This is a genomic window from Brevibacterium litoralis, from assembly GCF_040212315.1.
Taxonomy (GTDB): domain Bacteria; phylum Actinomycetota; class Actinomycetes; order Actinomycetales; family Brevibacteriaceae; genus Brevibacterium; species Brevibacterium litoralis.
Map to the genome: position 1 here is coordinate 115,101 of NZ_JBDIUY010000035.1, position 57,282 is coordinate 172,382.

Genomic DNA, 57,282 nt, shown 5'->3' on the forward strand with positions numbered 1-57,282 from the left:
GCTCGACCCGGGCACCGGCGCTGTAGCGGCCTCCGAAGCAGACGCTGAAGGAATCCGCATCATCGGCGAGTACCACGGCACCGTCCTACTCACCCAACAGGACACTCTCATCGCCCGCGACACCACTACGGCACAAGAGCTGTGGCGCATCGGACTGGCCGAGCACGGCTGGACCGCATCGTCAGTCAGCGCCGCCCTGCACGCGACGCCGGCCGACGGGCTCGCCCACCTCTCGACCTCTGATACCACCGGTGCGCTCATCGATCTCGGAGCGGGCGTCGTGGTTAGCGAGACCGCGCAGGATGCGGCGGTGGACTCCAGCACTGAGACGCTGGTGATCCTCGACGAGGCCGGGCTGCACGCCTACGACCCCGACGACCAGCCGTTGTGGTCGCTGTCGGTCGAGGATCAGACCAGCATCGAGGCGCTCGGCGGTGTCTTCCTCTACCTCAGAGTGGATGGGTCGATCCGGGTTCACAACGTCATCACCGGTGATGTCGCCCAAGCCTACGAACCCGACGGGAATGGCCCGATCCTGGTGCCCTCGCACATCACCATCAATGGAGCCGCTCTTCTGCTCGACGGCAACCGTCCGCTCCTGGCCACCGTGTCCGAGCAACCCGTCTCCGACGAGTCGGGACCATGACGCCCGTACCCCGCGGCAGCCGATGACATCCCAGGCCCTCGCCCGCACAGCCGATCACACGGGCGACCCCACTGGTGATCCTGCACGGGCCGAACCCTCGCCCGGCGCGACGCCTCCACCAGGGCAGGCGTTGCTGCCACTGTGGGCGGCGGTGCCGGCCGCCACAGCGGCCGGGCTCGCGATGGACGCCGCGTTCCCCGCGCTCGGGTGGTGGCCGCTGGCGTTCGTCTCAGTGACGCTGTCCCTAGCCGCTCTCATCGGTCGCAGCACGTGGGGCGCGGTCCTGGTCGGGGCAATCTTTGGCGCAGCGTTCTGGTTTCCACATGCGTCCTGGGTGACGCAGTTCCTGGGCGCACACCCGCTGAGCTGGGTTCCTTGGGTGGCGCTGGCCAGCGCGCTGACTATCTACTCGGCCGTGCTGACGGTGCCGATCGCGTGGGCCTACCGGTGGCTGCCGCGTCGGTACGAGGCCCCCGCGGTGCGGCTGCTCGCACTGCCGGCCCTGGTATCGGGAACCTGGACGGTCCGGGAGCTGATCATGGGCTCCTGGCCCTACGGTGGATTCCCCTGGGGACGCGTGGGCATGAGTCAATCAGAGAGCCCGATCGCGCCGGTGGCGTCATGGGTCGGCGTCTCCGGACTGGGATTCCTCATGGTCGCTCTGTGCGTCGCCACCATCGAAGCGCTCCGGTGGGCAGCGCGCACCCGCCAGCGCAGGGACGACAGCCCCAGCGGCGACGGCGAGCAGCCGACAAGGTTGCCAGCGCGGTGGTCGGCACCGATCCCTGCGCTCGGGCTCGCGGCGGTGATGCTCCTGGTGCCGCAGTTCCCGACCAGTCATGCCGGCAGCATCCGGGTGGGCGCCGTGCAAGGCGATGGGCCCGCCGCCTATGTCGATGAGCACGAAGCGGGCGCGGTCCTGGACTCTCAGCTCGCCGCCTCCGCGGCCCTGGAGGAGGAGCAGGTCGATATCGTGCTCTGGCCAGAGGGCGGCGTGGACGCCGACCCGCTCGCCGACCAGCCGACAGCGCAGGTGCTCAACGCCGCCGCAGATCGATTCGGTGCGCCGATCCTGCTCAACGCCGCCTCAGCAGAGGGTGACCTTGTCTACAACACGTCCTTCCTCTGGACCTCGACAGGCCCCGTGGCGACGCACGCCAAGCGTCATCCGGTCCCCTTCGGGGAGTATGTGCCCGACCGATGGTTCTACGGCGCTCTTGTGCCCAGCCTGGTGGGCCTCCTGCAACGCGAGTACACCGCCGGCGTCGACACGCCCGCCATCGACGTCGATGGGGTGGCCGTGGGACTGTCCGCGATGATCCGCCTGATCTGGAACCTCAGCATCCGCACCCGCCTGTTCCTGCGCACCTGGATGCCGACCAACATCCTGCTCGACGCGATCCGCACCCGGCGCGGGCTGCGGTGGGGCATCCCGGCGATGCTGCTCGCCATTCCGTACCTGCTGATCGCCAACCTCTCCGTGCAGGCCCTCGCCGATAACGGCCCCGGTTGGCCGCATCTGGTGGTGTTGTGGTCGATCTGGAACGCCCTGAAAATGCTCTGGATCGGCCCTGTCAGCGTGGTCCTTCTCATCGGTGCGCGCCTGCGCGAGCGTGCCGAGCGCCGTCGTCAGCAGCGTGTCGAGGTCAGTGAGACAACCCTGGAGTCTCGGACCGACGCGCTGGTCCACTGACCCCACGGTCGAACTCCACCGCGAGACCGCTCGCTCGGCCCGCTCGCGCGGCGGCGGACTGGTCGGTAAGCATCCGGGTCACATCCTCGGCGTTGGTGACCACGCCGGCGATGCCTTCGCGGAGCAGCCGGTGACAGCCCGCCGACGCCGCCGACGTGACCGGGCCGGGCACGGCACCGACTGGGCGTCCCAGCCGGGCGGCGTGTGAGGCGGTGTTCAGCGCCCCGGACCGATACCCGGCCTCGACCACTACCACGCCCTCACAGACCGCGGCCAGCAGTCGGTTGCGTTGCAGGAACCGCGACCGGCTCGGCGCCGCTCCCGGCGCGGCCTCACTGACCAGCAGCCCGTCCTTGCCGATGCGTTCCAGCAGCTCCTGGTTCCCGGCCGGGTAGTACCGGTCCAGCCCGCCGGCGAGGATCGCGATCGTGGGCCGCCCCACCGTAAGTGCTGCCCGGTGCGCGGTCGCGTCGATCCCGTACGCGCCGCCGGAGACCACCACCCGTCCGCCGTTGGACAGGTCGCCGGCCAGCTCACCGGCGACGTGCTCGCCGTAGGCGGTCGCGGCGCGCGCGCCCACGATCCTGACCCGCATCCCGTCCGGGGTAGCGAGGAGGCCGGAGTTGCCGCGCGTCCACAGCGCGACCGGCGCCTGATCCTGCAAGTCGGCTAGCTCCTGCGGCCACGCCCGGTCACCCGGAACCAGCACATCCAGCCCTAGCCGCTCCGTCTCGGACAGCACCCGCGACAGATCATCCGACCTCAGATGCGGCTCCACATAGCGTCGCCACCGCGTCAGCTCGGCCCCGTCCACCCCGCGCACGTGCGACGAGGCCGTCGCGAGGTTCAGCGTCTCGACCGCGCCGGCCTTCACCAGCAGTCGGCCCGTGGTGCCATCATCCGGTTCGCAGACGGCTGCCAACAGCATCCGCGCGGTCCGCTCATCGCTCGCCAGAGCTCTGATCTGCTCCATGACCCAGCTCCTGTCCGCGGCCGATGACCGCTGCGGAACAGGTGCACAGTCATGCACCCGAAGCGCGGGGTCAGGCGTCCACGTCGCACGCCCCAGGAGTGCGGCATATCGTCTCGACGCTCCCCAAGTGAACGAGGGCACGGCCGAGCAGTCTTGATAGACTGGGCCCCTCACCAACCGAGGTGTACTTTCCATTCCTTGATGATGGAAACCGAAGCGCTACAACCCGTGTTCAGCGTCCCGGATGGATCACATATCTCTCCGAGGTGTAATCGGTCGCAATGGATAGATCTGTCGAAGCGTGGGTGGGCAGCGGGTGTCCCGTGCCGTGGTTCGTCCCGGCGCATGCACAGACGCATTCCCAACGGTTTCCAGGGTCGGCGGCCCAGCACGCTGAGACACACTTTGTTTGTGTCGCGCCATGGAGGATTACCTCTACTGGGCTGCCGATCCCGCCGGGCAGCTGGTCGATCAGCTTCGCAAGGTGCTCGCGTGCAACATCAAGACATCGACGCTCCCTGTTCCACTCTGGTCGGGTTAGCTCGCCTCAGATTGCTTTCAGTAGGCCGTAGTTGCTGCCCCCGGGTCGATAAGGCAGCCTCACCCGGAGTTTGCCCTTCACTGGGCGGACGATCTGCGCCATGAACCGACACTAGTCAGCCGCAGAGCGGCTCACGCTCGGGCTGTGGTCGTTGCCTTGCCTGTCGGGGCGCTGCTCGTGCAACCAGATGGGCGAGGTTCCCGCGACCTCGCCCTGATCGTGGGATCGCTGACCCATGACCAAGATCGTGGCCGACGCGCTGGGACTCTTCATCGTCGGTGGCCTGGTCAAGTCTCAGCTGGACGAGGGCAGCCGGCAGGTCGTCGAGGACCACCTCGCGGCGCTACTCCAGGTTCACAACCTCGTCATCCTCATCGGCTCCGGAGCCTCGTTCCATCTGGGCTCGCCACGAACACGAGACCTCAAGACCGAAGCAGTCGAGGATCTCATCGTCCAGTCTGGTGGGATCGTCGAGACTCCGGACTCCGAGTTGCTCGGCGTGCTCAACCCTGCTGATAGTGGCGACCTTGAGAAGTTACTCAACGGTCTCCAACTGGCTGCCGCCCTGGCGGCCCAGACCAATCACGACACGATCACGCTAGGGGAGGACTCGTCCGCGCGAGCCTTCAAGGTTGCGGACATCGAGGCTCTGCGAAGGAAGATCGGTGCGGCCCTCGCGTACGCGTGTCGACTGCCGGGTGATCCCGCGAAGATCGATGCGAGCTATCGGGACGATCCGATGCGTGCGCATCGCACCTTCATCTCGCGCATCGTTCGTAGCCGGCGGGCGAACCTGCCTCGACCCCGACTCTTCACGACGAACTACGACCTCGTGATCGAGCGCGCTCTCGATGAGCTCGGCTACCCGTACATCGACGGATTCAGCGGCACAGTCGATGACACGGTCCAGTGTGGAAGGAATGGCGTCCGGAACCTGCCGGAACGCCATTCCTTCCACACTGGAAACCCGTGCAGCTGACGCTCAGAACGTCTTCGCGTCGATGACGAACCGGTAGCGCACGTCCGAGGCGACCACGCGGTCGTACGCCTCGTTGATCTGGTCGGCGGAGATGAGCTCGATCTCGGAGAGCACGCCGTGTTCGGCGCAGAAATCGATCATCTCCTGCGTCTCGCGGATGCCGCCGATGTTCGATCCGGCCAGGGTGTGCCGGCCGCCGATGAGCATGCGCGGGTCGATGTCCATGCCGCCCTCGGGCAGGCCGAGAAGCACGTGCGCGCCGTTGGGACGGAGCATCTTGAGGTACTGGTTGATGTCGTGCGGCACGGAGACCGTGTCGATGATGATGTCGAAGCCGCGACGGTGGGGCTTGTGGAAGTCCTCCTCCGCCGTCGAGTAGTACCCGGTCGCGCCGTAGGCCAGGCCGTCGTCCTTCTTGCGCAGCGAGTGCGAGAAGACGGAGACCTCGGCGCCCATGGCGGCGGCGATCTTCACGGCGACGTGGCCCAGGCCGCCCATGCCGACGACGGCGACCTTCTTGCCGGGACCGGCGTTCCAGTTCACGAGCGGCGAGTACGTGGTGATGCCGGCGCACAGGAGCGGGGTCGCGGCGGCCGGGTCCATGCCCTCGGGGATCTGGATGACGAAGTCCTCGCGCACCGGCACGTGCGTCGAGTAGCCGCCCTGGGTGACGGTGCCGTCGTGCAGATCGATCGCGTTGTAGGTGCCGACCGCGCCGTTCTCGCAGTAGTGCTGGTCGCCGGCCAGGCAGTACTCGCACTCCATGCACGAGTCGACCAGGCAGCCGACGCCCACACGGTCGCCCACCTTCGCCTTCGTGACGTCCGCGCCGACCTCGCTGACGATGCCGATGATCTCGTGGCCGGGCGCGAGCGGGTACTTGCAGCCGCCCCACTCGTCACGGACTGTGTGGATGTCCGAGTGGCAGATCCCTGCGTACTCGATCTCGATCATCACGTCGTCCGGGCGCAGGTCCCGACGCTCGATGGTGGCCTTGGCGAGGGGCTGGTCGGCGGCAGTGGCCTGGTATGCAGCAACGGATTTCATGCGCCCCACCTTATGCGTCCCGTGCAACCGGCAGGTGAATTCCAGGCCCCGCTCCCGAGGCGCCCTGCCCACGCCATTCCCGGTGCCCTCGACCTGCTACCCACCGTGACCCGTCGCACCCTCACCTGCGGGAATAGTGACGCAGTCGGAACCATTGACCCCGTGTCAGCTCCGTCCCCACTCCGAAAGGACCCCATGTACGACGACAAGCCCGACGCTCCGGTCGCGCAGGCAGCCCCCGCATCCACCGCCTCCCTCTTCGATCCCGTCGACCTGGGAGCGGTGCACGCCGCCAATCGCGTCGTCATGGCGCCGCTCACCCGACTGCGCGCGGACCTCGACGGCGTGGTGAACGATCTGCACGTCGACTACTACACGCAGCGCGCCTCGGCGGGCCTGGTCGTGACCGAGGGGACCTTCCCCGTCATGCAGGGTCGGACCTGGGGCGGCCAGCCGGGCATCGAGACCCCGGAGCAGGTGGCCGCGTGGAAGCGCGTGACGGATTCCGTCCACGCCGCCGGTGGCTCGATCGTCCTCCAGGTCATGCACGGCGGTCGTGTCTCGCATCCCGAGATCGCCCGCGCCGACCACATCGTCGCCCCGAGTGCGCTCGCGCTGCCCGACCCCATCCGGTCGCTCGACGGGACGAAAATCGAAGCCCCCGTCCCGCATGCACTCACGGTCCCGGAGATCGCCGGGGTCGTCGAGGGCTTCCGGGTTGCCGCCCGCAATGCGGTCGAGGCCGGCTTCGACGGCATCCAGGTCCACGGGGCCAACGGCTACCTGCTCCACCAGTTCCTCTCCCCGGTCTCGAACACGCGGACCGACGAGTACGGGGGCTCCCCGGAGAACCGCGCCCGCCTCCTCGTCGAGGTCGTCCGCGCGGTCGCGGCGGAGATCGGCCCGGAGCGCACGAGTGTCCGCCTGTCCCCGCAGCACGACATCCAGGGCGTCCTGGAGCCCGACGAGGCGGACGTCCGCTCCGTCTACACGCACCTGGGTAGTACCTTCGCGGACCTGCGGATCGGCTTCGTCGACGTCCTCCGTGCCGACCCGCGCGACGCCGTCGTCCAGGAGGCGATCCGTCGTCCGGGCACCCCGCTCGTCGTCAACACCGGCTTCGGTGTCGTCACCACCCGGAAGGTCGCCCACGACCTCGTCGCGGAAGGCGTCGGGGAGGCCGTCGGTGTCGGCCGCCCGCTCATCGCCAACCCCGACCTCGTACGCCGCTGGCAGGAGGACGCGGGGGAGAACTCCGCCGATACGTCGACGTTCTACGGCGGAGGCGCCGCGGGGTACACAGACTATCCCACACTGTGATATCGCTTTGACGTGATGTGAGACGTCGCACACGATGTGGGCATGGTTGAAGCACGCGGTACCCAGTCGTTCGGCCGTGCCATGGCGCTGCTGGACGAGCTGGCGAACGCGGCGGTCGAGGGCCGCACGGTCATGACCCTCGGCGAGCTGTCGACCGTCAGTGGCCTGGCCAAGTCGACCACCCACCGCCTCCTCACCGGCCTGAGCGAACACGCCATGGTCGCGCGCACGGAGGACGGCGGGTACGTCCTCGGCCCGGCTCTCGTCTCCTACGGCCGGATCGCCGCCGAGGTGCTCGACACCCATCACGTCCTCACCGAACCGTCCCCGCTCCAGCAGGCATGAGCACGGCCACTCTGCGTGGCCGGACCGTTCTCGCGGTCGGCTGCGGCAGCCCCGACGGTGCCGTGAACAACGGACTCGCCGCCGCCCGTGCCCTCGCGGGTGCGGGCGCGGCGGTCTGTGTGGTCGACCGGGACGCCACGGCCGTCGACCACACCCTGGCGGCTCTGCCCGCCACCCCGGACGGCCGCACCCACACCGGGGCCCTCGCCGATGTGACGGATTCCGCTGCGGTCGCCGCCGCCGTCGCGCACTGCTCGCAGACCCTCGGCGCCCCGGACGTCCTCCACCACAACGTCGGCATCGTCGTGAACGGCTCGGTGGTCGACCTGGACGAGTCCGCCTTCCGTGCCGCGCTCGACGTCAACGTCGTCGGTGCCTTCCTCGTGCTCAAGCACGTGCTCCCCGGCATGATCGCCGCCGGGTCCGGCCGGATCATCACCGTCGGCAGCATCGGCGGGATGCGCTGGACCGGCTACGACTACCCGGCCTATGCCGCGAGCAAGGCGGCGCTCGCCGAACTCACCGCCTCCGTCGGCCTCGCCCACGCCCATCAGGGCATCCGCGCGAACACGATCGCCCCGGGCCTCATCGAGACCCCGCTCGTCCGGTCCCAGGTCGCCCGCCCCGGCCAGGACGTCGACGCGTTGCTGGCCGCCCGGCACGCCACCAGTCCCACCGGTCGGATGGGCACCCCGGAGGACGTCGCCGACCTCGCGGTGTTCCTCGCCGGTCCAGGCTCCCGGTACCTCAACGCCACGACGATCCCCGTCGACGGCGGCCTCGTCCACTCGACCACCGGGACGTCCCGCACCTGAGCCGTCGCGGCCTCCCCTCGGCCGTACCCCACCATCCCCGTCCCGAACGGGAGTTCCCCGTGCACACCGCCGTGCCGGAGCCCCCGCTCCGACCCAGCTCCCGAGGCGCCCTCACCCCGGGCTCCCCCGTGACCACCCGCGCCCGCCGGCGCCTCAGGTCCGGCCTCGCGACGCTCGCCTGTCTGCTCACCCTGTGTCTGCTGGCCGCCTGCGGCACGAACTTCGGGACGACGGAGGACGGGAAGCAGCGCTACCGCTGGAAGATGACGATCACGGTGGGCGCCACCTCGACCTGGTACATGGCCGCCGAGCGACTGGCGGAGAACCTGGCGGAGGAGACCGACGGGCGGATCGTCCTCGACGTCTACACGAACGAGCGGCTGTCGGCCGGGAACGCGACCGCCGGCGTGGAACAGCTCATGGACGGCGCGAAGGACCTCAGCTTCAACTCCCCGATCATCTACGCCGGGGTCGACCCACGGTTCGGGGCCGTCACCGCTCCTTTCGCCTTCGACACCCCGGCCGAGGGCTCGGCCGCCCTCGAGGGTACCGGCGGTGACCTCTACGCCGATTTGCTGGACGAGTACGGCGTCCACCTGCTCGCCTTCGGGGAATCGGGCATGCGGCAGCTGACGAACAGTCACCGCCCCGTCCGTTCCCCGGAGGACCTGGCCGGGATGAAGTTCCGGATCCCCGGCTTCGGCCTCTACACCGACTTCTACCGCGGACTCGGGGCGGACCCCGTCGGGATGCCCTTCTCCGAGGTGTTCACCGGGCTCCAGCAGGGTGCGATCGACGGCCAGGAGAACCCCGTCGACATCATCTGGTCCTCCTCCCTCCAGGAGGTCCAGCCCTACCTCACGCTCTGGAACTACAGCTACGACCCGCTCATCCTCGGGATGAACGACGAACTGTGGGACTCCCTGTCGACCGAGGACCAGGAGATCGTCTCCCGCCTCGCCGCCGAGGCGTCCGCCTGGCAGATCGAGACGAACCGGGCCAACGAGCAGCAGTACCTGGAGGAGCTCGAGGAGGCCGGCATGGAGATCAACACCCTCACGCCGGAGGAGACCGCGTCCTTCCAGCACTCGCTCACCGGGCTCTACGACCACTACCGCCGGATCTGGGGTCCCGACCTGTCCGCGCACTTCATCCCGGAGGTGGACTGACATGCGATTGCTGCGCACCGTCCTGCACCGTGCCGAGGACGCCCTTCTCGTGCTGTCCTTCGCGCTCATCGTCCTCGTGACCGCCGGCAACGTGTTCTCCCGCTCGGTCCTCGGCGCCTCCTGGTCGTTCACCGAGGAGATCACCGTCAACACCATGGTCGTGCTCACCATGGTCGGCGCCGTCGTCGCCCTCCGGGAGGGCTCCCACCTGGGCTTCTCCCTCCTGCGGGACCGCTCCCGAGGCGCCCTGCACCGGGTGCTCGTCGTGACCTGTGCCCTCGTCGTCCTCGCGGTGCTCCTCGTCTTCGCCGTGTACGGGACCGAGCTCGTGCTCGCCCAGGCCGACCGTGGCCGCGCGACCCCGGCGCTGGGGATCCCGCAGTGGGTCTTCACCGCATGCATCCCGCTCGTCGGCGTGCTCGGGATCCTCCACACCGTCACCGCGACGGTCCGGGAGCTGAAGCCCGGGACGGAGGTGGCGGCATGATCGAGCTGCTCCTCTTCGGGTCGTTCTTCGTCCTCCTCGCCCTCGGCGTGCCCGTGGCGTTCTCACTCGGTGCCGCCTCGATCCTCGTCCTCGTCGTCACCGACGGCCTGCGGGTCCTCGACGTCGTGCCGAGCGTCATCTTCCCGTCGATGTCCTCGGCCACCCTGCTCGCCATCCCCTTCTTCGTCCTCACCGGCGTGATCATGCAGCACACCGGGATCTCGAAGCGGCTGGTCGACCTGGCCTTCCTCGTCTTCGGGCGGTTCACCCACGGCATGGCCTTCGTGACGATCGCCGCGGCCTTCTTCTTCAGCGCGATCTCCGGGTCGGGCCCGGCGACGGTCGCCGCGATCGGCGGCATCCTCGTCCCCGCCCTCGTGAAGGACGGGTTCCGGCCGGCGCACGCGAGTTCGCTCGTCGCGGCCTCCGGTTCGATGGGGATCATCGTGCCCCCGTCCATCGCGTTCATCGTCTTCGCCGTCGTCGCCGCCGAGTACGAACGTGTGTCGATCTCCCGCCTGTTCATCGCCGGTGTCGTCCCCGGCATCCTGCTCGGGATCGCTTTCCTCGTCGCGGCGATGTTCCTGCCGCGGACCCGTCGGTCGCTCGCCGAGGTCGTCGCCGGGGCCGCGGTCGCCGGTGGTGGAGGGTCGGCGCGGCGCGGACGGGGAGACGACACCACACCCGCCCCGGCGCGTGCCACGACCCGCCTGCTCGCGCAGGGCGCCGGTGCACACCCCGGAGCGGGTGCCACGGATGCCACCGGCGGTGGCGCCGGGAGTGCAGGGCGCCTCGGCGGCGTGGCGACGCAACGCCACGGTTACCGGCCGGAGGCGGGGGTCGGCACGGCGGCGATCATGTTCATCGTCGGGGTGGCGAGCCTGTTCTCCTACGTCATCACCGTCGAGCACGTGACCGAGCGGGTGAGCACGGCCGTGCTCGGGGTGACGGACAACCGGTTCCTCGTGCTGTTGGCGGCGACCGTGCTGCTGCTCGTCGTCGGGGCGTTCGTCGACGCGGTGAGTGCCTTCTACCTGCTGGTGCCCGTCATGGTGCCGGTACTGCTGGCGGTCGGGGTCGACATCACGACGATCGGCGTCATGATGACGGTGAACCTGGCGATCGGCCTGTTCACGCCGCCGGTGGGGCTCAACCTGTTCGTCGCCGCGGACTTCGGGAAACTGCGGCCCGAGGACATGGTGCGCGGTGTGCTGCCCTTCTTCCTCGCCGCGCTCGTCTGCCTGCTGCTCGTCACCTACGTCCCCTGGTTCAGCAACTGGTTGCCGGACCTCCTGGGGGTGTAGGCCGGAGGCTCGGGCTGATCGACCGTGCGCAGATCGGCGTTTCGACCGTGGTCGGACGCCGATCTGCGCACGGTCGATTCGTGGGCGCCTTTCGGTCGGGTCTCAGAACCCGACGAAGGGCCACCAGTCGCCGATCCGGTCGACGAACACCGCGCGGGCGGTGGCCGGGTCGCAGTCGAGAAGTGCGTGCCGCCGCAAGGTCGGGAGCGCGGTCTCGGATGGCATCGGGTCTCCTCGTCGATCGGGGGCCGCGCGGGATGGGAGGCGGAACATCTGCCTCCACCGCGCCGTGACGGCCGACACCCCTTGATGCTACTCCGCACAGGCCGGACGCGCAGGCCTGGCCAGGCGCGCAGTCCGATCGGCCGGCCGGTCACGTCCCCGTGGCGTGGAGGGCGGTGGCGAACAGTCCGTGGACGCGCGGCAGTTCCCGGTGGAGCAGCGTCGTGCAGGGGTGGTCCGGGGCGACCGCGATCCGCAGGCCCCGGACGACCGGGGTGTCGAGGGGCCGGAAGGTGAGCCCCAGCCCCTGGGCCTCGTGGACACCGGCGAGCAGGAGATCGCCCCGGTCGTACACGCTCGCGACGGCCTCCGTACGGGACAGCCCCGTGACGATCCGCGCGGGATCGACCGCATGGGCCAGCGCCTGTCGTACGGCCGGGGTGTCGTCCTCCGGCCCGACGAGGACCCGGCGCGTGTCCTCCGGCAGGGGCTCCTGCCCCGCGGGGAGGGGATCGGTGACGGGCAGGGCACCGGTGAGCAGGGGCGCGTCGGAGCCGGCGAGACCGAGCGGGATCCGGAGATCGGCGGTGGTCGGCTCCTGCGGGAGGAAAGCGACCTGAACGGAACCGGCGGCCAGGAGGTCGGCGCGTTCGGAGACCGGGGCGTCGTCGAAGACGACGGTGAGCCCGCGACCGGCCAGGTCCTTCTTCACCCGCGCGAGGACCCGGGGATCGGCCAGAGGTGGGAACGCGACGTGGACGGTGTGGGGGCAGTCGGCGGCCTCGGCGTCCCCGACGTGGCGCAGCCGGTGGGCGGTGGCGACGAGGTCCTGGGCCAGCGGCAGGACGGTGGTGCCGAACTCGGTGAGCTCGACCCCGCGCGGGCCCCGGTGCAGGAGCGAACCCCCGACCTCCTTCTCCAGGGCGGCCACGCGACGGCTGAGGACGGGTTGGGGCGCGTGGCAGACCTCCGCGGCGGCGGTGAAACCACCTTCACGGGCGACGCGGACTAAGGCGTCCGCCTGGGCTACGAGATCCATGTGCACCTCTCGGGTATCAGGACGGGAGCGGACCCGGTCGACCCAGGGAATTCCCAGGTGGGGACATGGATCCGGCCCAAGGTCCCTTGTTCACGCCGGAGAGGTTCCGGCGCCGGGTGAAATCATGCGGGATCCGTATGGAGACATGCTGAATGCGTCTTGGACAGGGTCTGGGAGCCTGTCGACACTCGGAGCATGGACACCCGCGACCTGTCACAGAACCTGCCCGTGCGGTCCTTCTTCCAGTTCATCGCGCTCAGCCTCGTGGCGGGCGTGGTGGCCGCCGGGTTCGCGATCCCGGCGGTGGGCGCCTCGGCCGCGGCGGCGGAGGCGGGGGCCGACGTGTTCGCAGCCCTGCCCTCCGAACTGGAGGAGCGGCCCCTGGCGGAACGTTCGACGATGAAGGCCGCGGACGGTTCCGTGATCGCGGAGTTCTACTGGCAGAACCGTGAGGAGGTCCCGATCGACGAGGTGTCCGAGGAGATGCAGCAGGCCACCGTCGCCGTCGAGGACGCCCGGTTCTACGAGCACGGTGGCGTCGACCTCCAGGGCATCGCGCGGGCCGCGATCCACAACGCGCTGGCACCGACGACCCAGGGCGGTTCGACCCTCACCCAGCAGTACGTGAAGAACGTGCTCGCCCAGAACGCGCACTCCGCGGGTGACGACGAGGGCGTCGACGCGGCCACCGAGTCGGAGGGCACCGACGGGTACGCCCGCAAGCTGCGCGAGGTCAAGCTCGCGGCGGCCGTCGAGGCACAGTACTCCAAGGACGAGATCCTGGAGCGCTACATGAACATCAACAACTACTCGGGCTCACCGAACGTCTACGGGGTCGAGGCCGCGGCGTACCGGTACTGGGGCATCGACGCGAAGGACCTGTCGATCGGGCAGGCAGCCACGCTCGCGGGGATCGTGAAGAACCCGTCCCTGTACAACCCGCAGCAGAACGAGGAGGGCGTGCAGAACCGTCGGGACGTCGTCCTCGACCTCATGCTCGAGCAGGAGATGATCACGCCCGAGCAGCACGAGGAGGAGACCTCGAAGGGGCTTGAGCTCGACATCCACTCGACTCCCAACGGATGTCTGTCGGCGGAGGACATGGCGTACTTCTGCGACTACGTGCAGCGCGTGATCGAGAACGACCCCGTCTTCGGGGAGACCTCCACCGAGCGGCACGAGCTCCTCCAGCGTGGCGGTCTCACCATCAACACGACGATCGACCCGGAGATCCAGGCGGTGGCCGACAGGAGCGTGAAGGACCGGATCCCGGTAGGTGACCCCTCCGGTGCCGGCCACGCCCTCACCACCGTGGAACCGGGAACCGGCAAGGTCCTCGCGATGGCCCAGAACCGCAACTACACGGTGAGCCCGGCCGAGGACGGCCGCGAGAACTACGAGACACAGCTCAACTACAACGTCGACCGGGCGCACAACGGGACGAACGGGTTCCAGGTCGGGTCGACGTGGAAGCCCTTCGTGCTCACCGAGTGGCTCAAGGAGGGCCACACGCTCGGTGAGACCGTCGACGCCACCCGGCGGAACTTCCCGGCGAGCTCGTGGAACTACAACGGGTGCACGAACCACGGGGAGGACTGGGGGCCGCGCAACGCGAGCGACTCCGATGCGGACTCCGGCACCATGTCCGCGGCGACGGCGACCAAGCAGTCGGTGAACACGGCCTACACGGCGATGGCGAACCAATTGAACATGTGCGGCACCATGGAGACCGCCATGGACCTGGGGATCGAGCAGGGCAACGGCGACGCGCTCGACGAGGCCGACGACAACGGATTCACGATCGCTCTCTCGCCGTCCTCCGTCCTCGGCGTCACGCCGGTGACCCCGCTCGACCTCGCGAGTGCCTACGCCGTGTTCGCCTCGGGCGGCACGTATTGCGAGCCCACGCCGATCGAGAGCATCACGACGAACGACGGGAAGGACATCGACGTCCCCGACGCCTCCTGCGAGGAGGTCCTCGACCCAGAGATCGCCGGTGCGGTGGCCTCGACGCTCGGCCTCGGGTTCGACGGTGGGACGACGAACGGCCTGTACCCCGGCAAGCCCGCGGGTGCCAAGACGGGCACCACGAACTTCGATGTCGGCCATACGTGGTTGGCGGGCTTCACCAAGAGCATGTCGACGGCCGTGTGGACCGGTGACCCGAAGGGCACCCGCGACTGGCGGGAGAACTCCGAGGGCGTGGTCCGCGGCCACGTCTACGGCGCGACCTTCTCCGGTGCCACCTGGAGCGACTTCATGACCGAGGCCCTGGAGTACACCGACGGCAACCTGGCCTTCGAACCACCCGCGCCGCAGTACCGGTGAGGTGAGGCGGGTTCAGGCGGCGCCGAGCGCCCGGGCCATCGCGTCGGCGGCCTTGAGCCCGGTCCCGGAGAGCACGAGGACGGTGCCCTCTCCCGCTCCCGAGGCGCCCTGCCCTCGGGGCCTTCCCTGCCCTTCCCCGCCTGCTGCAGGCAGGCGCCCTTCCCGGCGCAGGCGGGTGAGTGCCGCCGCCGCGACCGCTGCGGTCGGTTCGGCGTAGAGGCCCCGGCGCAGTAGCCCGGTGAGGGCCTCCCGGATCTCCTCCTCGCCCACGGCGACGGCCCCGCCGCCGGACTCCCGGACGGCCGCGGCGACCTCGGGTCCGCGGACCGGGGAGTCGATGGCGGCACCCTCCGCGACGGTCCGCGGTGGCGGTACGGAACCGGAGGGCGCCTCGGCGGGTCGGGTCCCCTCGACGAGGTGGACGATCGGGGAGAAGTGCTCCGGCTGTCCCAGCCACAGGCGTGGCAGGCGGTCGACGAGTCCGGCGGCGCGCAGTTCCGAGAAGGCGAGGTGGCAGCCGAGCACCTGGCTGCCACCGCCGGCGACCATGACGATGTCGGACGGCGCGCGGAAGCCCGCGGATTCCCAGATCTCGTAGCCCAGGGTCTTGACGCCCTGGAGGAACATCGGGTGCCAGGCGTGGCTGGCATAGGGGATCGACGCCGACCGGCGCACGGCCTCCGCCGAGACCTGGTCACGGGTGCCCGGCACGACCTCGACCCGTGCGCCGAAGGCCCGGACCATCGCGATCTTCGCCGCCGAGGTGCCCTCCGGGACCAACACGGTCCCTTTCAGGCCGGCTGCCGCGGCGTAGGCCGCGAGTGACGATCCGCCGTTTCCCGAGGAGTCCTCCAACACGTGCCGCGCGCCGAATCCTCGCAGGTGGGAGACGAGCACGGCCATGCCACGGTCCTTGAAGCTCGAGGTCGGGGCGAACCATTCGAGCTTGGCCCGGACCCGGCCGCCCGCCCAGTCGAGGGGAACCTCCGGGGTGCACCCCTCGCCGAGGCTCACCCGGTGGGCGCGGTCGACGGGGAGCGCGGCGGCATAGCGCCACAGGGACCGTTCGCCGGTGTCGATGTCCTCCGGCCGGCAGGCGGGCAGGGGTGCGAGGGACAGCGGCGATCCGTCGTCACCGTGCCAGCGCGGGTCCGTGAGCCGGTAGCACGTCCCGGACCGGTCGACGGTGAACAAAGACGCGGGGTCGGGGAACCGGGGAGTGTGGGTCATGGGAAGCGCCAGATCAGATGGAGCCCTCAGCGGCGCGGAAGCGCCCCGTCAGAAGCTGTGCTCCGGAGTGGGGAAGGTGCGTGCCTCGACCTCGGCCCTGTACCGTGCGGCGGCCTCGCGCATGGTGGCGCCCACCTCGGCGTAGACCTTGACGAATCGGGGCTTGCGACCGGGTGTCATGCCCATCATGTCCTGCCACACGAGCACCTGCGCGTCGGTGTGGACACCGCCGCCGATGCCGATCGTCGGGATGGAGAGTTCCTCCGTGGCGGTCTTCGCGATGTCGGCGGGCACCATCTCCATGACGACGGAGAAGGCACCGGCCTCCTCGACCGCGCGGGCGTCGGCCAGCAGCTTCTCGGCGCCGGAGTCCCCGCGCCCCTGCACCCGGAAGCCGCCGAGGGCGTTGACGTGCTGCGGCGTGAACCCGACGTGCGCCATCACCGGGATGCCGGCCTCGACGAGTGCACGGATGGTCGCGGCCTTCTGCACACCGCCCTCGATCTTCACGGCGTGGGCGCCACCCTCCTTCATGAAGCGGAAGGCGGTCGTGAGCGCCTGCTCGGTGGACACCTCGTAGCTGCCGAAGGGCAGGTCCGCGACGACGAGGGCGTGCGGCGCACCACGGACGACGCCGCGGACGAGGGGCAGGAGTTCGTCGACCGTCACCGGTGCGGTCGTGTCGAGCCCGTAGACGGTGTTGGCGGCGGAGTCCCCGACCAGCAGGACCGGGATCCCGGCGTCCTCGAAGGCCGCGGCCGACGAGTAGTCGTAGGCGGTGAGCATGGCCCACGGGGTGCCCTCCTCCTTCCACTTCTGCAGGTGGTGGAGGCGGGTGGTGCGCTTCTTCGGTGCCGGCGTCGACGCATCGGCTCCGGCAGCAGCGTCCTTGCTGGGGTGGAAACTCATGCCCCCATGCTATTCCTCTCCCGTCCGCGGCCGGCGGGGAGGTCCGGTATCCGGCCCCGGACGGCGCTGACCAGACCGGACACCCCGTCGCCCACGCGCTCCCAGGGGACGAAACTCGCGTAGGCCGCCCCGGTGAGCTGGTACCGGAAGGTGATGTCCATGAGCGCCTTGATGCCCCAGTGCATCCCGTAGGCGGACACCGCCCAGACGCGTGCCACCACGGGGTGGACGAGCACGAGCGGCCCCACGAGTTCGAGCACGAGCGAGGGAGCGGCGGTCGCCGTCCACAGCTCCTTCCGCGCGTACAGCCGCTTGCCGAGCGCCGAGGTCCTCGACCCCAGTACCTCCTTCCGCAGGGCGTCCGCCGCCACCTGGCTGCGCAGCGAGTCACCCGTCGCCCACCCCCAGCCCAGGGGACCGGCGACCTTGGCGACCCCGGAGAGCCAGTAGTAGATCCCGGTGACCGCGGAGAGCATCTCGACGGGGAAGCCGTAGCGCCAGTGCGCCTGCGGGGCGCCCTCCCCGGTCCGCGCCCGCCGGATCACGGCGTCGACGCTCCAGGCATCGGCGGACGGCGAGAACCCGGCGACGAGCGTGTGGAACACGAGAGTGTTGTCCGAGTGGAAGATCATCGACCAGGAGTTGCGGTAGCTGAGGTTCCAGAACAACAGCGAGGCGTGCAGCGGCCCCGTCACCCGGTGGGCGATGCCGAGCGTGAAGGCCGCACAGGCCACCTGGTCGGCGAGGACGAGTCCATCGGCCACCCGCGGTGGGAGCGGTCGCGCGAGCACCTTCACCGGCCCCTGCGGGTCGAACAGAGCCGGGTCGGTCCGGTGGATCTTCGCGAACATCCGGAACCGGGGCAGCGTGTACCAGAGCGTGTAGGCACCCAGCACCAGCCGGTTCCCGGCCAGCCGCTCCGGTCGCACGGCCCGGAAGGGCCGGACGTCCCCGTCGAGGAGGGCGGCAGGGGCCCAGTCCGCGGACGTGGGGCCTCCGGCGAGGGCGCGGAAGGCGGAGGCCGCCGTGTGCGTGAGATCGGCGAGGAACCCCATCACGCCACCTCCGCCGTGCCGAGGACCTCGCGGGACCGGGCGGTCGTGTCCCCGGCCATGAACTCCGCGTACCGGAAGGAGGACTTCACGACGTCGACCCGGTCGACCTCCTCGCCCGTGCCCCGCAGGGTCGCGAGCACCTGCGCGGCGAGTGCCTGCGCACCCTCGGGTGTCCCGGCCCGCCGGGCCACCTGCCGGCGCACCTGGTTGAATCCGCCCGAGCCCATGGTCATGTAGCCGACGTCCTCCCAGGTCCCGTCGGTGTACCGGACACGGGCGTGGACGACCCGGCCGGTCCTCTTCCGGTGGGCGCTGAACATCGGGTAGTGGGAGAGCGGGAAGCCGTCGCGGCGGTCCTCGACCGGGCGGAGGTTCCGGCAGACGGGCGAGGCGAGGACGGCGAGGAAGGCCGTCCCGAGCGCGAGGGCGAGCGAGCGGGATTCCGGGAGGAGACTCATGGCAGGTCGCTTTCAGTGCGTGAGAGGTGGCGGTCGGGATCAGGAGTGGGCAGGAACGGGAGGGGAGAGCGCCTCGGCGTCGGCGAAGAGGCGGGCGGTGGGCCCGTCCCCGGCCAGGAGGTCGGCCGTGGGCCCGGCCTCGACCAGGTGGCCGGCGCGGACGTGCCACACCTGGTCGGCCATCCGGGTGACGTCACGGTTGTGGGTGATGACGAGCGTCGTACCGGTGCGGCCACGCACAGCGTTCGTGAGGACCTCGCGGGTGCGTGGGTCGAGGTGGGCGTCGGCCTCGTCGAGGACGAGGAGGCGCGGGTCGCCGAGCATGGCACGGGCGAGCGCGACGCGGGCGCGCTGCCCGGAGGACAGGAGCCGGCCACCCTCACCGACCTGGGAGTCCCACCCCTCGGGCAGGACGTCGAGGATCGTGTCGATCTCGCAGGCGGTGACGACCGCGGCGAGGTCCTTCTTCGAAGCCTTCGAGTTCCGGTAGGTGAGATTGCGGCGCAGGGACCCGCTCATGAGGGGGAGATCGGGGCTCATGACGCCCACGTTCTTCCGCAGGGAGGTGAGGTTCACCTGCCGGACGTCCTGCCCGTCGAGGAGCACCTGCCCGGAATCGGGGTCGAGGAGGCGGGCGGCCAGCGACATGAGGGTCGACTTGCCGGCCCCGTTGGGTCCGACGATCGCGACGATCTGCCCGGGTTCGGCACTCACCGTGATCCCCTTGACGCCGGGGTCGAGCGTGACGTCGCGCATCTCCAGGTGCCCGAGGAGCGGGGCGGGGCGGTCCGCGTCCGGGGCGGGCCAGGTCCCGGCCCCCGGGGCATAGCCGTCGGTGAGGTCGGGGAGCGTGGGGTCGTCGGCCAGGGGAGGGATGGCCAGGAACTTCCGGGCCGCCTCGCGGGCGACCTTCGCGCCCGAGGCGTACTCGGCGACCCGGCCGAGGTCGCGCAGGTAGGCGGCGAGCATGCCGACGACGGTCATGGCGCCCACGACCTCCCCGGGGGTGGTGTCCCCGCGGGCGACGACGAGGGAGCCGGCGAGGACGACGCCGAGGGTGGCGATGCCGCTCGTCGCCTCGGCGACACCGCGGGCGGCGCCGGCGGCCCGGGCCCGGCTGATCATGGCCGCGGCGAGCCTGGTGCTCTTGCGGTCCACGCGCTTGCGTTCGCGGCCGACCTGGCCGGCGGTCTGCACGACGCCGACGTTGAGGAGGCGTTCGGACACCTCGCCGGACAGGCGGGAGCGCCGCTTCCGGGCGACCCGGGAGGTCCGCACGAGGGCACGGGAGGTCACGAGGGTGGCCAGCGCCCCGAGGAACAGGACCCCGGCGACGATCCCCGCGAGTGCGAGATCGAGGACCACGAGGCGGGCGAGCACGATCCCGACCGCCACACCGGCGACGAGGAGCCGGGCGAGTCCGAGGCTCACCCAGGACCGCAGCGCGGAGAGGTCCCCGACGAAGCGTTGGAGGAGCGAACCGGACTTCTTCCGCCCGAGCGCGCGGGTGGGCACGGTCGTGAGGTGGGAGAACAGGAGGGCGCGGACCGTGGTGACGTAGGACTGCCCCACGCGTTCGGCGACCACGCGCTCGCCCGCCCGGCACAGGGTGGTGAGGAGGACGGCGATGACGGGTCCGGCGATGAGGAACCGGGTCTCCTCGAAGGTGAGCGGGGTGAGCACCCCGTCGGCGGCCCGGTCGGCGATGAGCCGGTCGAAGACCCACTGGACCACCTGCGCGAGTGCCAGGGCACCGGCGGCCTGCCCGACGCCGATGACGACGAGGACGATGAACCAGTGGATCCGGTCCCCGGAGATCGGGGCGGGCAGGCGGGGCGAACGTGGGGTCGCGGTGGACCCCGCGGTCATCGGCCGGCCCCGGGCGCGTGCCGGACGGGCCGCCGGTCGGCGCGGTCCTCGCGCAGGGCGCGGACGAGGCGACCGGCGTGCGCGCCGTCGGACAGCAGCTCCGTGTTCCACACGGGGTGGTCGGCATGGACCGTGAACTCACGGGTGCCGAGGACGGAGGAGGACAGCAGGCCGGTGACGGCCAGGGGGTCCCGGGAGTTCCGGCGCAACCAGTCGACCCCGGCGGTGCCGCTGAGCGGATCGGTCGCGGCGTAGAGGATCCCGTCGGTGCGGGAGAGGATCACGGGGTGGGACAGGAGGGCACCGGTCTCCTCCTGGTAGACGCCGTCGGCGAACTCGACGACGACCACCTCGCAGCCGTCGGCGGCGAGGTGGGCCAGGGAGTCCTCGAAGACGGTGACGAGGTCCGCCACCGGGGTCCTCCACGTGCTCGGGTACCCGGCGTGCGTGAAGTCGACGACGGTGTGCGCGCCGTGGTCGTGGAAGCTCCACGTGTCGTTGCCGGCCCCGGAACCGGTGACCTTGGCCGCACCGACCCGGTAACCGGCCGCCCGCAGTCCGTGGCACAGGGTCGCGGCACTCGTCGTCTTCCCGGCATTCATCCCGGAACCGGTGACGACGAGGACGACGGGACCGTCGCACGGGTCGGGCCGCTCGACGTGGAGGGCGGTGACGGGGCGCGCCCAGGCGCCGTCGAAGGTCGACAGGCGGCGGCCCTCGGCGTCGAGCAGGAGCCCCAGGGGTTCGATCGTCGTCGCGTTCTTCACCCGCAGGTTCTTGCTGATCATCCGGGAGGCGATCCCGCCCGCGGCGACGAGGTGGCAGGGGCCCAGGTCGTCGGGGACGACGGCCTCGAACTGATCCGGGGCGTAGCGGTGGCCGTAGGCGAGGACGACCGTGGCCCCGGGATGGATGGAGGGTTTGCGGCCGTAGGGGTTCTCCACACGGGCGTGCTGCCCGACCGAGGTGACCCGGGCCAGGACGAGGTCGCCGACCCGCGGGGCGCCGGCCACCGCGAGGTCGACGGCGCGGTCGAGGTCGACCCGGCCGGTCGTGTGGGCCCGGACGGAACCGGCGAGGACGGCCGGCAGATCCGTGCCGGCGGGGAGCCCCACGGCCTGCGTGTGGTGCGTGACGGGGGTGCGGGAGTCGGCGAAGGCCTCGAACTCGTGGCGGAACGTGTCGGTGGTGACCATGGCGTCTCCTGGAAGAGAAGGGGGTGAAAGGTGCTTCCGGGAGACAAGGGGACCTGTCCGGGCTTGAGTGCGGGATGAGCCCTGGATGAGGAAAGACTCAGGTGTCACCAGTGCGTCGGGCGGAGTTGGTCGGGTATTCACCTCCCGCGAGTCCCCGCGCGGACGTCAGGGCAGGTGAGGGGGGCGGGTGGGAAGAAAAGGGCGCCTCGGCGGCGGGGAGTGGGATGACGTGGGCGGGGGGGAAAAAGGAACACCACCCCCGCCCCACCCCCCCCCCCCCCTCCTCTCCCTTTCCTCCCTCCTCCCCCACTCCCCCCCCCCCCCTCCTCTCCCTTTCCTCCCTCCTCCCCCACTCCCCCCCCCCCCCTCCCCCTCCCCCCCCCTCCCCCTCCCCCCCCCTCCCCCCCCTCCCTCGTCATCCGGAATTCACTGGACGGCCGCGGTGGGGTGCCGGGGCTCGGGCGGCGATTCAGCGCAGCTCCGCGGCCGCCTTCTCGAAGACGGGCTGCATGCGCAGCAGGCCCTCCTCGATGCGGTCGGGGGTGTTCGAGACGAAGCTGAACCGGATGGTCCGGTGGTCGGGGTCCTCGACGTAGAAGTTGGACCCGGGGACGTAGACGGTGTCGGCGGCAGCGATGTCGGCGACGAGCGCCGAGGTGTCGAAACCGGTGGGCAGGGTGGCCCACATGAACATGCCCCCGGACGGCCGGGTGACGTGGGATCCGGCGGGCAGGACCGCCGGGAGGACCTCCCACATGCGGTCACGGCGGGCGGCATAGGTCTCCCGGACCGGCACCAAGGTGCCCGGGATGTCGGTGCGCTGGATGTAGTGGGCAGCGGCGAGCTGGTCGACCGTCGAGGTCCCCAGGGACACCGCCTGCTTGGCGTTGGCCATGTGCCCGATGATCTCCTCCGGGCCCCGCACCCAGCCGATGCGCAGACCGGGGGACAGGACCTTCGAGAGCGTGCCGAGCAGCAGGGACTTGTCGTCCAGGCGCGGATCGGCGGAGATCGCGGGGACCGCCTCGCCCTCGTAGCGCAGCTCCGAGTACGGATCGTCCTCGATGAGCCAGATCGAGTGGCGGACCAGGACGTCGGCGATCTCCTTCCGGCGGGCGGCCGGCATCGTCACGCCGGTGGGGTTCTGGAAGGTGGGGATCGTGTAGAGCGCTTTGGGGGAGTGCTCGAGGATCTTCCGTTCCAGGTCCGCGGGCACCAGGCCGTGCTCGTCGGACTCGACGCCCCGGCACACCGCTCCCTGGAGGCGGAAGGCGGAGAGCGCGGAGACGAAGGTGGGGTTCTCCGCGAGCACGACGTCACCGGCGTTGAGCAGGGTCTGCCCGGCCAGTCCCAGGCCCTGCTGGGAGCCGGAGGTCACGAGGATCTGGTCGGGGCTCGCCGGGCAGCTCGACTCTGTCAGGCGCTTGGCGGCGGCCTCGCGCATCTCGGGTTCGCCGATCACCGGCCCGTACTGGAGGGCCCGGGCGCCGTCGGGTCCGAGCAGGACGTCCTGGTAGGCACGGGCCACGCCCTCGACGTCGAACAGTTCGTTCGCGGGCAGCCCGCCCGAGAAGGCGATCGTGTCCTCGCCGCGCACGAGGTCGAGGATGTTCCGGATGGGGCTGCCGTGGTGCTCCAGCACGTACGTGTTGATGTCCGTCGGCGGGCCGACGGGCGCTGCCGAGGTGCCCTGAGCTGCCGAGGTGCCCGCGGAGGGGGTGCCGGGAGTGGAGGGCGCCTCGGGGGCGGGGGAGGATGCCGGGGCGGATTCGGGGGACCGGGGAGAGGTGGGGGAGGGGTACATGGTGCCAGGCTACGCCGAGGAACGACACGGGGTGTTACGAGGTCTTTCACAGTTCGTGCACGGCCACTGTTGGATCTCCGTTTCCCGTTCCGTCATCCGGAATACCCGCGCCGGACACGGCGGGGGCGTACCGTCCCCGCCATGACCATCGCACCTGTTTCGACCCTCGTGAGGATCGCCCACCGGGGCGCCAGTGACGCCGCGCCGGAGAACACGATGGCGGCCTTCCGGTCCGCCGTCGCCCAGGGCGTCGACCTCATCGAGACCGATGTCCACCGCACGGCCGACGGGGTCCTCGTGCTCGTCCACGACGACCACCTCGACCGGACGACGGACGTCGCCACCGTCTTCCCCGACCGTTCCTCCACCGCCGTCGCGGACCACACCTGGGACGAGCTGCAGCGCCTGGACGCGGGCTCCTGGAAGGGGTCCTGCTTCGCGGGGGAGCGGATCCCCTCGCTCGCGCAGTTCCTCGACCTCCTGCAGGGTTCGCGCACCGGCCTGCTCCTCGAGGTCAAGGACCCCGCGCTCTACCCGGGGATCGAGGAGGAGATCGCCGACGTGTTCGAGGCCGCCGAACAATACGTCGAGGCCGCGGTCGCCGCGGACAAGCTCGTCGTGCAGTCCTTCGACTGGGACTTCGTCCGCCGCTTCCACCGTCGGCTGCCCGAGGTGCCCGCCGGGCTGCTGGCCGGGCCCGGTGTCGAACCGCCGGTCGAGGACGCCGCCTGGGTCGCCACCTTCAACCCCTACTTCGAAGCGGCGACGCCGGAGCTGATCGCACGGATCCACGAGCTCGACATGCGGTGCTTCCCGTGGACGGTGAACGCGGAGGCGGACATGCGCGCCCTCGTCGCCGCCGGGGCCGACGGTGTCATCACCGACCGGCCGACCGCGCTCAACGAGGTGCTCGCGGGGGTCTGAGGGGGTCCGACGGGCGGACTGCGACCTGCGAACCCCGACCTCCGAACCGGCTGGATGTTGTCCTGTTCCGGGGCCGGGGGTCTGTCCAGCGGCCGGTGACAGGGCTAGCGTTCGCACCATGACCGGTGACACGCAGACTCAGGACCCTCGTGAACCCCTCGACCCCGACGCAGCCCTGCCCGTCGGATGGCACCGTGTCGGCCCGTTGCTGCGGGTGCGGTACACCCCGGACTCGTACCAGGCCGGAGCCGCACTCGTCGCCGCGATCGCCGCGGCCGCCGACGCCCAGGACCACCACCCGGACATCACCCTGAGCTACGGCGACGTGATCGTCTCGACGCTCAGTCACGACGTCGGCACCGCCACCTCCCGTGACCTGCGACTGGCCCGCGCCGTCGCCGACCTCACGCGCGAGGCGCGGGTGCTCACGGCACCCCGCGCGCCGGGGCAGATGACGATCGGACTCGACACCGCCGACGCCGGGCGGATCCTGCCGTTCTGGCGGGCGGTGTACGGACTGCCGCCCCTGGAGACCGGGGACCCGGCGGCGACCGACCCGATGCCCGCGGTCGTCGACCCGACGGGGCAGTTGCCCGTGCTGTGGTTCCAGCCCTCGGAGGTCCGGGAGGGCCGCAACCGCTTCCACCTCGACGTCTATCCCGGCATGTCGGCGATCCGGGAGCGTCTGGACGCCGCCCTCGCCGCGGGTGGGACCCTCGTGACCGACCGGTTCGCCCCGGCCTGGTGGGTGCTGGCCGATGCTGACGGCAACGAGGTGTGCCTGTGTTCCTCGCAGGCCGCGCCCGAAGAGCACCCGCTCGCCGACGCGGTGGCCGAAGGATCCGTCCCGGCGGCCGCGGTGTCGGAGGCATGAGGGTGTCGGAGGCATGAGCACCGGCGGCGGGGATCCCGTGGTCGAGGGCGGGACCGTCCCGGGCGGCGGTCCCGGGAGCCCCGGCGGGGCGGACCCGCTCCTCGACGTCCTCGCTGCGCTCCAAGTCGGGTTCGAGCGTCTGCTCGCGGACGTCGATCCGGTCACCCCGGTCCCCGCGGTCCCGGACTGGACGGTGCGGGATCTCGTCGAGCACCTGGCCGGCATCCACCACTGGGCCGGCGGACACGTGCAGGGCGAGGACCCGCCGCGGCCGGACCACGTGCAGGCCGGGGACACCTCGGCCGCTCGTCCTGGGTCTGTACGAGGAGGGACGGGACCCCGGGACCCGCCCGGTCGGGACCGTCTCCGGTCCGGCCCGTCACCTGGTGCTCCTCCTGTGGCACCGCGTCCCGGCGGCCGAGCTCGACCTCGAGGTCACCGGCGACCGCGCCCTCTCGGAACAGGCGCTCGCCGCCCCGATCGTCCCGTGACCGGGTCGAACGGTGCGGAAGTGCGAATCCAGGTGCTGGAGAACAGGAGGAACATGCGATCAGATGCTGGAGAACCTGCGAGATTCCGGCCCGGAACCTCTCACCATTCAGCAGGTGATTCCCCGCTTTCCGGACGGCTGATCGTCCTCTCGGGTCTGCCCGGGGTCGGGAAGACGACCGTCGCCGGGGTACTCGCAGCCCGGACCGGGGCCGTGCACCTGTCGGTCGACGCGTGCGAGGAAGCGATGCTCGCTGCAGGACTCCCGTCCGGCTGGACGACGGGAGTCGCTGCGTACGAGGTCGTCCGCGCGGCCGCGGAACTCAATCTGCGCCTCGACCGCGTGGTCGTGGTCGACGCGGTGAACGACAGCGAAGAGGCACGGGACACCTGGAGACGGGCCGTGGAGTCCACGGGTGCGGTGCTCGATCTCGTCCATCTCGTCGTCGGGGACGAGGCGGAACACGTGCGCAGGCTGGCCGGGCGGGACCGGGGCTTCACACATGTCGGTGAGCCGCCCTGGGACGCGGTGGTGCGTCGGCGGGACTCCTACGCCCCGTGGGCGGAGCCGCACCTGGAGATCGAGACCGGACGGGCCGGGGTCGACGGGATCGTCGCGGAGATCCTCGCTCGTCTGGAGAACTGATGGGAAGCCGATCCAGGGGCTGACCGCGAGCTCGCAACCGAGCTCCCGGAGCCCGCGCCCGGGCGGACTCACCCCTCGGCGTCGTCCTCCGGGGGTTCGGGGGCGTCAGGCAGGGTGTCGGTGAGCCACCGGTGGACGGCATCGGCCATCCGGTCCTCCAGGGGTGAGATCCCGAACCCGTGTCCGGCGTGCGGGACCGGGCGGGTCGTGACGGACCGGCCGTCCCGGTTGGCGGCGGTGGCGAAGGCACGGGTGGTGTCCCCGGGGACCAGGCGGTCGCGGCCTGCGGTGAAGAGGACGACCGGCGGGACGTCGGAGTTGATGTACGTGTGCGGGGCGCTCGCGGTGTAGGCCTCGGGCACCTCGGAGGGCGTTCCGCCGTGGAAGTCCCGGGCCCAGGTGCGGGCCTCCTCGCCGACGAAGGGTGCCTCCGAACCGGCGAGGTCGATCGGATCGACGACGGCGGACCGACCGGCGAAGGCGGCAGTGGCGGGCACCTCGCCGCAGTCGGTGAACTCCTCCTCGGACCCGTGCTGGAACACCGCGTCGAGGGCCACGAGCCCGCCGGTGTCGGACCCGACGACGGCCAGCCGGTCCATGTCGATCGCCAGCTGCTCGCTGTGCGCATTCACGTAGGCCAGCGCGCACTGCACCTGGTCGACGGCGACGACGGAGGTCGGATCGTCGGCCGAGGCCGGGGTGTACCCGACGTTGAGGACCATCCAGCCGGCATCGGCCCAGCGGGCGAGGGTGGCATCGGCGCCGCCCGGGCTCGCGGGGCCGGCGGTCTCCTCGACGGGGATGGGCGGGGTGTCGCCGGTGAGATCGGTGACGGTGTTCTGCATCGACCGGAAGGTCTCCTGTGCCTCTGCCCCGAAGGGCGTGAGCTCCCCGGGCACGTGGACGAGCACCGGCGCCGGGGCCCCGGAGGTCGCGGTGAACGTGTCGTCCTCGTTCCGTTCGTGGCCCGGGGGCAGCCACACGCCCACCTGGAGATCGCCCCGCTCGGAGGTCTCCCGGTAGACGGCCACGTGGTCCGCCGGTCGCGGGGCCAGGTAGCCGGAGAACGGGTGGTACTCGATGTCGTGCTGGTCCGCGAAGGCCTGGGTCTGCGCCGTGATCGCACCGGTCCCCACGAGGGTGAACGCGGCCAGCGCCACGGTGAGCCACCGCATGGACGTCCGGTGGCGGGCCAGCAACACGAACCCGTAGGCGAGCAGCAAAAGGCACAGGCACGCGATCCACGCCGAGAAACCGATCGTGCTCGTGGCGACCGCGCTGAGTCCCGGGATGTCGACGAACACCGCGAGCAGCAGGGCGAACGCGAGGACCGCGGGGAGCAGCCCGAGGATCTCGGGGATCACCCGCGGCCGCCGGACGAGGTCCGGGTGGGGGCGCTCGGCCGGGTCGACGGCCGGGTCGACGAGGTCGAACTGCGCCGCTTCGGTCTGTGTCATGGGCCCCTCACCTGGACGGAATCTGTGAGACAGGTTACTCGTCACCGGGAGACGGCGCATTCCCACGGACACGAACCCCGGACAGCACTGCGCCCGAGGCGCTCCGGAGTCCGCATGAGAACTCCAGGGCGCCTCGGGCGCGTCGGAACCCGGGGCGGCGTCGAGCCTTTAGCAGAGGTGGGGTGCCGGGGTTCGGGCGGCGTCGAGGTCAGTCGACGACGGAGAGCCGCTTGGCGTCGTACTTCTGCTGGTCGAGGATGCCCTCGCGCTTGGCGCCGATGGTCGGGACGAGTGCCTGACCTGCGACGTTGAGCGCGGTGCGGCCCATGTCGATGATCGGCTCGACGGCGAGCATGAGGCCCAGGCCCTCCATCGGCAGGCCGACGGTCGAGAGGGTGAGGGCGAGCATGACGGTCGCGCCGGTGGTGCCGGCGGTCGCGGCGGAGCCGATGACGGACACGAACACGATGAGCACGTACTGGACGAGCGTGAGGTCGATGCTGAAGATCTGGGCGACGAAGATCGCGGCGATCGCCGGGTAGACCGCGGCGCACCCGTCCATCTTGGTGACGGCGCCGAGCGGGACGGCGAAGGACGAGTAGGCCCGCGGCACGCCGAGGTTGCGCTCGGTCACGCGCTCGGTGAGCGGCATGGTGCCCATCGAGGAGCGGGAGACGAAGCCCAGCTGCACGGCCGGCCACACAGCGCTGTAGTACTGGCGGGCCTTGAGGCCGTGGGTGCGCAGGAGGATCGGGTAGACACCGAAGAACACGATCGCCAGGCCGATGTAGATCGCCACGACGGAGATGCCGAGCGAGCCGAGTGCGTCCCAGCCGTAGGTCGCGACGGCCTTGGCGAGGAGGGCGAGGGTGCCCAGCGGTGCCAGGCGGATGATCCACCACAGGACCTTCTGGATGATCTCCAGGAGGGCGCGGTTGAGCTCGAGGAAGGGCTCGGCCTTCTCACCGATCTTCATCGCGGCGATGCCGACGGCGATCGCGATGACGAGGATCTGGAGGACGTTGAAACTCACACCGGTGCTGATGGAGCCGTCGCCACCCAGCGAGGAGGAGGCGGACAGGCCGAGGAAGTTCCCGGGGACCAGCTGGTCGAGGAAGGCCATCCACGAGCCGCGACCGCCGGTGTCGACGCCGTCCTCGGCGGTCACACCCGCGGAGGTGCCCGGCCGCATGATCGAGCCGACGGCGATGCCCACGATCGAGGCGATGAACGCGGTGATCGCGAACCACAGGAGGGTCTGTGCGGCCAGGCGAGCGGCGTTCGTGACCTGGCGCAGGTTCGAGATCGAGGCGACGATCGCGGTGAAGACGAGCGGGATGACCGCAGCCTTGAGCAGCGAGACGTAGATGCCGCCGCGCCGCCAACGGGGAGTTCCAGTGTGGAAGGAATGGCGTTTCAGACCTCGTCCGCGCCATTCTTTCCACACTGGAACCGCGGGTCAGGTGATGCGGGTCGTGAACCGGTCGAGTTCGGCGCGCAGGGCCTGCGAAGAGTGCACCGGTAGCGAGCACTCGGTGCCCCGGCACACGACGGCTCCCGAGGCGCCCGTCGAGGCGAGGGCGAACACCGCGGGGTGCGCTGCGGCGACGGCGGCGAGTGCGGGGTCGGCCGTGTCCACGCGGAGGGGACCGGCCGCCCATTCCTCGGCGAGGTGGAGCGCCCAGCCGGCGCCCCGGGGGCTGCCGGCGACGATGTCGCGATAGCCGCGCAACAGACGGAAGGCGAGGTCACGGGGGTCGGTGCCGGCGCCGGCCGCACCGTTGGCGGAGGCAGTGACGGGATCGGCGAGTTCGGCGTGGAGGAGGAGCGCCTCGGCGGCGGCGGTGCGGCCACTCGGGGTGACGCCGTCGATGGGGTCCGTCCGCTCGACCCCGACGACCGGATCGACGGCGTCGACGACGCGCAGACCGTCCGTGGTGAGGCGGACGAACCGGTCGGTGATGACACGCACACCCTCGGTGGCCACCCGCATCGGATCGCAGCCGGTGGCGTGACCGCGACGCAGCCCGTCCGGCACCTGGGCAAGCGCGAGCGCGGCCCGGGTTGTCTGGGCCCAGTCGACCAGTCCGGCCGCCGCCGGACCGCGTCGGACGCCCTCGTAGCTGCGGGGCAGGTCGGGCAGCCAGCGGACGAGGGGAGCGAAGGCCTGTTCTGCCAGTGCCGCCCAGTCCGCGCGGTCGAAGACGGCCGCGGCCTCGGCGAGCGCGGTGACGGCCAGCGCGTTCCACTCGGTGACGACCTTCGTGTCCCGGTGCGGGACCGGCCGGGTGGCGCGGGCCTTCCGCAGGGCGCTCACCTGGGCCTGTGCCCTCGGGGAGTCCCAGGGGGCGGGCGTCCCGCCGGACGATTCGAGCCAGCGGAGAACGTCCGGACGGGTGAGGACCTGCGCGCCCTCGACGTCCCCTTCGAGCCCGAGGAGCAGGTCGTCGACAGTTCTCAGTCGGTCGATGGAGCCCAGGTCGTCGATCCCGCCTTCCGTGGACCGCGCCGCCTCGAACGCGGCGGTGACCTGGTCGCGGGTGAAGGTGCAGTGGGCCCCTTCGACGTGCGCACCGGCGCCGTGGGTGGCCGCCTGCGGGGAGTCCGGGGCAACGGGTGCGTCGGCATCGAGTCCGGCGGCGAAGGCACCGTCGGGAAGCCGCAGGTCGGAGTCGAGGAAGGCGACCGTGTCGGCGGCCTCTCGGCGGGCGAGCGCGGCGAACCTGCCCGGCAGCACGGCGGAGGTCGTCTGCGCCATCGCCGATTCGAGCCGGTACCAGGCCGTGACGGCGCGCAGGTACAGCGCGTTGTCGTAAAGCATCTTCTCGAAGTGCGGCACCGTCCACTCCCGGTCGACGGCGTACCGCGCGATCCCACCGGCCAGCTGGTCCCGGATGCCCCCGGTCGCGATCCGCGTGAGCGTCGTCCGTACGAGGTCGAGCGCCCCGTGCTCGCCTGTCCGCGCCGCGTGCCGGGTCAGCTGGAGGACGGTGAGCAACGGCGGGAACTTGGGCGCGGTCCCGAACCCGCCCCATTCGTGGTCGGCCTCCCGTGACAGCTGCGCGACGGCCCGGTCGAGCAGGTCCGCATCGAGGGGACCCGCCGCCGAGGTGCCCGCCTCGGAGGTGCCGGGAGTGTGGGGCACCTCGGGAGCGGAGGGCGTGGGGGTGGCGTCCCTCCCGTCCATGGCGCCGTCGACCTTGCGGCCCATGTCGGCGAGTGCCTGGCCGAGCTCCCGGGCGATCGCGTCGACGCGGGGCCTCTCGTCGTGCCACAGACCGCTCACGGTCGCGAGCACCTGGGGGAAGGAGGGGGTGCCCGCACGGGGAGCCGGCGGGTAGTAGGTACCGGCGAAGAAGGGGCGCCCCTCGTGGTCGACGACGACGGTGAGCGGCCAGCCGCCGGACCCGCGGACGGCCTGGTGGGCGTCCATGTAGTGGGCGTCGACGGCGGGGAGTTCCTCGCGGTCGACCTTGATGCTCACGAACCCCGCGTTCATCTGCGCGGCGATGTCGGCATCGGAGAAGGACTCGGCGGCCATGACGTGACACCAGTGGCACGTCGAGTACCCGATGCTCACGAGGACGGGCACGTCGCGGCGGCGGGCCTCGGCGAAGGGTTCCGGGCCCCATTCCCACCAGTCGACGGGGTTGTCGGCGTGTTGGCGTAGGTACGGGCTGGTCGATCGTGCGAGCCGGTTCGACATGTCCCCAGCCTGTCACCGACGGGCGGGTGTGACCAGAGCCGGATCCGCGAGGGGTCGGGCCGGGTGGACGTGATCGGGTCGCCGGGGACTGCAGGCTCCGTGTCGTCTGCCGTACCGATGCCCGGCAACCAGGCAGGACTGCCGGGCATCGGTACGGCAGACGACAATGACCGTGCAGCGACCCACCCGTGAGATCGATTCAGTGCAGTGAGAGCCTGCCGTCGAGCAGCCGGTCGGGGCGTTCCGTCGCGAGCGCCGCGCGGTAGGTCTCGATCGGCCAGCTCGTCATCGCGCCGATCCGGGCACTCCGGATGCTCCCGTCCCCGTCCCGCACGAGCTCGACCGGCTCGCCGTGGGCGTGGAAGCCCGGCTCCGGTTCGGTGAGGAGGATCCACCCGGCGGGCGCCTCGGCGGCGTCCGTCCCCGCGTCCGAGGCGCCCTTCCCTTCCGCCGGGACGTGCACCTCCGCACCCGCCTCGACCGGCTCACCTGCGGCCGTCCCGACGACCAGCCGTCCGAGCGTCGGCACCGGCAGGGGAGCGCGCGGGCCGAGGGTGAGGAGCGCGGGCGCGTGGACGGACGCACCCACGGACACGACGTCGAGCGAGCCCCACAGGTTGGCGAAGCGGCCGGAGAACTGCAGGTCCTCGGGGACTGCGACCGCGCGGCCGGTGAGCACCGAGTCGACGGCGGCGAACACGGCGTCGACGATCTGCACGATCCCGGTCGCGACGGTGCCCGCCGGGCCGTCGATCGCGTTCGTGAGCGCGCTGACGACCAGGCCGTCCTGCGGGTCGATCCACGTCCGGGTGATGTGGCCGGGGTAGCCGCCGGAGTGGCCGACCAGCTCCCGCTCGCCCACCGTCTCCAGGTCGAGGCCCAGGCCGTAGCGGCGGACCTCACCCCCGGGTGCCGTGAGGCGGGACTCCTCGCGCTGCATGAGCCGCTTCGAGGAGTCGGAGAGCAGCCGGGTGTCGCCCATGACGAGGGCGGAGCCGTAGACGGTCATCTCCGCGGCGGTCGAGTACCAGCCGGTGGCGGCGGCCATCGCCTGCGTGTCGACGTGGGGGATGACGCGTCGGGTGTCGTCGTGGGTCAGCCGCCCGGTGTGTCCGGCGGCGTACTCGGTGCCCCGAGCGGGGTCGTACTCCGCGCCGGTGTCGCGCAGACCCAGCGGTTCGACGATCGCACGGCGGGTCGCCTCGGCGTAGCCCAGCCCGGTGGCCTCCTCGATGACGAGACCCAGGAGCGAGTAGCTCACGTTCGAGTACTTGAAATGGGTGTTCGCCGGGTAGACGGCCCCCTCGCGACGGACGACGTCGACCAGCCGCCGGCGGTCGAGGAAGTCCGAGCCGCGCTGCCAGAAATCGCCGTCGGAGGAGTCGCGGACGACGCCGCCCTGGTGGCCGAGGAGTTCGCGGACCGTGAGGTCGCCGGCCGGGCACTCGGCCAGCTCCGGCACCCAGTGGCCGACGGTGTCGTCGAGGCGCAGGTCCCCGTCCTCGACGAGCCGGAACAGCGTGACCGCCGTGAAGGTCTTCGAGTGCGAGGCGATGCGGAAGAGGTGGTCGGTCGTCAGCGGTTCGTCCGTCGTGACGTCCGCCCGGCCCGCCGCGTGGTCGAGGACCGTCTCGCCGTCGAACCCGAGGGCGACCTGGATCCCGGGCACGCCGGTGTACTCCTGCTGGAAGTCGACCCAGGAGGTGAGGTACGAGGCGAGCTCGTGGAGGACGGCGGACTTCTGGGCGCGGGTGAGCGGCACGGTGGGCCTTTCGGGTGGAGGAGCGGAGGGGCTGAGGGAGGGGAGGTGCGGGTCAGGAGCCGAGGTACGCGGTGGCCGCACGGAACAGCCCTGCGGCGTCCTCGATCGCGCACATCTCGCGCGCCGAGTGCATGCTCCACAGGGCGAGTCCCACGTCGACGGTCGTGATCCCCAGCCGGGTGGCGGTGAGGGGGCCGATCGTCGTGCCGCAGGGCATCGCGTTGTTCGACACGAACTCCTGGTACTCCACCCCGGCCGCGCGGCACACGGTGGCCCAGCGGGCGGTCCCGGCGGCATCGGTCGCATACCGCTGGCTCGCGTTGATCTTGAGCAGCGGGCCGTGCCCCAGGCGCGGGCGGGCGACGGGGTCGTGTCGCTCCGGGTAGTTGGGGTGCACCGCGTGCCCGGCGTCGGAGCTGATGCAGAAGGAAGCGGCGAGTGCCTGCAGGAACGTACTCCGGTCCCCACCGGAGGCCGTGACGATCCGTTCGAGCACGTTCTCCAGGAACGGTCCCGAGGCGCCCGACCGCGTCCCCGACCCCACCTCCTCGTGGTCGTTCGCCACGAACACCGGCACCGCGGTGAGCGCGGCCGGGTCGACGAGCTCCATCGCCGCCGCGCCCGCGTGGACCGAGGACAGGTTGTCCAGCCGCGGGCTCGCCAGGAACTCCTCGTGCGCGCCGAACAGCGCGGGCTCCTGTGCGGGGATCGTGAGGACGTCGTACCCGGCCACGTCCGCGACCGCGACCCCGGCGGAGTCCGCGAGCAACCCGAGCACGCCCTCGGCCGTCGCGTCCGGCCCCATGAGGTCGGCGAGCCCGATGACCGGCTGCAGGTGCCGCTGCTTGTCGAGCGCGAGCTTCTGATTGACCTCGCGGTCGAGGTGGATGGCCAGCTGCGGGATCCGCCCGATCGGCGCCGTGCGCGCGAGCACGCTCGTCCCGTCGCGCAGCACCAGCCGACCGGCGAAGCACAGCTCCCGGTCGAGCCAGGAGTTCAGCAGCGGCCCGCCGTAGATCTCCACCCCCACCTGGTGGGTGCCCTCGGTGAGGAAGTCCGGCGAGGGCTTGAGCTTGAAGGCCGGCGAGTCGGTGTGCGCGCCGAACACGTGGAACCCGGGCACGGCCGCACCGGCACCGCCCGCCGCCGAGGCGCCCGCCGGCAGCGCGAAGGCGATGACCGAGCCGTCGCGGACCACCACGTACTTCCCGCCCGGGCCGAGGTCCCAGGAGGACGCCTCGGTGAGCTCGGTGTACCCGGCGGCCACCAGCCGCTCCCGCGCCGTCGCGGCGGCGTGGTAGGAGGTGGGCGAGGCGGCGACGAAGGCGCCGAGGTCCTCGGCGACCGCGCGGGCGGGGGAGTCGGTGCTCAGTCGTGTCATACCCGCCACTCTAGTGACCTCCCGCCGGGGAACTCCCATGGTGACCTCCCGCAGGTTCCCTCCCGCCCGGCCCTCACCAGGCCCCGCCCCGAGGCCCATCCCCTAGCCTGGGCCCGTGCTCACCCGTCTGCTCCACCTCGTCGGCCTGCCCCTCCTCGTCATCGAGGTGCTCGCCAAACTCCCCTACGCGATGTGCACGGTCGCGGTGATGACCTCGGTGAGCGCCGTCCGCGGGTCCATGTCCGAGGCCGGCGCGACCGCCGCCCTCGTCGGCCTCGGCACCGCCCTGTCCGGTCCCCTCTTCGGGGCCGCCGCCGACCGCTGGGGCCAACGCCCGGTCCTCCTCGTGAGCGCCGTCGCGAACGCCCTGGCCATGGGTGCGCTCGCCCTCGTCCTCCGCACGGAGACCCTCGGCGTCGAGGTGCCCGTCACGACCGTCATGCTCTGCGGCTTCCTCATCGGCGCGAGTGCCCCGCAGGCCTCCTCGATGGTCCGTGCCCGCTGGCTGCACATCCTCCGCGCCCGCATCGAGGCCCGCGACGAGCGCGAACGCGCCACCTCGACGGTCCTGTCCTACCAGTCGATGACCGACGAGATCTGCTTCGTCTTCGGCCCCGTCCTCACCGGCCTCTTCGCCTCGCTCGTGGGGATCGTCGTCCCGCTCTACGTGGCGGCATTGCTCACCGCCGGCGCCGTCGTCGCCTACGCCCTCCACCCCACCTACGTGTACGCGCGCGGCCGGACCCTCGCCCGGGAGTCCGCCCAGGCCGCTCCCGGCCCGGTGCCGACCACGCACGCCGAGGCGCCCTCCCCTTCCGACCAGCCCGCCGTCCCCGGCGGGTCCGTGGGCACCCCCGGGGGCCTCTCGGCCGCGGACGACGTCCCCGAGTCGGCGGACCCGCTCGAACGGATCCACCCGGACCCCGTCCGGGAGCTGTTCCGCGCCCGTGTGTTGCTGCCGATTCTCGGGATGGTGACGATCGGGTACTTCTTCGGGTCGCTGCTCGCGAGCCTCACCGGGTACATGGAGGCCCGGGGGTCCGGCGACAGCACGGGACTGTTGTACGGGATCCTGGGGATCGGATCGGCCACGTGCGCCATGCTCGTGCCGCTGCTGCCCCTCCGGTTCGGGATGTCCGCGAGATGGATCGTGTTCGCCGGGCTCATGGTCCTCGGCGCGGTGCCGACCGTCACGGCCGACCCGTCGCTCACCTTCCTCGTCGTCTCCCTCCTGATCGGCGGGTGCGGCGTGGGTCCGGCGCTCGTGACGATGTTCTCGATCGCCTCCCGCGTGGCCCCCTTCGGGCGGACGACGACGGTGATGGCCTCGATGTCGACCGGCCTCGTCGTCGGTCAGGCGATCTCCAGTTGGCTCACGGGCACCGCCATCGATCTGTTCGGCCCGCACACGGGTTTCGTCGTCACACTGGGTGCGACAATCTGCCTTGTCCTGTTCGGGGTGGTCCGTTGGTTGCTCGCGGGCACCACCGCCGAACTCCGGGCGGAACGTCGAGCGGCCGCGCGCCGTGCGGCCCATCGGTCCGGCGGGCACCCTACGATGGGGGCGGACGGCTCGAAGTATTGAAGATTGAACTACCCTGTGTCCGGCCCGGGCGATCCGTCCGGGACCCTGCGGGTCGTGTCACCCGCCGGGACCGGCACCCACCGTGGGATCCGCGCCCTCCGGGGCCGGACACGACCCAGCGAGGAGACGAATCCGTGGACCAGTACAGCGCCGAATGGCACACCTGGCACGACGCCCGTCTGTCCGACCTGGCCCGCCCCTTCGGCTGGTTGAGCATCACGGGCCTCACCTGGTTGTGCCCGGGCGAGGACACCACCTGGGAGGGCGCGCCCGGCGTCTTCCGGTTGGAGGAGCGGCCCGGAGCCGGTCGCCGGTCGCACCCGGAGACCTGGGTGACCCTGGAACTGGCACCCGGGGTGTCCGCGGGGCCCGCTCCCGCCGCGCTCGACGCGATGTCCCACCCGACGGACGACGTCGAGGTGGACTCAGCCGACGGCGTCATGTCCGTGCGGATCGGTGAGGGCGCCGACCTCCTGTGGGTCCTCGTCGACACCGTCCAGTACGAGGTCCTCAACCGCGGCGGTCACGTGGCGATCCGCCGCCACGACTCGACCTCCCCGCTGCTCGCCGGGTTCCTGGACGTGCCGACCTTCCCGCTCTCGCCCGACTGGATCGTCGCCGGCCGGTTCACCGCCTTCGAGGCGCCCGTCACCCGCCGGATCGACACCGCGGCCTGCGGACTCGACCTGGACGCCCGGTTCACCGGCACCGTCACCTTCACCCTCGGCGGTCGCGAATACTCGCTCTATGTCGGTGGCGACCCCGCCAAGGGACTCGATCTCACCTTCCACGACGGGACGAACGGCGAGTCCACGGCGGCCTGGCGGCGCCTGTCGCTCGGGGTACCCGACGCCGAGGGCCGTGTGTTCCTCGACTTCAACCGGGCCGTCAACTACCCCTTCGCGTTCACGCCCTACGCCACGTGTCCGGCCCCGGTCGAGGACAACCGGGTGGACCTGCTGGTCGAGGCGGGGGAACGGCGTCCGCTCCAGACCATGACGACCGAGGGGGTGACGACCCCCGTCCTCCTCGTCGAGACCGAGGACGACCTGGAGATCGACACCCTGCTCGCCGTGTGGGACACACAGGGTCTCGACCTCACCCGGGTGGACCTCCCGGGGATGGCCGGGGTGCCCGCCGTGTCCGCCTTCGACGCGATCGTCCTCGTCGGCGACGCCGATCGGGACTCCCACGACCGCCCGGCCGACGCGGGGCTCGAGCCGGAACTCGTCGACGCGCTCGCCGCCCGCCGCCCCGTCGTCGCGATCGGCACGGCCGCACCCGTCCTGCTGGCGGCGGCGAAGGTGGCCGCGGAGGACTCCGTGTCCGCCGCGGAGACCGGCCTCATCCCGGTCGTCGGCGAGGACGCCACCCCGGGTGATCCCACGGGTGACGTGCGACTCCCGCAGGGCGTCATCGTCGTGACCGAGGACCTCGGGGAACTCGGTGGGGTCAAGGACTTCGTCTCCCGTGCGGTGGGGACCGGGGTCGTCGCGATCGAGGGGATCGACCTGCACCAGGAACAGCCCCGCGAGGCCGCACCCGAGGAGCGCGCTCCCTGGCTCACCCTCGCCTCCCGCTTCGCCAAGTTCCTCCGCACCACCTGAATCCCGCACTCCCGCACGAGCGGTGCGGGAGTGCGGTCAGGGCAAGGCGGAGGAGCGAAGACGTACGTGGGGTTGGTACTTCGAGCGACGACAACGCCGCCCTGGCCGTGCTCCCGTGCCGCTCGTCACCAGATGGTGACGCGGGCTTCTGGTTCGAGCCACATGGGGTCGCCCGGCCGCACCTCGAAGACGGCGGCGAAGGCGTCGATGTTCTTCACCACCTGGTTGCAGCGGAACTCCTCGGGGGAGTGGGGATCGATCGCCAGGCGGCGCACCCGCTCCTCCTCGCGCATCGTGGTGCGCCATCCGGCGGCCCAGGACCGGAAGAAGTCCCGGCCCTCCTCCGCGGTGACCTCGCGGCCCTCGGACTCCGCCCGGATGTGCAGGGCCTTCCATGCGATCGACAGTCCGCCCAGGTCGCCGATGTTCTCGCCGATCGTGAGGGCCCCGTTCACGTGGTGGTTCGGATCGAGTCCGGCGGGCACGAGCGCCTCGTACTGGTCGATGAGTGCCCTCGTCCGCTCCTCGAACCGTTCCCGGTCCTCCGCGGTCCACCAGTCCACCAGGTTGCCGTCGCCGTCGTAGCGGGAGCCCTGGTCGTCGAACCCGTGGCCGATCTCGTGTCCGATGACCGCGCCGATCGCCCCGTAGTTCACGGCGTCGGACCCTTCCGGGTCGAAGAATGGCGGACGCAGGAAGGCCGCGGGGAACACGATCTCGTTGAGCACCGGGTGGTAGTAGGCGTTGACCGTCTGCGGGGTCATGAGCCACTCGGTGCGGTCGACCGGCTGCCCGATCTTGGCGATCTGTCGCGCGTGTTCGGCGGCGTGTGCGCGCTTGACGTTGCCCACCAGGTCCCTCGGGTCGACCTCGAAGGGGTACTCCCGCCAGACGTCGGGGTACCCGACCTTGGGCGTGAACCGGTCGAGCTTCGCCAGGGCCCGTTGCTTGGTCTCCGCTCCCATCCAGTCGAGGTCGGTGATGGACCGGCGGTACGCCTCGAGCAGGTCGTCGACGAGGGCACGGACGGCCGTCTTGGCGGACTCCGGGAACTCCTGTGCTACGTAGAGCTTGCCGACGGCCTCGCCGAGCAGGCCCTGGACGAGTCCGATCCCGCGCTTCCAGCGGTCGCGGATCTGCGGGGTGCCGGACAGGGTCCGGGAGTGGAAGTCGAAGTTCTCCTCGACGAACTCCTCGGTGAGGAGGGAGGCGAAGGACTCGACGAGACCGAAGCTCAGCCAGGCCTTGAGGTCCTCCAGGTCGGTACCCGCCCACACCTCGCCGAGCCCGGTGAGGAAGGACGGCTGGGAGACGAGCAGGTACTCGGCGTGGTTCGCCTCGGAGCCGGCCAGCCAGGCGTCGACGTCGAAACCGCGGGCGAGCGCCGTGAGGTCGGCGCGGTCGACCTTGTTGTAGGTCTTCTCCGCGTCGCGGCTGGTGACCCGGTCCCAGTGGTGGGCGGCCAGCCGTGTCTCCAGGTCGAGGACCAGCGCGGCCAGGTCCTCCGGGCTCCGTCCGGTGCGGGTGTCGAGGCCGGCCAGGCGGGCGACGGCGGCGACGTGGGTCAGGTATTTCTCGCGGATCGGTGCATTGTCCTCGCCGCGGTAGTACGACTCGTCGGGGAGGTGGAGTCCCGCCTGGACGAGGTGGAGGGCGTCGGTGTCCGAGTCCTTGGCGTCGGCGCTCACGTAGGCACCGATGACGGAGGGACCACCGGTGCGCTCCAGGTGACCGACGAGGTGCGCGAGCTGCGAGTGGTCGTGCGCTCCGGCGATCGCGTCGAGGTCCTCCTGCAGGGGTCCTGCGCCGGCGGCCTCGATCCGGGCGGTGTCCATGAAGGAGGCGTAGAGGTCCGCGACCTTCTGCGCCTCGCTGCCGGGCTCCGGCGCAGGGCCCCCGGAGGTCCCGTCGGTCGACCCGAGGCCGGTGACGATGTCGCGGACCTTCTCCTCGGCCGTGTCGTGGAGGGTGCGGAAGGCGCCGTCGGCGGCGCGGTCGTCGGGGATGACGAACGAGTCGATCCACGCGCCGTTGACGTGGCGGAACAGGTCCTGGCGGGCGGAGGTGTGGGGGTCGCCGTGCGGCAGTGTGGCTTCGGTCATGGTTCCCACCGTAATCCAGGTGCGAGGTCTACCCTGGGGGCAGTCGACCACGTTCCTTCCCCCGACGAACGGAGAACCCATGCACACCGCGATCGCCCGGCCCACCCGACCCGTCCACCTGCGCCTGTCCGCCCTGATCGGTGCGGTCCTGCTGGCGCTGGCGGCCACGTTCGTCCTCGCCCCGGCCGTCCAGGCGCACGACCAGTTGGTGAGCAGCAACCCCGCCGACGGGGACGAGCTCGACACCCAGCCCGGGTGGATGGAGTTCACCTTCAGCGGGAACGTCCAGGAACTGGGCGCCGAGGTGGTCGTCGAGCACGACGAGGACGGTCAGGACTACTCCGCCGGCGAGATCAAGGTCGACGGCGCGACGCTCACCTCCGCGCTGCCCGAGGGCATGCCGGCCGGTGACTACACCGTCACCTGGCGGGTGACCAGTGCGGACGGGCACCCGATCAGTGGTGAGTTCGGCTTCACCCTCAACGACGCGGTGGACGCCGGGAGCGCGACGATGGAGGCCTCGGAGCAGACCGCCGATGCGGAGTCCGAGGCGCCGGCCTTCGGTGAGGAGACCGCGGACGTCTCCGGTGGTGCCGTGGACGAACCGGCCGCCGCTGACGGGTCCACGGAAGCCCAGGAGGGTTCCGGCGGTATGTCGACGCCGATGATCGTCCTGCTGTCGATCGCGGGCCTCGCCGTCGTCATCGCGATCCTCGCCCTGCTGTGGCGGCGCACCAAGGGTGTCGACACCGGCGAGTGACCCACCGGCGGGCCGCCACCGGCCCGTCCACCCGGGAACCACATGATGAGATGTCGGTTCTGCCTCGAGATGCAATGCGCGCGAACTGCATCTCAAGGCAGAACCGACATCTGACATTCAGGACTCCGGGCCGTCGTACTCCGGGCCGTCGTACTCCGCGGTCACGGTGAGGACCGGGACGTGGGACTTCATGAGGATGTGTTCGGCCATCGACCCGAGCACGAACTTGCCGAGCGGACTGCGCTGCCGCATGCCGATCACGAGCACCTGCGCGTGCTCGGCGTCCGCGATCTCGTTGAGGACGTCCGTGAGGTGATGATCGGGCCCGTGCTCCGGGGTGCGCAGATCGATCTCGACCCCGTGCGCGGCGCCGAGTTCGTCGATCCGGGTGCGCTGGGCCTTGGTGAGGTGGTTCCACGGTTCCCGCCCGCCGGACCGCGGGGAGGTGACGACGAGTGCCTTCGTGCCGCGCAGACGGGCCTCGGCCATACCGAGTTCGAGTGCGGCGTTGCCTTCGGGGGAGGGTAGGTGTGCGATGAGAACGGTCATGTGACCAGTGTCGCCCCCGGAGGCCTCACCGGGGAAGACGTTCCGGCGGGGAAGTTTCCGTGTCCCACATCGCGGGCAGGGCGCCTCGGCGGCGGGGAGACGGGTCAGACGCGGCGGTAGGTGAGGTCGCGGACCACGCGGCCTTTCTCCAGTCCCTTGCGTTCGAAGGCGGTCATGACGCGGCCCTCGTAGCGGGGTGCCCAGTCGCCTGAGAAGGTGCGTTCGACCTCGGGCGCGCCGTCGAGGACCTCACGCATCTGGATGGCGTAGTCCTCCCAGTCGGTCGCCAGGCGGACGAGCCCGCCGGGACGCAGAGCGCGGCGCAGGGAGGGGCCGAACCCCTCCTTCACCATGCGGCGTTTGGTGTGGCGCTTCTTGTGCCAGGGGTCGGGGAAGAAGATCCACAGCTCGTCGAGGGAACCGGCCGGGAGGAAGGAGTCGAGCACCTCGGGGGCGTTGGCCTCGACGAGTCGAAGGTTCGTCAGGCCCGCGTCCTCGGCGTTGAACACGGTGCGGGCGAGACCCGCGCGGTACACCTCGACGGCGAGGAAATCCCGTTCCGGGTGCGCCGTGGCCGCGGCGACGATCGCGTGCCCCTGCCCGGAGCCGATCTCCATCGTCACCGGCGCACTCCGCCCGAAGGTGGCCTGCAGGTCCAGCCGGGCCTGTGGGTCGACCGAGGTGGAGGCGATGTGGCGGGGCACGTCTACCAGGTACTTCGGCGAGTGCTCCGCCCAGGCACGCTCCTGCGCGTCGGACATCCGGTGGCTGCGGCGCACGAAGGACACCGGGGTGCGGCGGAACTGCGGTTCGGCGGCGTCCCCGGCCTCGGCGGGGGTGGACGGGAGGTGATCGTCTGCTTCAGGCACCCCACAAGTGTAGGGCGGGGTCCGGGAGTGACCGGTGCCGCCGCCGCAGCGCATGCCCCGCTCAGCAGCTCCACTCGTGGATGAACAGCGCGATCGACTTGGTGATCCGCCGGACCGATTCGACGTCGACGCGTTCGTCGAAACCGTGGATCGCCTCGGAGACGGGCCCGTAGGTGAGGCACGGGACCTGCGCGTAGAGGGAGAACACGCGTCCGTCCAGGTAGCCCGGGGTGGTGAAGGACTGCAGGGGAGTGCCGAAGACCTTTTGGTGGGCGCGGGCGAGGACCGTCTCGGCCTCGGTGCCCTCCTGAAGGACGTAGCCTTCGGCGTAGAAGCCCGTACGCTCGGCGTTCACCTGCAGGTTCCCCGTCGGATCGGAGGCCTGGGCGGTGGAGAGTGCCTGCTCGATCCGGGCCCACGCCTCGTCCGCGGTGGTCCCGGGATAGATCGAGGCGCGGATCTGCAGCTCGCACCAGCTCGGCACGCTCGACGGCCAGTCGCCGCCGCTGATCCCGCCGAGGTTGATGTTGATGGGGTGCTCGAGGTCCTCGAAGTACGGGTGCAGGTGCTTCTCGGCGTTCCATTCCGCCTCGAGCGCCTTGAGTTCCGTCATGACGGCGCCTGACGCCTCGATCGCGTTGAACCCCGCGGTCATCTCGCGGACGTGGGTGGGCCGGCCGGAGACGCGCACGGTGAACCAGATGACGCCGACGTTCGCACGGACGAGCATGTCCTCCTCGGGCTCGGGGATGACGACCGCATCGGCCGTGTACCCGCGCAGGAACGCGTCGAGGGAGCCGTTGCCCGTGCACTCCTCCTCGACGACGGACTCGAAGGTCAGCCGCCCCCGCGGGGTGACGCCGGCGGCACGGACGGCGTCGTAGGCGAAGAGGTTGGCCACGAGCCCGGCCTTCATGTCGGCGCCACCGCGGCCGTACAACCAGCCGTCCTCGACGGCGGCGTCGTAGGGGTCGCGGCTCCAGGTCTCCCCCGGACCCGTGGGGACGACGTCGATGTGGCCGTTGAGGAGGAGGGAGCGGGCCGGGGAGGGCGCCTCGGGTGCGGACCCGGCGGGCGCCTCGGGCGCGGGATCGAGCACGCCGACGACGTTGGTCATCGTCGAGTAGTCGACGGTCACGGGGCCGCCGCCGGGGTGGGCGGCCAGGCGCTCGGGGTCCGGGTGCCAGCGGTCGATCGTGAAACCGCGCTCGCGGTAGGCGGCCTCCATGAGGTCCTGGGCGGCCTCCTCGTCCGCGTGTTGGGAGGCGCACGCGACCATGCGCTGCGTGAAGGCGATCTGGTCGTCGAAGGCGGCGTCGACCGCGGCGAGGATGCGCGCGCGGGTGGCGGCGTCGGTGGGGCCGGAGCCGCTGGAGTCGGTGCCGGTGGGAGCGGCGGAGGCGGACGGGGTCGGGGATCCGGGGGACGGTGCGGGGGAGTGGGGATCGGGCATGGCCACACGGTGGACCACGAACCCGCGGAGGTGTGTGTCTTGTCACATCGGGTGCGGCGGGAAATGATGGGGGAGTACGCCCGTGTCTCGGCGTCCGGACCCGTGCCGTTCCCGACGGGGCCGGGGCGTCGCGCACCCGCCCTCCGACGTGAAGGAAGATCGACCATGAAGAAGCGACTCGTCCTCCTGGCCGGCCTGGGTGCCGGTTTCATCCTCGGCTCCCGTGCGGGCCGTCAGAGCTACGAACGACTCAAGACCCAGGTGGAGAACCTGTGGTCGGACCCGAAGGTGCAGGACGGCGTCCACCGCGCGACCGATGCCGTGAAGGACCGGGTGGGGCCGGACGTCGTCGACCGCGTGCAGTCCACCGTGCAGTCGACGGCGGACCAGGTGCGCACTCGCGCGCAGGACCTCGGCTCGAAGGCCCAGGACGCGGTGAAGCGCGCCCAGGGCGAGACGGTCTACGCCGAGGGCCAGGCCGTCGACGAGGTGTCCGAGGAGGTCACCCGCGACCAGGCCGCCGCCGTCGAGGACCCGGGTGCCGGCGAGGACGTCCCGGTCGACGACACCCCGTCCGCGGGCAGCTCCTCCGACGACACCGAGGCGGGTGGCGAACCCAAGCACTGACGGGTTCCGCAGCACTGACGGGTTCCGCGCCACGCGGCGGGCTCGCCCGAGATCACGGCCGTCTGTCGTCCTCACGGTGTTCTTCCACCGTGAGGACGACAGACGGCCGTGATGGCGTGTGTGCACCCTTCTCAGGGAAGTGATGGGGGCGTAACGTGTGACCTGAGCAATCAATTCGGTGTCGGTTCGATCGGAAGGCACACGATGACCGCGACCCTCCCCTCCCGACCCGGCGCCCGCCCCACGCCGCCCGTCCACCACCGTAGGTTCCCGCTGTCCACCTACTGGGCGAAGACGATCATGGCCCTCACCGGCCTCGTCTTCGTCGCCTTCGTGTTCGTGCACATGTACGGCAACCTGCACATCTACTTCGGGCCCGCCGAGTTCGACCACTACGCCCACTGGCTGCGCACGGCCTTCCAGCCGGTCCTGCCCTACGGCGGCCTGTTGTGGATCCTGCGGATCGTGCTCCTCGGCTGCCTGGTGGCGCACGTGTTGTGCGCCTTCCTCATCGTCGTGCGCGCTCGCCGCGCCCGGGGTCGGTTCCGTCGCCGGGGCCTGCCCGCCCGCACCTTCGCGGCGCGCACGATGCTCGTGAGTGGGGTCGTCATCCTGCTCTTCGTCGTCTTCCACATCCTCGACCTCACGGTGCCCGTCGAACCGCTCGCCACCGACGTCTTCGAGCACGGTGCCGCCTACGCGAACCTCGTCGCGAGCTTCTCCCGCCCCTGGTCGGCCGCCGTCTACGTCCTTGCGATGCTCGTGCTCGTCGCCCACATCGCCCACGGCGTGTGGACGACCGCCCACGACCTGGGAGTCACCGGCCGCCGCACCCGCGCGGTCTTCAAGGTCGCCGGCCTCCTCATCGGCCTGGTGATCGCCCTCGGCAACGTCTCCATCCCCCTCGCCGTGCAGATCGGAGCCCTCACATGACGCCCCGTCACGACACCGACCCGGACACCGGGTCCCCCTCCCGCCGCCGAGGCGCCCCGACCTCGGGCCTCCTCCGTGGCCTGCGGAGAGGGCGGGGACGCCCCGCGAGCGCAGGTGAGGGAGCGGGCCAGGAGGGCGCCTCGACCGCGGACCGGGCGGGGTCGGAGGGGGTGCGTCGGGGTTCGGACCACGGCGCCTCGGGAACGGGTGGCGAGGCCGCACACGTGTCCGCGCGGCACGCGGGACCGCGGCAGCTGCTCGACGGCTTGCGGACGGTGGGTTCGGACGTGTCCGGGCTCGTGGACCCCTACACGGACCCCGCGCGCCACTGGGCGGACCGGAAGCTCCACTACCGGCTCGTGTCCCCGCTCAACCGGCGGAAGTTCACGGTGATCGTCGTGGGCACGGGCCTGGCGGGAGCCGGGTGTGCGGCGGCGCTGGGCGAGCTCGGCTACGACGTCGAGGCGCTCACCTTCCACGACGCCCCGCGGCGGGCGCACTCGGTCGCGGCCCAGGGCGGGATCAACGCCGCACGCGGGCGGAAGGTCGACAACGACTCGCTCGCGCGGTTCGTCAAGGACACCGTCAAGGGTGGCGACTTCCGGGCGCGAGAGGCCGACGCCTGGCGGCTGGCCGAGGAGAGCGTGCGGGTCATCGACCACATGGAGGCGATCGGCGCGCCTTTCGCCCGGGAGTACGGCGGGCAGTTGGCGACGCGGTCCTTCGGCGGTGTGCAGGTCTCGCGGACCTACTACACGCGGGGGCAGACGGGGCAGCAGTTGCAGGTCGCCGCCTCGCAAGCGCTGTTGCGGCAGGTGGCCGCCGGGACGGTCAACCTCCACACACGTACCGAGATGCTCGACCTCATCGTGTCCGACGGGAAGGCCGCGGGTGTGGTCGCCCGTGACCTGGTGACCGGGGAGATCAGGACGATCACGGGGCACGCGGTGGTGCTCGCGACCGGCGGGTACGGCAACGTGTTCTTCAAGTCGACGCTCGCCAAGAACTCGAACGTGACCGCGGCGTTCCGCGCGCACCGCAAGGGCGCGTACTTCGCGAACCCGAGCTTCATCCAGTTCCACCCGACCGCGTTGCCGGTGAGCTCCGAGTGGCAGTCGAAGACGATTCTCATGTCGGAGTCCTTGCGCAACGACGGGCGGATCTGGGTGCCGGTGGAACCCGGCGACCCCCGGGCGCCCGGTGACATCCCGGAGGCCGAACGCGACTACTACCTGGAGCGACGCTACCCCGCCTACGGCAACCTGACCCCGCGGGACGTGGCGAGCCGGGCGGCCCGGGACGAGATCGTGGCCGGGCGTGGGGTCGGGCCCCTGAAGAACTCCGTGTACCTCGATTTCCGCGATGCGATCGGTCGGTTGGGGCAGAAGGTGATCGCCGAGCGGTACGGGAACCTGTTCGAGATGTACGAGGACGCCACCGGGGAGAACCCGTACGAGGTGCCCATGCGGATCGCGCCGGGCGCACACTTCGCGATGGGCGGCCTGTGGAGCGACTACGACATGATGACCTCGATCCCCGGCCTGTTCGTCGGCGGGGAGTCCGGCTGGGGGTACCACGGGGCCAACCGGCTGGGCGCCAACTCGCTGCTGTCCGCCTGTGTGGACGGGTGGTTCACGCTGCCCTACTCGGTGCCGAACTACCTGGCACCCCTGCTCGGGGAGGACAAGCTCGCCGCCGACGACTCCGCGGTCGTCGCCGCGCGGGAAACGGCCGAGGCGGGCGTGCAGGGTCTCATCGACATCGGCGGGTCCCAGGGGCCCGACCGGTTCCACCGTCGGCTGGGGTCCCTGCTCTACGACCACTGCGGGGTGTCCCGGGACGGTGAGTCCTTGGCCGCGGGGGTGGCCGGCGTGCAGGACCTGCGGACGGAGTTCTGGTCGGACCTGCGGGTGACGGGCAGTTCGGGCGGGTTCAACCAGGAGCTGGAGCGTGCCGGTCGGGTGGCCGACTACCTGGACATGGCCGAGCTCATGTGCCTGGACGCGCTGGACCGTGACGAGTCCTGCGGCGCGCACTTCCGGACCGAACACCAACACCCCGACGGTGAGGCGAAACGGAACGACGAGCGATGGCAGTTCGCCTCAGCCTGGGAGAAGGGCGAGGACGGACGCTACGTGCGGCACCAGGAGCCGCTCGACTTCGTGTCCGTGCCGCCCGAGACGAGGAACTACAGGTGAGCCGCGTGGTGCGAGGGAGCGGTGCGCGGACCGCGCGTGTGGTGCAGGCGGCCAGGGCGCCTCGACGGCGTGAGATGACGAGGAGGAACGGATGAGACTCACGTTCACGGTGTGGCGCCAGGAGGGGGCCGGGGACGCCGGGCGGTTCGTCGACTACGAACTCGACGGCGTCGGCCCGGAGTTCTCGCTGCTGGAGGCCCTCGACAAGCTCAACGACGACCTGGTGGAGCGCGGTGAGGACCCCGTGGCCTTCGACTCCGACTGCCGCGAGGGGATCTGCGGATCGTGCGGGGTGACGGTCGACGGCCGACCCCACGGGCCGCAGGCGAACACGCCCTCGTGCCGGCAACACCTGCGCTCGTTCGCCGACGGCGCGCGGGTGAGGCTGGAGCCGTTCCGGTCCGGGTCGTACCCGGTGGTCAAGGACCTGGCGGTCGACCGCTCGAACCTCGACCGGGTGATCGAGGCCGGCGGGTACGTCTCGATCGACGGGGGGACGGCACCGGACGCGGACGGCCACCAACTCTCGCACGAGAGGGCGGAGACGGCGCTCGACATGGCCGCGTGCATCGGGTGCGGGGCGTGTGTGGCGGCCTGCCCGAACGGGTCGGCCAACCTGTTCACCGGGGCCAAGTTGCTGCAGCTCTCGGTACTGCCGACGACCAGGCAGGAGCGTGCGCGGCGGGCCCGGGACATGGTCGAGGCGTCCGAGGAGGGCTTCGGTCCCTGCTCGGTGTTCGGGGAGTGCGCGGAGGTCTGCCCCGCCGGGATCCCGCTCACCGCGATCGCCGGGGTCAACAAGGAGAAGCTCCGCGCGGTCCTCAAGGGCCGCCGCCGCGACGACTGAGCCGCCCGCCGCGCGCGTCGCCGGGTGCGCGCCGGCCTCCGCCGACCCAACGTGAAATCACGGGGTTTGTCGCAGATGCCGAAGAACATCACTCGGCATCTGCGACAAACCCCGTGATGGTCTCAGGTGACCCGTGTGACCGGCCCTGTGGACGGCGCCGAATGACACCTCTGTTCATCCACAGGAGTGAAAGTCCCCTTGTGTATCGAACATCGATGCGTTCATCATCGATCCATGTTCAATACGTTCACTCGTGCTCAAGCAGCCCACCACGGAGTCTCCGGGCGACGCCGGAGTGATGTGGTCGGCTGTTGCGTCGTGCTCATCCGGCCGGGCCTCTATCACGTGGTCGGCCGTTGCCCACGGGAGGACCATGCGTGGACCAGCGCCTTCGTCGACGCACCGGGATTTCTCGGGCGGGTGGACATCGATCGTGGGGGCCGACCGCGTGTCGTCCACAAGGCGGCACGTCGGAACCGTGAGCGCCTCCGCCTGCTCGGAGAGGTCTGCTCGCCCAAGAGTTCCGGCGGGGTGGACGCCATCGTGAGCCATCGGTCGGCCGCACGTGTGTGGGGGCTGGCGGTCTCGGGCCGGGATTCGGGAAAGCTGGAGGTCACCTCTCCCCATCGGAGCGAGAAGACCCGACACGTCTGGGTCCGCAAGGCCCCCCTGCCCGCGGATGCCGCGACCGAGGTGGACATCCGGTCCCTGGACGGTAGCGAGACCTACCGTTTCCTCGTCACGACGCCGGAGCGGACGGTCGCGGACCTCATGCGCACCGAGTCCCAGGAATGTGGTCACGTCGCGCTCGAGAGTTTCCTCGCGCATGTCCATCCGGGGCCTGGTCATTCGGGGGACGTGGATCGCCCTGGCCGCGTTCCCGGGTTCCACGGCTTCAACTTCCAGGAGTGGCACGCACGTGGTGCGACGGTCCCGGATCACTGGGTCCGGCCGCGCGAGATCGGGGCACCTCTCAGTTGGGGGCTGGACGTGGTGCCGGCCGAACTCCGTGAGCTCCGGAAACAGTGTGTCGACGAGATCCTCACGGGTGGGACCTACGGAAAGGTGAAGTCCTCGGCGATCGAGACACTGGGGCAGTGTGCGGGATTGTCGGGCTCGCCTCTCGAAGCACGGACGGCCTACGTGCTCCACAGGCTCGGGGTCACGGGATGGGTCCAGCAACAGGAGTTCTTCGACAGTGAGACCGGCGAGCTCGATGCCCGGGTGGACATCTGGTTCGAGAAGCAGAGGGCCGTGTTCGAGGCGGACGGGAAGGAGAAGTACGGAGCGGACTTCGATCCCCGGTCGGGCAGTTTCGATTCGGAGAAGGAGCGACAGAACCGACTGGCGGGTCATGCAGGGGTGGTGAAGCGGGTGACGAACGAGCACCTCGGCGGCGGGTCCGAGACCACACGACCCGTGGGACTCATGAGGATGCTCCGGGAGGCCCGGATCGTCGTGCCGCGGTGGTGAGAATGCGTGTGGTCGGGGATTCGTCTGCTGGACAGCGCAACGTGCACGAAAGAGATCACGGGGTTTGTCGCAGATGCCGAGGAACAACACTCGGTATCTGCGACAAACCCCGTGATTTCAGGATCCGGCGCTGGCGCCGGCGCTCACCACCAGCCGAGGAGCTTGAGCCAGGCGCCGCCGACGACGGCCCAGATGACCAGGACGACGATCGACATGACGAACGCGACCCGGAACCATTCGGAGACCTTGACGTAGCCGGAGCCGTAGACCACACCGGACGGGCCGGAGGCGTAGTGGGTGAGGGCGCCGAACAGGTTGCCGAGGAAGCCGAAGAAGGCGGCGGCGAACAGCGGGGGAGCACCGGCGGCGACCGCGGCTCCGAGGAACACGGCGTACATCGCGGTGATGTGCGCGGTGTTCGAGGCGAACAGGTAGTGGCTGTAGAAATACACGAGCGCGAGGACCACGAAGGCCACGGACCAGTGCAGCGGTGAGACCCACCCGGAGACCACGACACCGACCCAGGCGATGACCCCGAGGTCGGCCAAATGCGTGGCCATGCCGACGAGGACCGCGAAGAAGATGAACGTGTTCCAGGCGCTCGCGTTGCCGGCCATGTCCTTCCAGGTGAGGACCTTGGTCACGAGCAGGACGGCGATGCCCAGAAAAGCGGCGGCCGTGGCGTTGACGCCGAGGGTGCCACCGAACATCCAGAGGACGAGCAGCATGAGGAACGTGCCGGACATGATCCACTCACGGGCGGACATACGACCCATCTCCACGAGCGAAGCGCGTGCGTGCAGCGGGGCCTCCGGAGTGGACTTCGTGGTCGGCGGGTAGATCTTCGTCATGACCCACGGGACCGCGACGAGGGACACGAGGCCGGGAACGAGCGCCGCCCAGGCCCAACCGCCCCAGGTCAGTTCGATGCCGAGGTCGGCGGCGGCGGACTGTGCCACCGGGTTGCCGGCCATGGCCGTGACGAACATGGCGGACGTGATGGTGTTGACGAAGGCCGCGGTGAAGACCAGGTAGGCGCCCACCTTCTTGCGGGACTCCTCGGTCTCCGGGGTCGAGCCCTGGGTGCCGGCGATCGACCGGATGATCGGGTAGACGACGCCACCGGCACGTGCGGTGTTCGAGGGGGTCGCGGGAGCGAGCACGAGGTCGGTGATCGCCAGGCCGTAGGAGACACCGAGCGGGGTCCTGCCGAGCAGCGAGACGAACACGAGGGCGATCCGCCGCCCGAGACCGGTGATGAGGAACCCGTCGGCGATGAAGAACGCGGCGACGATGAGGAGGACGGTCGAGTTGGCGAAGCCCTGGAGAGCCTCACCGTCGCCGACGCTCATGGATCCGGTGATCATCGCGGCGGACAGGCCGATGAGGGAGATCGACGGGGTGGGCAGGATCTGGAAGATGAGGGCGAGGATCGTGCCGACGAAGATCGCGAGCATGTGCATGCCGCGCGGATCCATGTCCGCCTGCGGCGGGACCAGCCAGATGGCCACGGTCACGACGAGGACGAGGGCGGTCTGCCAGATCCAGGAGTGGTTCTTCCTCCCCGCGGACGAGGCGCCTGCGGAGGAGGTGCCGGCGGGGGCTGCGGCACCGGCGGCCGCGGAGGAGGCGGTCCGGACCGCGCCGGCCGTCGATCCCTTGTCAGTGCTCATGACTGATCATGTCTCCTGTGAGAGAGGATCTCGTGATTACGACAACAACACTAGACCCACACACTCACAGATGTCAGCAGTCGGAACGCGTATCTCATTCTGAGACAGGACTTTGAGAAAGACCACGTCGGAGGCCATATCCCGGGTATCTCGCGGATCACAACAGCCCGTTGTCGGACCACATGAACCCACACGCAGGCCGCCGAACCCCACACGCACGAGGCGCCCGCCTCCCCTGCACATCACGTGCAGGGGAGGCGGGCGCCCGGAGGAGCTGTGAGCTCAGTGCCTCACGCGAGGGTGGACCTCACTTGCGAGCCTGGACGGCCTCGGTGGCCTGCGGGAGGACCGTGAACAGGTCACCCACGACGCCGAAGTCGGCGAGCTCGAAGATCGGGGCCTCGTCGTCCTTGTTGACGGCGACGATGTTCTTCGAGGTCTGCATGCCGGCACGGTGCTGGATCGCACCGGAGATGCCGTTGGCCACGTAGAGCTGCGGCGACACGGTCTTGCCGGTCTGACCGACCTGGAAGGTGTGCGGGTACCAGCCGGCGTCGACGGCGGCGCGGGACGCACCGACGGCGGCACCGAGGGAGTCGGCGAAGGCCTCGACGGCGGCGAAGTCGCCACCGGTGCCACGACCGCCGGAGACCACGATGGCGGCCTCGGTGAGGGCGGGACGACCGGAGGCCGGCTTCTCCTCGACGGACACGATCTTCGCGGAGGTCGCGATCTCCGAGGGGGCGAAGGACACGACCTCGACCGCACCGGCACCGGCGTTCGCCTCGGGTGCCACGGAGTTGCCCTTGACCGCGATGATCGGGGTGCCCTTCGTGACCTTGCCGGTCACGGTGAAGGAACCGGCGAACACGGACTGGGTGGCCTCGAAACCGGCGTCGACGGCGACGGCGTCGGTGATGAGACCGGAGCCGGTCTTCACGGCGGCGATCGCGGCGATCTCCTTGCCCTCACCGGTCGCCGGCACGAGCACGGCGGCGGGGGAGCGGGTGGAGATGAGGTCGGCCAGGAGCTCACCGGCCGGACGGACCAGGTGGTCGGTGTACACGGCGTCGGCGGCCACGAGGACCTTCTCCGCGCCGTACTCACCGAGCTTGGCGGCGGCTTCGTTGCCCTTGGCCTCGTCACCGATGAAGAGGGCGACGGGCTCGCCCTGCGCCTTGGCGAGGGTGAGGAGTTCGAGGGTGGACTTGCGGACAGCGCCGTCCACGTGATCGACGAGAACGATGATCTCGGACATGAATATCTTCTCTTCCGTGATTCGGGGGACGGGTGTCAGACGAGCTTCTTCGAGGCGAGCCACTCGACGAGCTTGGTGCCGCCGTCGCCCTCGTCGGTGATGATCTCACCGGCGGTACGCGGGGGACGCTCCTCGATGCCCGTGACCTCGGTCGAGGCGCCGGCCGAGCCGACCTCGTCCTCGGAGACACCGATCTCATCGAGTTCGTACTCCTCGAGCGGCTTCTTCTTCGCGGCCATGATGCCCTTGAAGGAGGGGTAGCGCGGCTCGTTGATCTGGTCCGTCACGGACACGAGTGCCGGGAGGGAGACCTCGATGAACTGCGAGGCGGTGTCGCCGTCGCGGCGGATCTTGGCCTTGCCGTCGGCGACCTCGAGCGTGTTGGCCTGGGTGGCTGCCGGCAGGCCGAGGATCTCGGCGACCATCATCGGCACGACGGACATCTGGCCGTCGGTGGAGGCGAAGCCGGTGAGCACGAGGTCGACCGGGCCTTCCTCCTCCTCGACCTTCTTGACGCCGGCGGCCAGCACCTTGGCGGTCGACAGGACGTCGGAGCCCTCGAGGGCGTCGTCGCAGATGTGCACGCCGGAGTCGGCGCCCATCTGGAGGGCCTTGCGGACGGCGTCCACGGCGTCGTCGGGGCCCACCGTGAGTGCGATGACCTCGACGTCGTCGTCCTCGTCGGCGAGCTTCAGTGCTTCCTCGACCGGGTACTCGTCGAGCTCGGAGAGCAGACCGTCGGCCTCGCGGTCGACGGTGTTGTCGGACTCGAAGGCACGGTCACCGGCTGCGTCCGGGACGTACTTGACAAAAGTGACAATCCGCATGGGAGTGGGTCTTCCTTCCTGAGGACCAGGGGTGGGCTGTGGCCGCGGGCGCGCGCCGCACGGTACGTGATCCGCACGACATCATCACATATGCGACCGCAGTCTGTTCTGCGCGAGCTCCCAGCCTCGGACGGTGTCGACACGGGGTCGGTGCCGTCCGGGGCCGGGGATCATACGCAAGACATATCGATTGTTATTCAACTGTGGGGCTCACGCTACCAAGAACCTCGGACACCGAAGGACGGTGGCCGTCATCTCCCGGCCGCGCGGGCCGTGTGTCAGGCCTTCACGACCCCGGCATCGGCCAGCCGGCCGATCTCCGCGGAGGCGAGGCCCAGCCGTTCGGACAACACCCGGGCGGTGTCCGCGCCGAAGACGGTGGGGCGGGCGTCGGCCAGGTACTCGCCGTCCACCCGGATCGGGTTGGCGCCGACGAGCAGGGTGCCGAGCGCCTCGGTGTCGAGGGTCCGGAGGACCCCCGCGGTCGAGGCGCCCTGATCTGATCCCCGACGCAACCGCCCGTTCCCGGCCCGGTCCGCGGTCGAGGCGCCCTGATCCCCCGTGCCACCCTCGGCGAGCGCCTCGGCGGCGACCTCCCCCATGGAGGCGTAGGGCGCCCACAGGACGCCCGAGCCCTCGAGGTCGGTGGCTACCTGCGCGGCCGCCCGGGAGGCGAACCACGGGCGGAACAGCGCCTGGAGGACCTCCCGGTACTCGTACCGGTTCGTCTCCAGGGCGAAGTCCGTGCCGAGCGAGGTCTCCAGGGCGGCGACGACCTCGGTCATCCCGGTGACCTGCACGAGGTTGCCCCACTGCCGATTGGTGATCGCCGTGATCATCACGTGGCGGTCGTCGGCGGTGCGGTAGTCCGTGCCGAAGGACCCGAAGATGTGGTTGCCGTGCTTGGTGCGTTCCCCGGCCGGCTGGAGGGTCTCCGAGTACCAGCCGAGGTTCGCGACGGCCGACAGGGCGACGTCCTTGAGCGCGATCTCCTCGTAGATCCCGCGCCCGGTGCCCGCCCGGTGCAGCAGGCCCGCGACGACCGCGGTGACGGCCGCCTGACCGCACACGAGGTCCCAGGCCGGCAGCACGTGGTTGACGGGGCCGTCGACCCCGAGGGGACCCGTGACGAGCGGGATGCCGACCTCGGCGTTGACGGTGTAGTCGACGCCCGGACCGCCGTCGGCCGACCCCTGGACCTTCACGTGGACGAGGTCCTCGCGGCGGGCGCGCAGCACCTGGTCCGAGAGGAACGGGCGGCCGACGTTGTTCTCGACGAACACGCCGGAGCCCTCCCCCGGGGAGGTGATGAGCGCCTGCGCGAGTTCCTGCCCCTCCTCGCTGCGCAGGTCGATCGCGACCGACCGCTTGGAGCGGTTGAGGGTGTTCCAGTAGATGGAGCGGCCCTCGGGCGTGATCGGCCAGCGGTCGATGTCGGGTCCACCCTTGATCGGGTCGATCTTGATGACCTCCGCACCCAGCTGACCGAGGGCCAGCGTGGAGGAGGGACCCGCGACGAAGGAGTCGTTCTCGAAGACGGTGATGCCGTCCAGGGGGCGGACGGGCATGTCAGGCCTCGACGCGCTCGAACACGGCCGCCAGGCCCTGTCCGCCGCCGATGCACATGGTCTCGAGGCCGTAGCGGGCCTCGCGGCGCTCCATCTCCCGGGCGAGGGTGGTGAGGATGCGGACGCCGGTGCAGCCGACCGGGTGGCCGAGCGAGATGCCCGAACCGTTGACGTTCATCCGGGCGAAGTCGTCCTTCCCGAAGCCCCACTCGCGGGTGACGGCCAGGGCCTGGGCGGCGAAGGCCTCGTTGAGCTCGATGAGGTCGAGGTCCTTCATCTCCAGGCCGGCCTTGGCGAGTGCCTTGGCGGTCGCCGGCACCGGGCCGATGCCCATACGGTGCGGCTCGACACCGGCCACGCCCCAGCTCACGAGCTTGACGAGCGGCTTGAGGCCGAGTGCCTCCGCCCTCGCACGCGTCGTGACGATGGTGGCGGCCGCGCCGTCGTTCTGCCCCGACGCGTTGCCGGCGGTGACCGTGGCGGCCTCGCCGAACTGCTTGGCCATGATCGGCTTGAGCTTGGCGAGCGACTCGAGGGTCGCGCCCGGACGGATGTGCTCGTCCGTGGTGATCTGCTGCTCGGGTTTCTTGCGGGTGGCCGGGATCGTGACGGGCACGATCTCCTGGGCGAAGGTGCCGTTCTCGGTGGCGGCGGTCGCGCGGCGGTGGGACTCGACGGCCAGCTCGTCCTGCTCCTCACGGCTGATGCCGTACTCCTCGCGCAGGTTCTCCGCGGTCTCCAGCATGCCGCCGGGGACCGGGTAGTTCTTGCCACCGGCGGTGAGGCGACCGCGGACCAGGCCGTCCTTGAGCTCGACGTTGCCGCCGCGCACGCCCCAACGGATCTCCTCGTTGAAGAAGGGGGCGCGGGACATGGTCTCGGCACCACCGGCGATCACGAGCTCGGCGGCGCCGGTCGCGATCGCGCCCATGCCGTCGACGACGGCCTGGAGTGCGGAGCCGCACCGGCGGTCGACCTGCTTGCCGGGCACCGAGGTGGGCAGGCCTGCGTCGAGTGCGACCACGCGACCGATGGCCGGGGCCTCCATCTGCGGGTAGCACTGGCCGAAGATGACGTCGTCGACGACCTCCGGATCGATGCCGGTGCGGTTCACCAGTTCCTTGACGACGGTCGCGCCCAGGACCTCCGGTGCGATGTCCTTGAACTGCCCGCCGTAGCCGCCGACGGCGGTACGCAGGGGCTCACAGATGACGATGTCTTCGGACGACATGGGATCTCCTCCAGGGGTCGTGGGCCGCCGGGGCGGAGGCCCGTGTGTCGTGAGGTCACTGGCGGCCGGATCGCCACGTCCGTGTGACGTCCTTATCGACCGTTCAATGCCTACTCTGGCACGCGGATTATTCCGGTGCAAGTGACAAGTCGAGGAGAATTATGTACTCAATCGGAATAAATGCATGTGGGAGCCGCCCCCGAGGCGCCCTGCCCTCCCGAAGAAGTCCGCGGACCCCGCCGCCGGGGCTCGGGTGGTGTTGGATTCAGCCCTGCGCAGCCGGTGGGGTGCCGGGTTCGGGGCGGCGTTGAACTCAGTCCTCCGGACCGACCGTGGGCACCGCCTGTTCGGCGGCGCGGAGCACCTCGTGGAGGGCCGGGTTGTCGTCGTCCTCGCGGTGGGCCAGGTAGACATGGATGGGGTCGTGCTCGACGTCGAGCGGGATCGTCACGAGGTTGGGGTCGTTGAACCCGCCGACCACCGAGTCGTAGGTGATCGTGATGCCCAGCCCGGTCGAGACGAGGGAGAGGACCATCCAGGAGTCGGGCGCCTCCTGGACGACGTTCGGGGTGAACCCGGCGCGGAACGCCCAGTGCTGGATGAGCTCGCGCATGTTCGAGGTCGGGTTCGTGGGCAGGAGGATCAGTTCCTCCGTGGCGAGTTCCGCGAGGTCCACGCGCGCGCGCCCGGCGAAGTGGTGGTCGGCCGGCACCACGACGACGGGGCGTTCGGTCATGACGGGACGGCCGGTGATCCGCGGGGGTGCCGCCTGCCAGCGGACGAGGGCGAGGTCGAGCTCGCCGTCGATGAGGCCGGCGAGCGCCTCGTGGGCGAAGGTCTGGGACTCCAGGCGTAGGGAGATCCCGGGTCGGCGGCGGCGCGAGAGCTCGGTGATGCGGGCGACCATCGTGTGGGAACTCGCCCCGGCGAACCCGAAGCGCACGTGCCCGATGTCGCCAAGGGTCGCGAGCTTGATCGACTCCTTGGCGGTCTCGCAGCTGGCGAGCACCTCGCGCGCGGGTGCCACGAGGGCCTGGCCGGCGGGGGACAGGGT

At 70.7% G+C, this 57,282-nt stretch carries 46 protein-coding genes and 2 pseudogenes (2 of these 48 running past the window's edge); 22 read left to right on the forward strand and 26 right to left on the reverse strand.

The annotated features are described in order from the left end of the window. Together AAD496_RS12525 and AAD496_RS12530 are read left to right on the forward strand one after the other, a co-directional pair. Positions 1-646: the 3' portion of a hypothetical protein gene (locus AAD496_RS12525; RefSeq protein ID WP_349829126.1), read on the forward strand. Its footprint begins 566 nt before the window's first position; only the last 646 of its 1,212 coding nucleotides appear in the window; the start codon falls outside the window, past its left edge; the stop codon is at positions 644-646. 22 nt (positions 647-668) lie between these two features. Further along, a complete protein-coding gene (locus tag AAD496_RS12530; RefSeq protein WP_349829127.1) occupies positions 669-2,339 on the forward strand; it encodes an apolipoprotein N-acyltransferase in 1,671 nt (556 codons plus the stop codon). Here AAD496_RS12530 and dprA read toward each other — a convergent pair. Then, a complete protein-coding gene (dprA, locus tag AAD496_RS12535; RefSeq protein ID WP_349829128.1) occupies positions 2,293-3,312 on the reverse strand; it encodes a DNA-processing protein DprA in 1,020 nt (339 codons plus the stop codon). The two genes, AAD496_RS12530 and dprA, sit on opposite strands and share 47 nt — an antisense overlap. A gap of 776 nt (positions 3,313-4,088) precedes the next feature. Between dprA and AAD496_RS12540 the strand changes: the two genes are divergently transcribed. After that, entirely contained in the window at positions 4,089-4,832 is a 744-nt protein-coding gene (locus AAD496_RS12540) for a hypothetical protein (protein ID WP_349829130.1), read from the forward strand. Between the two features lie 3 nt (positions 4,833-4,835). Here the strand turns inward: AAD496_RS12540 and AAD496_RS12545 are convergent, their stop codons facing one another. After that, positions 4,836-5,879, reverse strand: coding sequence for an NAD(P)-dependent alcohol dehydrogenase (locus AAD496_RS12545; protein WP_349829131.1), 1,044 nt, complete (start codon positions 5,877-5,879; stop codon positions 4,836-4,838). 195 nt (positions 5,880-6,074) lie between these two features. On the opposite strand from AAD496_RS12545, the gene AAD496_RS12550 reads away from it, so the two are divergent. Genes AAD496_RS12550 through AAD496_RS12575 form a run of 6 tightly spaced genes read left to right on the forward strand, consistent with a single transcriptional unit; the run spans position 6,075 to position 11,319 of the window. After that, positions 6,075-7,199: an alkene reductase gene (locus tag AAD496_RS12550; RefSeq protein WP_349829132.1), complete on the forward strand. Its 1,125-nt coding sequence runs from the start codon at positions 6,075-6,077 to the stop codon at positions 7,197-7,199. A gap of 42 nt (positions 7,200-7,241) precedes the next feature. Continuing rightward, complete coding sequence (locus tag AAD496_RS12555) at positions 7,242-7,544, forward strand: helix-turn-helix domain-containing protein (protein WP_349829133.1); 303 nt, start codon at positions 7,242-7,244, stop codon at positions 7,542-7,544. Further along, entirely contained in the window at positions 7,541-8,359 is an 819-nt protein-coding gene (locus AAD496_RS12560; protein WP_349829134.1) for an SDR family NAD(P)-dependent oxidoreductase, read from the forward strand. Before AAD496_RS12555 ends, AAD496_RS12560 begins: the two co-directional genes overlap by 4 nt. 59 nt (positions 8,360-8,418) lie before the next feature. Further along, positions 8,419-9,528: a DctP family TRAP transporter solute-binding subunit gene (locus tag AAD496_RS12565; protein WP_349829135.1), complete on the forward strand. Its 1,110-nt coding sequence runs from the start codon at positions 8,419-8,421 to the stop codon at positions 9,526-9,528. Between the two features lies 1 nt (position 9,529). Continuing rightward, the gene (locus AAD496_RS12570) at positions 9,530-10,015 is read left to right on the forward strand and encodes a TRAP transporter small permease (protein WP_349829136.1); all 486 of its coding nucleotides are present in this window, start codon (positions 9,530-9,532) and stop codon (positions 10,013-10,015) included. Then, entirely contained in the window at positions 10,012-11,319 is a 1,308-nt protein-coding gene (locus AAD496_RS12575; RefSeq protein WP_349829137.1) for a TRAP transporter large permease, read from the forward strand. Before AAD496_RS12570 ends, AAD496_RS12575 begins: the two co-directional genes overlap by 4 nt. Before the next feature lie 102 nt (positions 11,320-11,421). Here the strand turns inward: AAD496_RS12575 and AAD496_RS12580 are convergent, their stop codons facing one another. Together AAD496_RS12580 and AAD496_RS12585 are read right to left on the reverse strand one after the other, a co-directional pair. Then, positions 11,422-11,544, reverse strand: coding sequence for a hypothetical protein (locus AAD496_RS12580; RefSeq protein WP_349829138.1), 123 nt, complete (start codon positions 11,542-11,544; stop codon positions 11,422-11,424). Positions 11,545-11,692: 148 nt separating this feature from the next. Continuing rightward, entirely contained in the window at positions 11,693-12,580 is an 888-nt protein-coding gene (locus AAD496_RS12585; protein WP_349829140.1) for a LysR family transcriptional regulator, read from the reverse strand. A 195-nt stretch (positions 12,581-12,775) separates the two neighbouring features. Here AAD496_RS12585 and AAD496_RS12590 point away from each other — a divergent pair, with 195 nt between their 5' ends. Further along, positions 12,776-14,908 (forward strand): transglycosylase domain-containing protein, encoded by a 2,133-nt coding sequence (locus tag AAD496_RS12590; protein WP_349829141.1) that lies wholly within the window; start codon positions 12,776-12,778, stop codon positions 14,906-14,908. 12 nt (positions 14,909-14,920) lie between these two features. On the opposite strand, the gene AAD496_RS12595 is transcribed toward AAD496_RS12590, so the two are convergent. The 7 genes from AAD496_RS12595 to AAD496_RS12625 form a co-directional block, all read right to left on the reverse strand. Further along, positions 14,921-16,138 (reverse strand): pyridoxal-phosphate dependent enzyme, encoded by a 1,218-nt coding sequence (locus tag AAD496_RS12595; protein ID WP_349829142.1) that lies wholly within the window; start codon positions 16,136-16,138, stop codon positions 14,921-14,923. Positions 16,139-16,186: 48 nt separating this feature from the next. Further along, on the reverse strand, positions 16,187-17,047 hold the full coding sequence (gene panB, locus AAD496_RS12600) for a 3-methyl-2-oxobutanoate hydroxymethyltransferase (RefSeq protein WP_349829143.1): 861 nt from the start codon (positions 17,045-17,047) through the stop codon (positions 16,187-16,189). Beyond that, complete coding sequence (locus AAD496_RS12605; protein ID WP_349829185.1) at positions 17,044-18,102, reverse strand: HTTM domain-containing protein; 1,059 nt, start codon at positions 18,100-18,102, stop codon at positions 17,044-17,046. Before AAD496_RS12605 ends, panB begins: the two co-directional genes overlap by 4 nt. Further along, the gene (locus AAD496_RS12610) at positions 18,102-18,560 is read right to left on the reverse strand and encodes a hypothetical protein (RefSeq protein ID WP_349829144.1); all 459 of its coding nucleotides are present in this window, start codon (positions 18,558-18,560) and stop codon (positions 18,102-18,104) included. The genes AAD496_RS12605 and AAD496_RS12610 overlap by 1 nt, the downstream gene beginning before the upstream one ends. Positions 18,561-18,599: 39 nt before the next feature. Beyond that, positions 18,600-20,429, reverse strand: a complete 1,830-nt coding sequence (locus AAD496_RS12615; RefSeq protein WP_349829145.1) for an ABC transporter ATP-binding protein — start codon at positions 20,427-20,429, stop codon at positions 18,600-18,602. Continuing rightward, a complete protein-coding gene (locus tag AAD496_RS12620; protein ID WP_349829146.1) occupies positions 20,426-21,625 on the reverse strand; it encodes a DUF1611 domain-containing protein in 1,200 nt (399 codons plus the stop codon). The genes AAD496_RS12615 and AAD496_RS12620 overlap by 4 nt, the downstream gene beginning before the upstream one ends. Before the next feature lie 469 nt (positions 21,626-22,094). Continuing rightward, positions 22,095-23,429 (reverse strand): aminotransferase-like domain-containing protein, encoded by a 1,335-nt coding sequence (locus AAD496_RS12625; protein WP_349829148.1) that lies wholly within the window; start codon positions 23,427-23,429, stop codon positions 22,095-22,097. Between the two features lie 141 nt (positions 23,430-23,570). Here AAD496_RS12625 and AAD496_RS12630 point away from each other — a divergent pair, with 141 nt between their 5' ends. The 4 genes and pseudogenes from AAD496_RS12630 to AAD496_RS12645 all read left to right on the forward strand — a co-directional run. Next, a complete protein-coding gene (locus tag AAD496_RS12630; RefSeq protein WP_349829149.1) occupies positions 23,571-24,353 on the forward strand; it encodes a glycerophosphodiester phosphodiesterase in 783 nt (260 codons plus the stop codon). A 118-nt stretch (positions 24,354-24,471) separates the two neighbouring features. Continuing rightward, the gene (locus tag AAD496_RS12635) at positions 24,472-25,227 is read left to right on the forward strand and encodes a 4a-hydroxytetrahydrobiopterin dehydratase family protein (RefSeq protein WP_349829150.1); all 756 of its coding nucleotides are present in this window, start codon (positions 24,472-24,474) and stop codon (positions 25,225-25,227) included. A gap of 13 nt (positions 25,228-25,240) precedes the next feature. Beyond that, positions 25,241-25,540: pseudogene (locus tag AAD496_RS12640) on the forward strand (maleylpyruvate isomerase N-terminal domain-containing protein); the annotation flags it as partial. A gap of 327 nt (positions 25,541-25,867) precedes the next feature. Continuing rightward, positions 25,868-26,362, forward strand: a pseudogene (locus AAD496_RS12645) (P-loop nucleotide/nucleoside kinase family protein); the annotation flags it as partial. Positions 26,363-26,430: 68 nt separating this feature from the next. Here the strand turns inward: AAD496_RS12645 and AAD496_RS12650 are convergent. The 5 genes from AAD496_RS12650 to AAD496_RS12670 form a co-directional block, all read right to left on the reverse strand. Beyond that, a complete protein-coding gene (locus AAD496_RS12650; protein WP_349829151.1) occupies positions 26,431-27,819 on the reverse strand; it encodes an alpha/beta hydrolase fold domain-containing protein in 1,389 nt (462 codons plus the stop codon). A 208-nt stretch (positions 27,820-28,027) separates the two neighbouring features. Further along, positions 28,028-29,239: a dicarboxylate/amino acid:cation symporter gene (locus AAD496_RS12655; RefSeq protein WP_349829186.1), complete on the reverse strand. Its 1,212-nt coding sequence runs from the start codon at positions 29,237-29,239 to the stop codon at positions 28,028-28,030. Between the two features lie 39 nt (positions 29,240-29,278). Next, entirely contained in the window at positions 29,279-31,525 is a 2,247-nt protein-coding gene (locus tag AAD496_RS12660; protein WP_349829152.1) for a thioredoxin domain-containing protein, read from the reverse strand. Between the two features lie 199 nt (positions 31,526-31,724). Next, positions 31,725-33,287 carry a serine hydrolase domain-containing protein gene (locus AAD496_RS12665; RefSeq protein WP_349829153.1) on the reverse strand — a complete coding sequence of 521 codons (1,563 nt, stop codon included), beginning with the start codon at positions 33,285-33,287 and terminating at the stop codon, positions 31,725-31,727. Positions 33,288-33,339: 52 nt separating this feature from the next. After that, positions 33,340-34,668, reverse strand: a complete 1,329-nt coding sequence (locus tag AAD496_RS12670; protein ID WP_349829154.1) for a M18 family aminopeptidase — start codon at positions 34,666-34,668, stop codon at positions 33,340-33,342. Positions 34,669-34,783: 115 nt separating this feature from the next. Here AAD496_RS12670 and AAD496_RS12675 point away from each other — a divergent pair, with 115 nt between their 5' ends. Further along, positions 34,784-36,253 carry an MFS transporter gene (locus tag AAD496_RS12675; protein WP_349829156.1) on the forward strand — a complete coding sequence of 490 codons (1,470 nt, stop codon included), beginning with the start codon at positions 34,784-34,786 and terminating at the stop codon, positions 36,251-36,253. 134 nt (positions 36,254-36,387) lie between these two features. Further along, positions 36,388-37,860 carry a DUF1684 domain-containing protein gene (locus tag AAD496_RS12680; protein ID WP_349829157.1) on the forward strand — a complete coding sequence of 491 codons (1,473 nt, stop codon included), beginning with the start codon at positions 36,388-36,390 and terminating at the stop codon, positions 37,858-37,860. A gap of 125 nt (positions 37,861-37,985) precedes the next feature. Here the strand turns inward: AAD496_RS12680 and AAD496_RS12685 are convergent, their stop codons facing one another. Next, on the reverse strand, positions 37,986-39,962 hold the full coding sequence (locus AAD496_RS12685) for a M13 family metallopeptidase (RefSeq protein ID WP_349829158.1): 1,977 nt from the start codon (positions 39,960-39,962) through the stop codon (positions 37,986-37,988). Positions 39,963-40,041: 79 nt separating this feature from the next. Here AAD496_RS12685 and AAD496_RS12690 point away from each other — a divergent pair, with 79 nt between their 5' ends. After that, complete coding sequence (locus AAD496_RS12690; RefSeq protein ID WP_349829160.1) at positions 40,042-40,722, forward strand: copper resistance CopC family protein; 681 nt, start codon at positions 40,042-40,044, stop codon at positions 40,720-40,722. Between the two features lie 117 nt (positions 40,723-40,839). Here the strand turns inward: AAD496_RS12690 and AAD496_RS12695 are convergent, their stop codons facing one another. The 3 genes from AAD496_RS12695 to AAD496_RS12705 form a co-directional block, all read right to left on the reverse strand. Further along, positions 40,840-41,271: a universal stress protein gene (locus AAD496_RS12695; RefSeq protein WP_349829161.1), complete on the reverse strand. Its 432-nt coding sequence runs from the start codon at positions 41,269-41,271 to the stop codon at positions 40,840-40,842. 104 nt (positions 41,272-41,375) lie between these two features. Then, positions 41,376-42,032 (reverse strand): tRNA (guanosine(46)-N7)-methyltransferase TrmB, encoded by a 657-nt coding sequence (gene trmB / locus AAD496_RS12700; RefSeq protein ID WP_349829187.1) that lies wholly within the window; start codon positions 42,030-42,032, stop codon positions 41,376-41,378. 169 nt (positions 42,033-42,201) lie between these two features. After that, entirely contained in the window at positions 42,202-43,593 is a 1,392-nt protein-coding gene (locus tag AAD496_RS12705) for an ArgE/DapE family deacylase (RefSeq protein WP_349829162.1), read from the reverse strand. A gap of 165 nt (positions 43,594-43,758) precedes the next feature. Between AAD496_RS12705 and AAD496_RS12710 the strand changes: the two genes are divergently transcribed. The 5 genes from AAD496_RS12710 (at position 43,759) to AAD496_RS12730 (ending at position 49,671) form a co-directional block, all read left to right on the forward strand. Then, positions 43,759-44,220, forward strand: coding sequence for a hypothetical protein (locus AAD496_RS12710; protein WP_349829163.1), 462 nt, complete (start codon positions 43,759-43,761; stop codon positions 44,218-44,220). Between the two features lie 204 nt (positions 44,221-44,424). Continuing rightward, entirely contained in the window at positions 44,425-45,153 is a 729-nt protein-coding gene (locus AAD496_RS12715) for a succinate dehydrogenase cytochrome b subunit (RefSeq protein ID WP_349829164.1), read from the forward strand. Next, complete coding sequence (locus tag AAD496_RS12720) at positions 45,150-47,351, forward strand: fumarate reductase/succinate dehydrogenase flavoprotein subunit (protein WP_349829166.1); 2,202 nt, start codon at positions 45,150-45,152, stop codon at positions 47,349-47,351. The genes AAD496_RS12715 and AAD496_RS12720 overlap by 4 nt, the downstream gene beginning before the upstream one ends. A 91-nt stretch (positions 47,352-47,442) precedes the next feature. Further along, positions 47,443-48,198 (forward strand): succinate dehydrogenase/fumarate reductase iron-sulfur subunit, encoded by a 756-nt coding sequence (locus AAD496_RS12725; RefSeq protein WP_349829167.1) that lies wholly within the window; start codon positions 47,443-47,445, stop codon positions 48,196-48,198. A gap of 543 nt (positions 48,199-48,741) precedes the next feature. Further along, positions 48,742-49,671: a hypothetical protein gene (locus tag AAD496_RS12730; protein WP_349829169.1), complete on the forward strand. Its 930-nt coding sequence runs from the start codon at positions 48,742-48,744 to the stop codon at positions 49,669-49,671. A 143-nt stretch (positions 49,672-49,814) separates the two neighbouring features. Here AAD496_RS12730 and AAD496_RS12735 read toward each other — a convergent pair whose 3' ends face one another. The 6 genes from AAD496_RS12735 to AAD496_RS12760 form a co-directional block, all read right to left on the reverse strand. Next, positions 49,815-51,344 carry a DASS family sodium-coupled anion symporter gene (locus AAD496_RS12735; RefSeq protein ID WP_349829170.1) on the reverse strand — a complete coding sequence of 510 codons (1,530 nt, stop codon included), beginning with the start codon at positions 51,342-51,344 and terminating at the stop codon, positions 49,815-49,817. A 307-nt stretch (positions 51,345-51,651) separates the two neighbouring features. Further along, positions 51,652-52,602 (reverse strand): electron transfer flavoprotein subunit alpha/FixB family protein, encoded by a 951-nt coding sequence (locus AAD496_RS12740; protein WP_349829172.1) that lies wholly within the window; start codon positions 52,600-52,602, stop codon positions 51,652-51,654. 35 nt (positions 52,603-52,637) lie between these two features. Further along, on the reverse strand, positions 52,638-53,429 hold the full coding sequence (locus tag AAD496_RS12745) for an electron transfer flavoprotein subunit beta/FixA family protein (protein WP_349829173.1): 792 nt from the start codon (positions 53,427-53,429) through the stop codon (positions 52,638-52,640). 278 nt (positions 53,430-53,707) lie between these two features. Beyond that, positions 53,708-54,997, reverse strand: coding sequence for a CoA transferase (locus AAD496_RS12750; protein ID WP_349829174.1), 1,290 nt, complete (start codon positions 54,995-54,997; stop codon positions 53,708-53,710). A 1-nt stretch (position 54,998) separates the two neighbouring features. Further along, positions 54,999-56,228, reverse strand: a complete 1,230-nt coding sequence (locus AAD496_RS12755; protein WP_349829175.1) for an acetyl-CoA C-acetyltransferase — start codon at positions 56,226-56,228, stop codon at positions 54,999-55,001. Between the two features lie 313 nt (positions 56,229-56,541). Next, on the reverse strand, positions 56,542-57,282 hold the 3' portion of the coding sequence (locus AAD496_RS12760) for a LysR family transcriptional regulator (protein WP_349829176.1). Its footprint extends 165 nt past the window's final position; the window shows 741 of its 906 coding nt (coding positions 166-906); the start codon falls outside the window, past its right edge; the stop codon is at positions 56,542-56,544.

What these genes read in the sequence shown, in the direction of transcription:
- AAD496_RS12530 (WP_349829127.1), top strand. Translation starts at nt 669, where the DNA reads ATGACATCCCAGGCCCTCGCCCGCACAGCCGATCACACGGGCGACCCC.
- dprA (WP_349829128.1), bottom strand. Translation starts at nt 3,312, where the DNA reads ATGGAGCAGATCAGAGCTCTGGCGAGCGATGAGCGGACCGCGCGGATG.
- AAD496_RS12540 (WP_349829130.1), top strand. Translation starts at nt 4,089, where the DNA reads ATGACCAAGATCGTGGCCGACGCGCTGGGACTCTTCATCGTCGGTGGC.
- AAD496_RS12545 (WP_349829131.1), bottom strand. Translation starts at nt 5,879, where the DNA reads ATGAAATCCGTTGCTGCATACCAGGCCACTGCCGCCGACCAGCCCCTC.
- AAD496_RS12550 (WP_349829132.1), top strand. Translation starts at nt 6,075, where the DNA reads ATGTACGACGACAAGCCCGACGCTCCGGTCGCGCAGGCAGCCCCCGCA.
- AAD496_RS12555 (WP_349829133.1), top strand. Translation starts at nt 7,242, where the DNA reads ATGGTTGAAGCACGCGGTACCCAGTCGTTCGGCCGTGCCATGGCGCTG.
- AAD496_RS12560 (WP_349829134.1), top strand. Translation starts at nt 7,541, where the DNA reads ATGAGCACGGCCACTCTGCGTGGCCGGACCGTTCTCGCGGTCGGCTGC.
- AAD496_RS12570 (WP_349829136.1), top strand. Translation starts at nt 9,530, where the DNA reads ATGCGATTGCTGCGCACCGTCCTGCACCGTGCCGAGGACGCCCTTCTC.
- AAD496_RS12575 (WP_349829137.1), top strand. Translation starts at nt 10,012, where the DNA reads ATGATCGAGCTGCTCCTCTTCGGGTCGTTCTTCGTCCTCCTCGCCCTC.
- AAD496_RS12580 (WP_349829138.1), bottom strand. Translation starts at nt 11,544, where the DNA reads ATGCCATCCGAGACCGCGCTCCCGACCTTGCGGCGGCACGCACTTCTC.
- AAD496_RS12585 (WP_349829140.1), bottom strand. Translation starts at nt 12,580, where the DNA reads ATGGATCTCGTAGCCCAGGCGGACGCCTTAGTCCGCGTCGCCCGTGAA.
- AAD496_RS12590 (WP_349829141.1), top strand. Translation starts at nt 12,776, where the DNA reads ATGGACACCCGCGACCTGTCACAGAACCTGCCCGTGCGGTCCTTCTTC.
- AAD496_RS12595 (WP_349829142.1), bottom strand. Translation starts at nt 16,138, where the DNA reads ATGACCCACACTCCCCGGTTCCCCGACCCCGCGTCTTTGTTCACCGTC.
- panB (WP_349829143.1), bottom strand. Translation starts at nt 17,047, where the DNA reads ATGAGTTTCCACCCCAGCAAGGACGCTGCTGCCGGAGCCGATGCGTCG.
- AAD496_RS12605 (WP_349829185.1), bottom strand. Translation starts at nt 18,102, where the DNA reads ATGGGGTTCCTCGCCGATCTCACGCACACGGCGGCCTCCGCCTTCCGC.
- AAD496_RS12610 (WP_349829144.1), bottom strand. Translation starts at nt 18,560, where the DNA reads ATGAGTCTCCTCCCGGAATCCCGCTCGCTCGCCCTCGCGCTCGGGACG.
- AAD496_RS12615 (WP_349829145.1), bottom strand. Translation starts at nt 20,429, where the DNA reads ATGACCGCGGGGTCCACCGCGACCCCACGTTCGCCCCGCCTGCCCGCC.
- AAD496_RS12620 (WP_349829146.1), bottom strand. Translation starts at nt 21,625, where the DNA reads ATGGTCACCACCGACACGTTCCGCCACGAGTTCGAGGCCTTCGCCGAC.
- AAD496_RS12625 (WP_349829148.1), bottom strand. Translation starts at nt 23,429, where the DNA reads ATGTACCCCTCCCCCACCTCTCCCCGGTCCCCCGAATCCGCCCCGGCA.
- AAD496_RS12630 (WP_349829149.1), top strand. Translation starts at nt 23,571, where the DNA reads ATGACCATCGCACCTGTTTCGACCCTCGTGAGGATCGCCCACCGGGGC.
- AAD496_RS12635 (WP_349829150.1), top strand. Translation starts at nt 24,472, where the DNA reads ATGACCGGTGACACGCAGACTCAGGACCCTCGTGAACCCCTCGACCCC.
- AAD496_RS12650 (WP_349829151.1), bottom strand. Translation starts at nt 27,819, where the DNA reads ATGACACAGACCGAAGCGGCGCAGTTCGACCTCGTCGACCCGGCCGTC.
- AAD496_RS12660 (WP_349829152.1), bottom strand. Translation starts at nt 31,525, where the DNA reads ATGTCGAACCGGCTCGCACGATCGACCAGCCCGTACCTACGCCAACAC.
- AAD496_RS12670 (WP_349829154.1), bottom strand. Translation starts at nt 34,668, where the DNA reads ATGACACGACTGAGCACCGACTCCCCCGCCCGCGCGGTCGCCGAGGAC.
- AAD496_RS12685 (WP_349829158.1), bottom strand. Translation starts at nt 39,962, where the DNA reads ATGACCGAAGCCACACTGCCGCACGGCGACCCCCACACCTCCGCCCGC.
- AAD496_RS12690 (WP_349829160.1), top strand. Translation starts at nt 40,042, where the DNA reads ATGCACACCGCGATCGCCCGGCCCACCCGACCCGTCCACCTGCGCCTG.
- AAD496_RS12695 (WP_349829161.1), bottom strand. Translation starts at nt 41,271, where the DNA reads ATGACCGTTCTCATCGCACACCTACCCTCCCCCGAAGGCAACGCCGCA.
- trmB (WP_349829187.1), bottom strand. Translation starts at nt 42,032, where the DNA reads ATGTCCGACGCGCAGGAGCGTGCCTGGGCGGAGCACTCGCCGAAGTAC.
- AAD496_RS12705 (WP_349829162.1), bottom strand. Translation starts at nt 43,593, where the DNA reads ATGCCCGATCCCCACTCCCCCGCACCGTCCCCCGGATCCCCGACCCCG.
- AAD496_RS12710 (WP_349829163.1), top strand. Translation starts at nt 43,759, where the DNA reads ATGAAGAAGCGACTCGTCCTCCTGGCCGGCCTGGGTGCCGGTTTCATC.
- AAD496_RS12715 (WP_349829164.1), top strand. Translation starts at nt 44,425, where the DNA reads ATGACCGCGACCCTCCCCTCCCGACCCGGCGCCCGCCCCACGCCGCCC.
- AAD496_RS12720 (WP_349829166.1), top strand. Translation starts at nt 45,150, where the DNA reads ATGACGCCCCGTCACGACACCGACCCGGACACCGGGTCCCCCTCCCGC.
- AAD496_RS12725 (WP_349829167.1), top strand. Translation starts at nt 47,443, where the DNA reads ATGAGACTCACGTTCACGGTGTGGCGCCAGGAGGGGGCCGGGGACGCC.
- AAD496_RS12735 (WP_349829170.1), bottom strand. Translation starts at nt 51,344, where the DNA reads ATGAGCACTGACAAGGGATCGACGGCCGGCGCGGTCCGGACCGCCTCC.
- AAD496_RS12740 (WP_349829172.1), bottom strand. Translation starts at nt 52,602, where the DNA reads ATGTCCGAGATCATCGTTCTCGTCGATCACGTGGACGGCGCTGTCCGC.
- AAD496_RS12745 (WP_349829173.1), bottom strand. Translation starts at nt 53,429, where the DNA reads ATGCGGATTGTCACTTTTGTCAAGTACGTCCCGGACGCAGCCGGTGAC.
- AAD496_RS12750 (WP_349829174.1), bottom strand. Translation starts at nt 54,997, where the DNA reads ATGCCCGTCCGCCCCCTGGACGGCATCACCGTCTTCGAGAACGACTCC.
- AAD496_RS12755 (WP_349829175.1), bottom strand. Translation starts at nt 56,228, where the DNA reads ATGTCGTCCGAAGACATCGTCATCTGTGAGCCCCTGCGTACCGCCGTC.